This is a genomic window from Micromonospora sp. CA-248260, from assembly GCF_050942205.1.
In the GTDB taxonomy this organism is placed as follows: domain Bacteria; phylum Actinomycetota; class Actinomycetes; order Mycobacteriales; family Micromonosporaceae; genus Micromonospora; species Micromonospora antibiotica.
Map to the genome: position 1 here is coordinate 2,567,501 of NZ_CP192021.1, position 57,671 is coordinate 2,625,171.

47 protein-coding genes, 1 tRNA gene, 2 rRNA genes, 3 pseudogenes and 1 riboswitch (2 of these 54 running past the window's edge) are annotated in these 57,671 nt (G+C 71.4%); of the genes and pseudogenes, 34 read left to right on the forward strand and 19 right to left on the reverse strand.

What is annotated here, in order from left to right:
- Both ACQP2H_RS11295 and rrf read left to right on the forward strand, forming a co-directional pair.
- A 23S ribosomal RNA gene (locus ACQP2H_RS11295) occupies positions 1-552 on the forward strand (it extends 2,558 nt beyond the left edge of the window).
- Positions 553-647: 95 nt separating this feature from the next.
- Positions 648-764: ribosomal RNA gene (gene rrf / locus ACQP2H_RS11300) — 5S ribosomal RNA — on the forward strand.
- A gap of 90 nt (positions 765-854) precedes the next feature.
- Here the strand turns inward: rrf and ACQP2H_RS11305 are convergent.
- Positions 855-2,828 carry a hypothetical protein gene (locus tag ACQP2H_RS11305; protein ID WP_433232570.1) on the reverse strand — a complete coding sequence of 658 codons (1,974 nt, stop codon included), beginning with the start codon at positions 2,826-2,828 and terminating at the stop codon, positions 855-857.
- A 3-nt stretch (positions 2,829-2,831) separates the two neighbouring features.
- Here ACQP2H_RS11305 and ACQP2H_RS11310 point away from each other — a divergent pair, with 3 nt between their 5' ends.
- Positions 2,832-3,800: a tetratricopeptide repeat protein gene (locus ACQP2H_RS11310; protein ID WP_357538409.1), complete on the forward strand. Its 969-nt coding sequence runs from the start codon at positions 2,832-2,834 to the stop codon at positions 3,798-3,800.
- Positions 3,797-4,816: an HAD-IIA family hydrolase gene (locus ACQP2H_RS11315; RefSeq protein WP_219460071.1), complete on the forward strand. Its 1,020-nt coding sequence runs from the start codon at positions 3,797-3,799 to the stop codon at positions 4,814-4,816. The genes ACQP2H_RS11310 and ACQP2H_RS11315 overlap by 4 nt, the downstream gene beginning before the upstream one ends.
- A 230-nt stretch (positions 4,817-5,046) precedes the next feature.
- Here the strand turns inward: ACQP2H_RS11315 and ACQP2H_RS11320 are convergent, their stop codons facing one another.
- The gene (locus ACQP2H_RS11320; protein WP_208566856.1) at positions 5,047-5,382 is read right to left on the reverse strand and encodes an SCP2 sterol-binding domain-containing protein; all 336 of its coding nucleotides are present in this window, start codon (positions 5,380-5,382) and stop codon (positions 5,047-5,049) included.
- A 110-nt stretch (positions 5,383-5,492) separates the two neighbouring features.
- Between ACQP2H_RS11320 and ACQP2H_RS11325 the strand changes: the two genes are divergently transcribed.
- From ACQP2H_RS11325 to ACQP2H_RS11430, 22 genes and pseudogenes are all read left to right on the forward strand, one after another.
- Positions 5,493-6,215: a hypothetical protein gene (locus ACQP2H_RS11325; RefSeq protein ID WP_433232575.1), complete on the forward strand. Its 723-nt coding sequence runs from the start codon at positions 5,493-5,495 to the stop codon at positions 6,213-6,215.
- Entirely contained in the window at positions 6,202-6,510 is a 309-nt protein-coding gene (locus ACQP2H_RS11330; protein WP_433232577.1) for a hypothetical protein, read from the forward strand. Before ACQP2H_RS11325 ends, ACQP2H_RS11330 begins: the two co-directional genes overlap by 14 nt.
- Before the next feature lie 22 nt (positions 6,511-6,532).
- Positions 6,533-7,378 carry a TlyA family RNA methyltransferase gene (locus ACQP2H_RS11335; RefSeq protein WP_219460076.1) on the forward strand — a complete coding sequence of 282 codons (846 nt, stop codon included), beginning with the start codon at positions 6,533-6,535 and terminating at the stop codon, positions 7,376-7,378.
- Between the two features lie 109 nt (positions 7,379-7,487).
- Positions 7,488-8,372, forward strand: a complete 885-nt coding sequence (locus ACQP2H_RS11340) for an NAD kinase (RefSeq protein WP_219460079.1) — start codon at positions 7,488-7,490, stop codon at positions 8,370-8,372.
- A gap of 226 nt (positions 8,373-8,598) precedes the next feature.
- Positions 8,599-10,356: a DNA repair protein RecN gene (recN, locus tag ACQP2H_RS11345; protein WP_433232581.1), complete on the forward strand. Its 1,758-nt coding sequence runs from the start codon at positions 8,599-8,601 to the stop codon at positions 10,354-10,356.
- Between the two features lie 119 nt (positions 10,357-10,475).
- A complete protein-coding gene (gene steA, locus ACQP2H_RS11350; protein WP_208566862.1) occupies positions 10,476-11,654 on the forward strand; it encodes a putative cytokinetic ring protein SteA in 1,179 nt (392 codons plus the stop codon).
- A 27-nt stretch (positions 11,655-11,681) separates the two neighbouring features.
- Positions 11,682-12,617, forward strand: a complete 936-nt coding sequence (locus ACQP2H_RS11355) for a copper transporter (protein WP_208566863.1) — start codon at positions 11,682-11,684, stop codon at positions 12,615-12,617.
- 58 nt (positions 12,618-12,675) lie between these two features.
- Positions 12,676-13,541, forward strand: a pseudogene (locus ACQP2H_RS11360) (hypothetical protein).
- A gap of 1 nt (position 13,542) precedes the next feature.
- The gene (gene murJ, locus ACQP2H_RS11365) at positions 13,543-15,213 is read left to right on the forward strand and encodes a murein biosynthesis integral membrane protein MurJ (RefSeq protein ID WP_433232586.1); all 1,671 of its coding nucleotides are present in this window, start codon (positions 13,543-13,545) and stop codon (positions 15,211-15,213) included.
- The gene (locus ACQP2H_RS11370) at positions 15,210-16,388 is read left to right on the forward strand and encodes a glycosyltransferase family 4 protein (RefSeq protein ID WP_433232589.1); all 1,179 of its coding nucleotides are present in this window, start codon (positions 15,210-15,212) and stop codon (positions 16,386-16,388) included. Before murJ ends, ACQP2H_RS11370 begins: the two co-directional genes overlap by 4 nt.
- Positions 16,388-18,807: pseudogene (locus ACQP2H_RS11375) on the forward strand (hypothetical protein). Before ACQP2H_RS11370 ends, ACQP2H_RS11375 begins: the two are co-directional and overlap by 1 nt.
- Positions 18,808-18,932: 125 nt before the next feature.
- Entirely contained in the window at positions 18,933-20,729 is a 1,797-nt protein-coding gene (locus tag ACQP2H_RS11380; RefSeq protein WP_357538420.1) for a CTP synthase, read from the forward strand.
- Positions 20,726-21,331: an NUDIX domain-containing protein gene (locus ACQP2H_RS11385; RefSeq protein ID WP_208566867.1), complete on the forward strand. Its 606-nt coding sequence runs from the start codon at positions 20,726-20,728 to the stop codon at positions 21,329-21,331. Before ACQP2H_RS11380 ends, ACQP2H_RS11385 begins: the two co-directional genes overlap by 4 nt.
- Before the next feature lie 383 nt (positions 21,332-21,714).
- Complete coding sequence (ald, locus tag ACQP2H_RS11390) at positions 21,715-22,830, forward strand: alanine dehydrogenase (RefSeq protein WP_208566868.1); 1,116 nt, start codon at positions 21,715-21,717, stop codon at positions 22,828-22,830.
- 56 nt (positions 22,831-22,886) lie between these two features.
- Positions 22,887-23,902 (forward strand): annotated as a pseudogene (locus tag ACQP2H_RS11395) (site-specific tyrosine recombinase XerD).
- Positions 23,903-24,074: 172 nt separating this feature from the next.
- Positions 24,075-24,998, forward strand: coding sequence for a ParA family protein (locus ACQP2H_RS11400; RefSeq protein WP_067315071.1), 924 nt, complete (start codon positions 24,075-24,077; stop codon positions 24,996-24,998).
- 65 nt (positions 24,999-25,063) lie between these two features.
- A complete protein-coding gene (locus ACQP2H_RS11405) occupies positions 25,064-26,236 on the forward strand; it encodes a segregation/condensation protein A (RefSeq protein ID WP_433232594.1) in 1,173 nt (390 codons plus the stop codon).
- Positions 26,233-27,273, forward strand: coding sequence for an SMC-Scp complex subunit ScpB (gene scpB / locus ACQP2H_RS11410; protein WP_357538425.1), 1,041 nt, complete (start codon positions 26,233-26,235; stop codon positions 27,271-27,273). The genes ACQP2H_RS11405 and scpB overlap by 4 nt, the downstream gene beginning before the upstream one ends.
- Positions 27,260-28,030: a pseudouridine synthase gene (locus ACQP2H_RS11415; protein WP_208566872.1), complete on the forward strand. Its 771-nt coding sequence runs from the start codon at positions 27,260-27,262 to the stop codon at positions 28,028-28,030. The genes scpB and ACQP2H_RS11415 overlap by 14 nt, the downstream gene beginning before the upstream one ends.
- A gap of 193 nt (positions 28,031-28,223) precedes the next feature.
- A complete protein-coding gene (gene cmk, locus ACQP2H_RS11420; protein ID WP_433232598.1) occupies positions 28,224-28,904 on the forward strand; it encodes a (d)CMP kinase in 681 nt (226 codons plus the stop codon).
- A complete protein-coding gene (der, locus tag ACQP2H_RS11425; protein WP_091254560.1) occupies positions 28,901-30,298 on the forward strand; it encodes a ribosome biogenesis GTPase Der in 1,398 nt (465 codons plus the stop codon). Before cmk ends, der begins: the two co-directional genes overlap by 4 nt.
- A 183-nt stretch (positions 30,299-30,481) precedes the next feature.
- Positions 30,482-30,555, forward strand: a tRNA-Pro gene (locus ACQP2H_RS11430).
- 84 nt (positions 30,556-30,639) lie between these two features.
- Here ACQP2H_RS11430 and ACQP2H_RS11435 read toward each other — a convergent pair.
- The 12 genes from ACQP2H_RS11435 to ACQP2H_RS11490 all read right to left on the reverse strand — a co-directional run bounded on the left by ACQP2H_RS11435 (position 30,640) and on the right by ACQP2H_RS11490 (position 40,275).
- Entirely contained in the window at positions 30,640-31,845 is a 1,206-nt protein-coding gene (locus ACQP2H_RS11435; protein ID WP_433232601.1) for a tyrosine-type recombinase/integrase, read from the reverse strand.
- Positions 31,845-32,105 (reverse strand): helix-turn-helix transcriptional regulator, encoded by a 261-nt coding sequence (locus ACQP2H_RS11440; RefSeq protein WP_433232604.1) that lies wholly within the window; start codon positions 32,103-32,105, stop codon positions 31,845-31,847. The genes ACQP2H_RS11435 and ACQP2H_RS11440 overlap by 1 nt, the downstream gene beginning before the upstream one ends.
- Positions 32,106-32,395: 290 nt before the next feature.
- Positions 32,396-33,628: a DUF3631 domain-containing protein gene (locus ACQP2H_RS11445; RefSeq protein WP_433232607.1), complete on the reverse strand. Its 1,233-nt coding sequence runs from the start codon at positions 33,626-33,628 to the stop codon at positions 32,396-32,398.
- The gene (locus ACQP2H_RS11450; protein ID WP_433232609.1) at positions 33,625-34,521 is read right to left on the reverse strand and encodes a bifunctional DNA primase/polymerase; all 897 of its coding nucleotides are present in this window, start codon (positions 34,519-34,521) and stop codon (positions 33,625-33,627) included. The genes ACQP2H_RS11445 and ACQP2H_RS11450 overlap by 4 nt, the downstream gene beginning before the upstream one ends.
- Positions 34,522-34,798: 277 nt before the next feature.
- Positions 34,799-35,038, reverse strand: coding sequence for a hypothetical protein (locus ACQP2H_RS11455; RefSeq protein ID WP_433232612.1), 240 nt, complete (start codon positions 35,036-35,038; stop codon positions 34,799-34,801).
- Positions 35,039-35,173: 135 nt separating this feature from the next.
- Complete coding sequence (locus ACQP2H_RS11460; protein ID WP_433232615.1) at positions 35,174-37,081, reverse strand: conjugal transfer protein TraB; 1,908 nt, start codon at positions 37,079-37,081, stop codon at positions 35,174-35,176.
- A 44-nt stretch (positions 37,082-37,125) separates the two neighbouring features.
- Complete coding sequence (locus ACQP2H_RS11465) at positions 37,126-37,512, reverse strand: hypothetical protein (protein WP_433232617.1); 387 nt, start codon at positions 37,510-37,512, stop codon at positions 37,126-37,128.
- Positions 37,513-37,653: 141 nt separating this feature from the next.
- Positions 37,654-38,124 (reverse strand): Pycsar system effector family protein, encoded by a 471-nt coding sequence (locus ACQP2H_RS11470; RefSeq protein ID WP_433232620.1) that lies wholly within the window; start codon positions 38,122-38,124, stop codon positions 37,654-37,656.
- Between the two features lie 94 nt (positions 38,125-38,218).
- Positions 38,219-39,088, reverse strand: a complete 870-nt coding sequence (locus tag ACQP2H_RS11475; protein ID WP_433232623.1) for a DUF2637 domain-containing protein — start codon at positions 39,086-39,088, stop codon at positions 38,219-38,221.
- Entirely contained in the window at positions 39,085-39,399 is a 315-nt protein-coding gene (locus tag ACQP2H_RS11480; protein ID WP_433233519.1) for a hypothetical protein, read from the reverse strand. The genes ACQP2H_RS11475 and ACQP2H_RS11480 overlap by 4 nt, the downstream gene beginning before the upstream one ends.
- Positions 39,400-39,535: 136 nt before the next feature.
- Entirely contained in the window at positions 39,536-39,904 is a 369-nt protein-coding gene (locus ACQP2H_RS11485) for an RRQRL motif-containing zinc-binding protein (RefSeq protein WP_433232626.1), read from the reverse strand.
- Positions 39,904-40,275 (reverse strand): DUF6284 family protein, encoded by a 372-nt coding sequence (locus ACQP2H_RS11490; protein ID WP_433232629.1) that lies wholly within the window; start codon positions 40,273-40,275, stop codon positions 39,904-39,906. Before ACQP2H_RS11490 ends, ACQP2H_RS11485 begins: the two co-directional genes overlap by 1 nt.
- Before the next feature lie 898 nt (positions 40,276-41,173).
- Between ACQP2H_RS11490 and ACQP2H_RS11495 the strand changes: the two genes are divergently transcribed.
- From ACQP2H_RS11495 to ACQP2H_RS11505, 3 genes are all read left to right on the forward strand, one after another.
- Complete coding sequence (locus ACQP2H_RS11495) at positions 41,174-41,908, forward strand: hypothetical protein (protein ID WP_433232632.1); 735 nt, start codon at positions 41,174-41,176, stop codon at positions 41,906-41,908.
- Positions 41,909-42,345: 437 nt separating this feature from the next.
- Positions 42,346-42,933, forward strand: a complete 588-nt coding sequence (locus ACQP2H_RS11500; protein ID WP_433233521.1) for a cysteine hydrolase — start codon at positions 42,346-42,348, stop codon at positions 42,931-42,933.
- Positions 42,918-44,060: a hypothetical protein gene (locus tag ACQP2H_RS11505; RefSeq protein WP_433232635.1), complete on the forward strand. Its 1,143-nt coding sequence runs from the start codon at positions 42,918-42,920 to the stop codon at positions 44,058-44,060. Before ACQP2H_RS11500 ends, ACQP2H_RS11505 begins: the two co-directional genes overlap by 16 nt.
- A 744-nt stretch (positions 44,061-44,804) precedes the next feature.
- Here the strand turns inward: ACQP2H_RS11505 and ACQP2H_RS11510 are convergent.
- Positions 44,805-46,121, reverse strand: a complete 1,317-nt coding sequence (locus tag ACQP2H_RS11510) for a hypothetical protein (RefSeq protein WP_433232638.1) — start codon at positions 46,119-46,121, stop codon at positions 44,805-44,807.
- Between the two features lie 592 nt (positions 46,122-46,713).
- On the opposite strand from ACQP2H_RS11510, the gene ACQP2H_RS11515 reads away from it, so the two are divergent.
- From ACQP2H_RS11515 to ACQP2H_RS11525, 3 genes are all read left to right on the forward strand, one after another.
- On the forward strand, positions 46,714-47,127 hold the full coding sequence (locus tag ACQP2H_RS11515; RefSeq protein ID WP_255597529.1) for a VOC family protein: 414 nt from the start codon (positions 46,714-46,716) through the stop codon (positions 47,125-47,127).
- Complete coding sequence (locus tag ACQP2H_RS11520) at positions 47,124-47,405, forward strand: winged helix-turn-helix transcriptional regulator (protein WP_208570228.1); 282 nt, start codon at positions 47,124-47,126, stop codon at positions 47,403-47,405. The genes ACQP2H_RS11515 and ACQP2H_RS11520 overlap by 4 nt, the downstream gene beginning before the upstream one ends.
- A 106-nt stretch (positions 47,406-47,511) precedes the next feature.
- Positions 47,512-48,171 (forward strand): hypothetical protein, encoded by a 660-nt coding sequence (locus ACQP2H_RS11525; RefSeq protein ID WP_433232641.1) that lies wholly within the window; start codon positions 47,512-47,514, stop codon positions 48,169-48,171.
- Positions 48,172-48,444: 273 nt separating this feature from the next.
- Here the strand turns inward: ACQP2H_RS11525 and ACQP2H_RS11530 are convergent, their stop codons facing one another.
- Positions 48,445-50,331, reverse strand: coding sequence for a 2Fe-2S iron-sulfur cluster-binding protein (locus ACQP2H_RS11530; RefSeq protein WP_433232643.1), 1,887 nt, complete (start codon positions 50,329-50,331; stop codon positions 48,445-48,447).
- 116 nt (positions 50,332-50,447) lie between these two features.
- Here ACQP2H_RS11530 and ACQP2H_RS11535 point away from each other — a divergent pair, with 116 nt between their 5' ends.
- Complete coding sequence (locus tag ACQP2H_RS11535; protein WP_433233523.1) at positions 50,448-50,693, forward strand: winged helix-turn-helix transcriptional regulator; 246 nt, start codon at positions 50,448-50,450, stop codon at positions 50,691-50,693.
- A gap of 178 nt (positions 50,694-50,871) precedes the next feature.
- Here the strand turns inward: ACQP2H_RS11535 and ACQP2H_RS11540 are convergent, their stop codons facing one another.
- From ACQP2H_RS11540 to ACQP2H_RS11550, 3 genes are all read right to left on the reverse strand, one after another.
- Positions 50,872-51,306 (reverse strand): hypothetical protein, encoded by a 435-nt coding sequence (locus ACQP2H_RS11540; RefSeq protein WP_219460112.1) that lies wholly within the window; start codon positions 51,304-51,306, stop codon positions 50,872-50,874.
- A gap of 441 nt (positions 51,307-51,747) precedes the next feature.
- On the reverse strand, positions 51,748-52,371 hold the full coding sequence (bluB, locus tag ACQP2H_RS11545; RefSeq protein ID WP_219460116.1) for a 5,6-dimethylbenzimidazole synthase: 624 nt from the start codon (positions 52,369-52,371) through the stop codon (positions 51,748-51,750).
- A 37-nt stretch (positions 52,372-52,408) separates the two neighbouring features.
- Positions 52,409-52,607, reverse strand: a riboswitch (cobalamin riboswitch).
- A 7-nt stretch (positions 52,608-52,614) separates the two neighbouring features.
- Complete coding sequence (locus ACQP2H_RS11550; protein WP_357537364.1) at positions 52,615-53,676, reverse strand: Kelch repeat-containing protein; 1,062 nt, start codon at positions 53,674-53,676, stop codon at positions 52,615-52,617.
- Positions 53,677-54,475: 799 nt separating this feature from the next.
- Between ACQP2H_RS11550 and ACQP2H_RS11555 the strand changes: the two genes are divergently transcribed.
- Positions 54,476-57,671, forward strand: the 5' portion of a protein-coding gene (locus ACQP2H_RS11555) for a non-ribosomal peptide synthetase (protein ID WP_433232648.1). Its footprint extends 1,088 nt past the window's final position; the window shows 3,196 of its 4,284 coding nt (coding positions 1-3,196); the start codon lies at positions 54,476-54,478; its stop codon lies beyond the right edge, outside the window.

Sequence of the window (57,671 nt, forward strand, 5' to 3'; positions counted from 1 at the left end):
AGACTGACAGGTCGAGCAGGGACGAAAGTCGGGACTAGTGATCCGGCACTTGCGAGTGGAAGCGGTGTCGCTCAACGGATAAAAGGTACCCCGGGGATAACAGGCTGATCTTCCCCAAGAGTCCATATCGACGGGATGGTTTGGCACCTCGATGTCGGCTCGTCGCATCCTGGGGCTGTAGCAGGTCCCAAGGGTTGGGCTGTTCGCCCATTAAAGCGGTACGCGAGCTGGGTTTAGAACGTCGTGAGACAGTTCGGTCCCTATCCGCCGTGCGCGTAGGATACTTGAGAAGGGCTGTCCCTAGTACGAGAGGACCGGGACGGACGAACCTCTGGTGTGCCAGTTGTCCCGCCAGGGGCACGGCTGGTTAGCTACGTTCGGAAGGGATAACCGCTGAAAGCATCTAAGCGGGAAGCCTGCTTCAAGATGAGGTATCCCACCCCACTTTGTGGGGGTAAGGCCCCCAGCTAGACGACTGGGTTGATAGGCCGGAAATGTAAGCCCGGTAACGGGTTCAGTTGACCGGTACTAATAGGCCGAGGACTTGATAACAAGGCTGCTACGCGTCCACTGTGCAACTCTGAACAAACACCAAACAACCCCCCACCATGTGTGGGTGTGTGTGTTGTTTGATATGTTCATAGTGTTACGGCGGTCATGGCGGAGGGGAAACGCCCGGTTACATTCCGAACCCGGAAGCTAAGCCCTCCAGCGCCGATGGTACTGCACTCGGGAGGGTGTGGGAGAGTAGGACACCGCCGGACAACCTTTCAGTCGAGGGCCGCCCCATCCGGGTCGGCCCTCGACTGCGTCGCGCCGTCGGTGGCGCAATCAGGAAGGATTTACCTGTGAGTTCAGGACCGCAGGGCGGAGACCGTCCGCGCCAATATGAAGATCGCTCCGACCGGCCCCAGGGGCGTGACGCCGGCCCTCGGCGGGACGACCGTCCCCCATACCGGGGAGACCGCGACGACCGCGGTGCCTCGCGGGGGGGACCTCGGGGCGGAGACCGGCGCGAGGACGGTTTCCGTTCGGGCCCCCGTACCGGTGACTCCCGGCCCGGCGGTTTCCGTTCCGGTGGGGATTCGCGCGACGGCGGCTTCCGTTCCGGCGACCGACGCGACGGTGGATTCCGACGCGATGGCGACGCCCCGCGCAACGGCGGTGACTCCCGCGGGGGTGGTTTCCGTGGTGGTGACTCCCGTGAGGGTGGTTTCCGTGGTGGGGACCGTCGTGAGGGTGGTTTCCGTTCTGGTCCGCGTGATGGTGATTCCCGTCCCGGTGGTTTCCGTGGTGGGGATCGTCGTGATGATTCGCGTGGTGGGGACCGTGGTGGTTTCCGGTCCGGCCCGCGTGAGGGTGGCTTCCGTGGCGGTGACTCCCGCGAGGGTGGTTTCCGTGGTGGGGACCGTCGCGAGGGCGGCTTCCCAGGTGGGGACCGTCGTGACGGTGGTTTCCGGGGTGGCGAGCGTCGCGAGGGTGCTGCCGGCGGTGAGCGTCGGCCCGGTGGTTTCGGCGGTGGCGATCGCCGCGAGGGTGGTTTCCGGTCCGGCCCGCGTGAGGGCGGCTTCCGGGGCGGTGACTCCCGCGACGGTGGTTTCCGTGGTGGGGACCGTCGTGAGGGTGGTTTCCGTTCTGGTCCGCGTGATGGTGATTCCCGTCCCGGTGGTTTCCGTGGTGGGGATCGTCGTGATGATTCGCGTGGTGGGGACCGTGGTGGTTTCCGGTCCGGCCCGCGCGAGGGCGGCTTCCGCGGCGGCGACTCCCGCGACGGTGATTCCCGTCCCGGTGGTTTCCGTCGGGACGGCGACTCCCGCGACGGTGGTTTCCGAGGCGGTGACCGTCGGCCCGGTGGCGACTCCCGCGAGGGTGGTTTCCGGGGTGGTGACCGTCGGCTCGGTGGCGACTCCCGCGAGGGTGGTTTCCGTGGTGGGGATCGTCGTGATGATTCGCGTGGTGGGGACCGTGGTGGTTTCCGGTCCGGCCCGCGTGAGGGCGGTTTCCGTGGTGGGGACTCCCGTGAGGGTGGTTTCCGTGGCGGTGATCGTCGTGAGGGTGGCTTCGGTGGGGACCGTCGTGAGGGTGGTTTCCGTTCTGGTCCGCGTGATGGTGATTCCCGTCCCGGTGGTTTCCGTGGTGGGGATCGTCGTGATGATTCGCGTGGTGGGGACCGTGGTGGTTTCCGGTCCGGCCCGCGTGAGGGTGGCTTCCGTGGTGGGGACTCCCGTGAGGGTGGTTTCCGCGGTGGAGATCGTCGCGAGGGCGCTGCGGGGGGCGAGCGTCGGCCCGGTGGTTTCGGCGGTGACCGCCGTGAGGGTGGTTTCCGTGGTGGGGACTCCCGTGAGGGTGGTTTCCGTGGTGGTGACCGTCGTGAGGGTGGCTTCGGTGGCAGCCGGGGTGGAAGCGGCTTCCAGGGTGGTGACCGCCGCGAGGGTGGTTTCCGCTCCGGCCCCCGCGAGGGTGACTCCCGCCCCGGCGGGTTCCGCCGGGACGGCGACTCCCGCGAGGGTGGCTTCCGGGGCGGTGACCGTCGTGAGGGCGGTTTCCGTGGCGGCGAGCGCGACCATGACCGGCCGCGCCGCGACGACCAGCGCGGTGGCGAGGACCGCCGCGAGGGCGGGTTCGGCGCCGACCGGGACCGCCGGGACGAGGCCGACGCCCGTCCGGCTGCGCCGGCACTGCCGGACGAGATCCTCGCGAGCGACCTCGACACGGCCGTTCGTGCCGAACTCCTCTCGCTGAACAAGCCGGTTGCGGAGACCGTCGCGCGGCATCTGGTCGCCACCGGTCAACTGATCGACGAGGACCCGACGGAGGCGCTCGCGCACGCGATGGCCGCCCGGCGGTTGGCGTCCCGGATCTCGGCCGTCCGTGAGGCGGTCGGGCTGGCCGCGTACCACGCGGGGGAGTGGCAGACGGCGATCGCCGAACTGCGCACCTACCACCGGATGACCGGGTTGCAGAGCCACCTGGCGGTGCTCGCGGACTGTGAGCGCGCCCTGGGTCGACCGGAACGCGCGATCGATCTGTTCCGGGGGGCCGACAGCGCCAAGCTCGACAAGGCCGTCGCGGTCGAGCTGCTGATCGTTGCCGGTGGGGCCCGCGCCGACCTGGGGCAGAAGGACGCCGCGGTGGCGATGCTCCAGGTCCCGGAGCTGACCACCGACGTCGCCGAGCCGTGGACCGCCCGGTTGCGCTACGCCTACGCCGACGCACTGCTCGCGGTGGGTCGGCGCGAGGAGGCCCGGGAGTGGTTCTCGCGGGCCGCCGACGTGGACGCCGATGGTGAGACCGATGCCCCGGAGCGGCTGCTGGAACTCGACGGCGTCGTGATCGAGGGCGACGACGAGGACGACGAGCCGGTCGAGGAACCGGCCGCCGAGGCCAGCACGCTGCCGGCCGGGGCGGACACCACCTCCGACGACCGCGCCGAAGGCGACCGCGACGACGAGGACGACTTCGACGGGGAAGCCGATGTCGCCGAGGACGACCCCGACGGGGAAGCGGACCTGGACGACGAGATCCGCGACGGTCACGGCGACCGCGAGCGCGCCGAGGATCGTACCGGTGACAACGACCGTGGCGAGAGCGCCGAGCAGAGCGGGCGCGACGACGACCCCGACGACGAGCCGGCCGCCCACGCCGGTGTTGCGGGCGACGACGCCGACGACAGCCCCTCGGGTGCCGCGGCCACCCGACTCGACCCCGGTGCGGGTGCGGCCGGTCAGGTCGACGACGCGCCGACCCCGGTCGAGGGCCGGCCGGTGGACGGGCGCGGCGCGGAGACGGACCAGCGATGACCGAGGTCGCCGGGGGTCGGCTTGTCGACGGGTACGCCCTGGTCGTGTTCGACCTGGACGGAGTGATCTACCTGATCGACCGGCCGATCCCCGGCGCGGTCGAGGCCCTCGGCGCGTTGCGGGCCGAGGGCCGGTCGGTGGCGTTCGCCACGAACAACGCCTCACGCCGTTCCAGCGAGGTCGCCGACCTGCTCACGGGAATGGGCGTACCGGCCGATCCGGCGGAGGTGCTCACCTCGGCTGCGGCCGCCGCCGAGGTGCTGCGGGACCGCCTTCCCGCCGGTGCCGCGGTGCTCGTCGTCGGGGCCGAGGCGCTGCGCGCCGAGATCCGCGCCGTCGGGCTCACCCCCGTCGACCGCGCCGACGCCGCGCCGGTCGCCGTCGTCCAGGGGTACGGCCCGCAGGTGGGCTGGGTGGACCTCGCCGAGGCGTCGGTGGCGATCCGGGCCGGGGCGACCTGGGTGGCCACCAACACCGACCGGACGTTGCCGAGCGGACGTGGTCCGTTGCCCGGCAACGGCTCGTTGGTGGCGGCCCTGCGGCACGCCCTCGACCGGGCACCCGACGTGGTGGTCGGCAAGCCGGAGCCGGCACTGTTCGCCACCGCCGCCCGACGGGCCGGCACCGGCCGGTCACTGGTGGTCGGCGACCGGCTCGACACCGACATCGAGGGTGCCCGCCGGGCCGGGTTGGACAGCCTGCTGGTGCTGACCGGCGTCAGCGACGTACCCGAACTGTTGGCGGCTGCCGAACAACGGCGGCCGACCCATGTGGCGGTGGACCTGGCCGGGCTCTTCGACCCGGCGGCGGTGGTCCGGGTTCCCGGTGCCCCGCAGGCCGGTGGATGGTCGGCCACGGCGGTGGACGGGGCGGTGGAGTTGCGGGGTGCCGGACGGCCGCTCGACGCGCTGGCCGCGCTCTGCGCGGTCGCCTGGGCGGCGGGCACCGGTGCGGACGTCCGACCGGCCTCGCCGGAGGCGGAGCAGGTGCTGGCCGGCTTCGGACTGGCCACCTGACCGGCTCTCTGAGCCAGCGAGCCAGCCGGCCGGCCGAGCTGGGGCCAGCCCGGTCACCGGGGCCCGGCTCCGGCCGGCCACCTGCGGACGGCTCCGCCAGCTCCGGCCACCTCGCCGCCAGCTCGGCCGGCTGAACAGCGGGCCCGGGGCGGCACCGACCCGACAGCGGGTGGTGCCGCCCCGGCCTGTCTGTCGGCCGACCGTGGCGGGTCGTCGGCGGTGTCGCCCGCTCAGAGCAGCTTGCGTAGCTTCAGCAGGTCGAACGGGCTGGCCTTGATGGAGATCCGCCGGGCGGCGACCGCCTTGGTGACGTCGAGCTGGCCGTGCACCAGGGCGACCAGGTCGTCGCTGCTGGTGACCAGGGCGATCTTTGCCTTGGGGTCGTCGCCGTCGGTGAGATCGAGCAGCCGGCCACCGGCGATCCGACCGTGGAAAGCGGTCTCCAGGTCGGTGATCCGGCAGGCCAGGGTGCGGTCCAGATCGATCTTGTTGGACACGTCGGCGTGCCGGTCCAGGCGGTCGGCAAGATCCCGCAGCGCCTGACGGCACTCGTCCACGGTGGCCACATCGTCTCCCTCACACCCGCCACGCCGTTTCCGGCACCGTACCGCAATGGGCGACCCGGGGCGCCCGGTAGCGTGAGGGCCGCACACTGCCCCCACGGAAGGACTCAGTCATGCAGGACGCGTGGCGCGCCTACCTGGAGCTGGCCCTGGGCCTGACGGAAGCGCCCCGGAAGAGGGCCCAGGACGCCGCCCGGCGGCTGGTCGGGACGGGCGGCGCGACCGCCGGGCAACTCCAGTCGCTCGCCGAGGAAATCCTCGCCACCGGGGCGGCCAACCGGGAAGCGCTGACGAAACTGGTCCGGTTCGAGGTCGACCGGGCGCTCGGTGCGGTGGGGTTGGCCACCGCCGACGAGGTCGCCGAACTGACCCGCCGGGTGCACGAGCTGGAACGGCAGCTGCGTGAGGCGAAGAGCGGACCGGGCACCCCGCCGACCGGGCCGGTCGCGCCGGAAACGACCGTCCCGTCGGTCGCCACCGCCGCCCCGGACACCACTGTCCCACCGGACACCACTGTCCCGCCGGTCGACACCGCCGTGCCGGAAACGACTGCCCCGTCGGCTGCCACCGCCGTGCCGACGACGTCCGGCCCGTCGACTGCCGGCGACCCGGTGACCGGGGCCACGGCGCAGAAGACCGCGGCGCAGAAGACCGTGGCGCAGAAGACCGTGGCGAAGAAGACCGTGGCGAAGAAGGCGGTGGCCAAGAAGGCCGTGCGGAAGGCGGGTCCGCCGGAAGGCTCCGCCGGGCCGGGCGGTGCCGACGACGGCGCACCGCCGCCCCGACCGGTCAAGAAGACCAGCCCCGACCGACGAGGCACCGGTGGTGCCGCGTGACCAGCTCCACCGGCGGCCGGTCGTGACCGGCCCGTTCCGCCCCGGCCCGCCCCCGGCGGGTAGGCCCGGTCTGCCGCTGGGCGGTCGTCCGGGTCCCGCGCCCACGGCCCGCCCCGGCCCGTCGGTGGGTGTCGGCTTCGACGATGATGTCGACGACGCCCGGCATCCCGCCGTCGACGCCGCCGTCCAGGCGATGGCCAACGCCGAGGGGCTGCCCCCGGCTGACCAGATCGCCCAGTACGAGGCGGCGTACCAGACGTTGCGGGAGACCCTCGCCACCATCGACCAGGCCTGAGCGGACCGGAGAGAACCACCCCATGGCACGTCGTACCCGGCTGGACGCCGAACTCGTCCGTCGCGGCCTGGCCCGGTCCCGGGAGCAGGCCGGGGCGTTGATCGAGGCCGGTCGGGTCCAGCTGCGCGGGGTGCCCGCCCGCAAGGCCGCCGCGATGGTCGATCCGGCCGATCCGCTGCTGGTCACCGGCGCGGACCCGGCCGACGAGTACGTCTCCCGGGGCGGTCACAAGCTGGCCGGCGCGCTCGCCGCCTTCGGTCCCGCGGGGCTGCGGGTGGCCGGCCGGCGCTGCCTGGACGCCGGAGCGTCGACCGGCGGGTTCACCGACGTGCTGCTGCGGGCCGACGCGGCGGAGGTCGTCGCCGTGGACGTCGGCTACGGGCAGCTCGCCTGGGCGCTGCGTACCCACGAACGGGTCCGGGTGCTGGACCGCACCAACGTGCGGACCCTCACCCCGGAGGTGATCGGTGGGGCGGTGGACCTCACCGTGGCCGACCTGTCGTTCATCTCCCTGCGCCTGGTGCTGCCGGCGCTGGCCGGCTGCACCAGGAGCGACGGTGACCTGGCGCTGATGGTCAAGCCGCAGTTCGAGGTGGGCAAGGAGCGGGTCGGCGCCGGGGGTGTGGTGCGGGACCCGGCGTTGCGGGCCGAGGCGGTGCTGGCCGTGGCGGCGACCGCCGCCGGACTGGGACTGGGGCTGGCGGACGTGGCGGCCAGCCCGCTGCCGGGTCCGAGCGGCAACGTCGAGTTCTTCGTGTGGTTACGCCGGGACGCCCCGTCGGCCGACGCCGAGCGGGTGCACGCCGTGGTGGCCGCCGGGCCGACCGGCCCCGGGCCGGACCCGGTTTCGGGGAAGGTGGCAGGGTGAGCGTGGTGTGCGACGTCGGGACGGTGTCCCGCGAGGGTGGACGGGAGGCGGGTCCGGTGGACCTCAGCGACGGCGGGGCCCTTCGGGTGCCCGAGGGGCGGTGGCGTCGGTGAGCCGGACCGCGCTGCTGGTGACGCACACCGGGCGTCGCCGGAGCACCGAGCACGCCCGGGCGGTCGCCGCCGATCTCATCGCGGCCGGTTTCGAGGTGCGGGTGGTGGCCGAGGAGGCCGAGGATCTCGACCTGCCCGGGGTGGTGCCGATGGCCGGTCAGCGGGCGGCCGAGGGTGCCGAGATCGTCTTCGCGCTCGGCGGTGACGGCACCTTCCTGCGCGCCGCCGAGCTGGCCCGCCCGACGAAGGTGCCGCTGCTCGGCATCAACCTGGGCAAGGTGGGTTTCCTCGCTGAGGCGGAGATCGACGACCTCGACACGGCGGTACGGGACGTGGTCGGGCGCAACTACACGGTGGACGAACGCCTCACCCTCGATGTGACCGCCGAGTTCGACGGTGGCCCGACCATCGAGTCGTGGGCGCTCAACGAGATCAGCGTGGAAAAGGGCGAGCGCGCCCAGATGCTGGAGCTGCTGGTCGACGTGGACGGTCGGCCGCTGTCGCGCTACGGCTGCGACGGTGTGGTCTGCGCCACCCCCACCGGCTCCACCGCGTACGCGTTCTCCGGGGGCGGGCCGGTGGTCTGGCCCGAGGTGGAGGCGCTGCTGCTGGTGCCGATCAGCGCGCACGCGTTGTTCAGCCGTCCGCTGGTGACCGCGCCCACCTCCACGTTCGTCATCACGGTCGACCCGTTCACCACCCTGGCGGTGCTGTGCTGCGACGGTCGGCGGGTCTACGACCTGCCGCCGGGGGCGACGGTGACGGTGCGTCGGGGCGCGCTGCCGGTGCGGGTGGTGCGGTTGCGGGACCGGCCGTTCACCGACCGGCTGGTGGCCAAGTTCGACCTGCCGGTGCAGGGCTGGCGGGGCAGCCGCCGCTGATCCTGCGGCGGACCCGGGCGGGGATCGCCCTGGGCGCCCGGAGTCGCCGAGACCTGCGGCCGGCGACAACGGGATCGTTCGTGGTCACCCTTGGCGTGCCACCGGTGCCACCGAGGCGTCCACCAGCGGTGCTGCCCCCGCGGCAGCAGAGCGGATCGTCCCCGGCCCGGATGGTGGGCCGTGCCGGCTGGTCAACTGTCCCAGCACGCGTCTACTGTCGGGTGCTGTGCTGGAAGAGCTGCGGATCACCGGACTGGGCGTCATCGAGGACACCACCCTGCCGCTGGCCGGCGGGATGAACGTCATCACCGGTGAGACCGGTGCCGGCAAGACGATGGTGGTGACCGGCCTCGGCCTGCTGTTCGGCGGTCGGGCCGACGCGGGCCGGGTGCGGGCCGCGCCGGGTCGGGCGACTGTCGAGGGGCGGCTGCGGCTGGGCGGTCGGGTGGCCGACGTCGTGCACGCCCGGATCGTCGACGCCGGTGGTGGACCCGACGACGACGGTTCGCTGCTGATGAGCCGTACGGTCACCGTGGAGGGTCGGTCCCGGGCGCATCTGGGTGGCCGGAGCATGCCGGTGTCGATGCTCGGCGAGGTCGGCGAGCAGGTGGTGGCGGTGCACGGTCAGTCCGACCAGTTGCGCCTGCTACGCCCCGCCGAGCAGCGGGCCGCGCTGGACCGGTTCGCCGGTCCCGGGCACGAGAAGCTGGTCGACGCGCTGCGGGAGGCGTACGGGCGGTGGCGGCAGGTGGTCGACGACCTGGCCGACCGGCGCAGCAACGCCCGGGCCCGGCACCAGGAGGCCGATCTGCTGCGGCTGGGCCTCGACGAGATCACCCGGGTCGACCCGCAGCCCGGCGAGGACGACGAGCTGAAGGCCGAGGCGCAGCGGCTGGAGCACGCCGAGGGGCTGCGGACGGCGGCGCAGCTGGCGCACCTGTGCGTGGCCGGCGGGGTGGAGGCGGCCGACGACACCCCGGACGCCACGGCGCTGCTGGGCACGGCCCGGCGCACCCTGGAGGCGCAGGCCGGCACCGATCCGGCGCTGGGTGAGCTGGCCGGGCGGTTGGAGGAGGCGGCCACCCTGGTGGCGGACGTCTCGGCGGAGTTGTCGACCTATCTGGCGGCGTTGGACGCCGACCCGGCCCGGTTGCAGACGATCTATGAGCGGCGGGCCGCGTTGCGTGCGTTGACCCGTAAGTACGCCGACGACGTCGACGGGGTGATCGCCTGGGCCGAGCGGGTCCGGACCCGGCTGGCCGACCTGGACACCTCCGACGAGCTGCTCGACGAGTTGGACCGGGAGGCCCAGCGCCTCGCCGGTGAGGTGGCCGAGCTGGCGGGCCGGTTGTCGGCCTCCCGGCAGGAGGCGGCGGTCCGGTTCGCCGAGCAGGTCACCGTGGAGCTGGCCGGGCTGGCGATGCCGCACGCCCGGATCGAGGTGGCGGTGCTGCCCCGGCCGGCCGGCCGGTCCGAGCCGACGCTGTCGGTCAACGGGGTCGAGTGCGGGGTCGGCCCGGACGGCGCGGACGAGGTGGAGTTGCGGCTGCTGGCCCACCCGGGTGCGCCGTCGCTGCCGTTGCAGCGGGGAGCCTCCGGCGGTGAGCTGTCCCGGGTGATGCTCGCCATCGAGGTGGTGTTCGCCGGTTCGGGCGGCCCGCCGACGTTGGTGTTCGACGAGGTCGATGCGGGTGTGGGTGGGCAGGCGGCGGTGGAGATCGGTCGGCGGTTGGCCCGGCTGGCGCGTAGTCACCAGGTGCTGGTGGTGACGCACCTGCCGCAGGTGGCGGCGTTCGCCGACCGGCACCTGGTGGTGGCGAAGGACACCGGGGGTGCGGTGACCACCAGCGGGGTGCGGGTGGTGGAGGACACCGAGCGGGCCCGGGAGCTGGCCCGGATGCTGGCGGGTTTGCCGGATTCGGATCTGGGTATCGCCCATGCCGAGGAGCTTCTGGCCGTCGCGGCCAAGGAAAGACGGCCCTGACCGCAACGATTGTGAGCGGAGGCACACCGGCCTGTGCTCCGGTGTGCTTCCCTGGGTAGGCGGCCCTGCTCAGGCATGTCGCAACGGAAATGCCTGCCTCCCATGCCAGGATGGTCACGATGCGTCTACCCACGTTGCGCCGGACCCGGAACGCGGAACCGGACTCAGTTCTCGGCACCGCACGTCTGGACCGCCGTACCAAACGGCTGGTCGGCCGGCTCCGCCCCGGTGACATTGCGGTGATCGACCACGTCGACCTGGACCGGGTGGCGGCCGACTCGCTGGTCGCGGTCGGGGTCGCTGCGGTGCTCAACGCCAAGCCGTCGGTCTCCGGCCGGTATCCGAACCTCGGCCCCGAGGTGCTGATCGGGGCCGGCATCCTGCTCCTGGACGACCTCGGTGAGGGGGTCTTCGAGCGGCTGCGGGAGGGCGACACCGTCCGGATCGAGGGCAACACCGTCTTCGTCGGCGACGAGCCGGTGGCGCACGGTGACCTCCAGGACGCCGAGACGGTCGCCAAGGCGATGTCCGACGCCCGCGAGGGTCTGTCGGTGCAGCTGGAGGCGTTCGCCGCCAACACCATGGACTACCTGCGCCAGGAACGCGACCTGCTGCTCGACGGGGTGGGCGTACCCGAGATCCAGACCCCGGTGCAGGGTCGGCACTGCCTGATCGTGGTGCGGGGGTACGACTACAAGGCCGACCTGGACGTGCTGCGCCCGTACATCCGGGAGTTCAAGCCGGTGTTGATCGGCGTGGACGGCGGGGCGGATGCGCTGGTCGAGGCGGGGTACACCCCCGACATGATCATCGGGGACATGGACTCGGTCACCGACGACGTGTTGCGCTGCGGCGCCGAGGTGATCGTGCACGCCTACCCGGACGGCCGGGCACCCGGTCTGGCCCGGGTCAACGGGCTCGGGGTGCCGGCGATCACCTTCCCGGCCGCCGCCACCAGCGAGGACCTCGCCATGTTGCTGGCCGACGAGAAGGGCGCCTCGCTGCTGGTCGCGGTCGGCACCCACGCCACGCTCGTCGAGTTCCTGGACAAGGGGCGCGGCGGGATGGCCTCCACCTTCCTCACCCGGCTCAAGGTCGGCGGCAAGCTGGTCGACGCCAAGGGCGTGAGCCGGCTCTACCGGCAGAGCATCTCCGGCTCGTCCCTGCTGCTGCTGGTCCTCTCGGCGATCGCCGCGATGGCGTCCGCCGTGGCGGTCTCCACCGTCGGCAAGGCGTATTTGGGCGTGGTCTCCGAGTGGTGGGACAATTTCGTGTTCCAGCTCGGCCAGCTCTTCTAGCTCCCGACCGATCAAGAGGCTGCAAGCGTGATCAACTTCCGGTACCACGTGGTGTCCCTGACCGCGGTCTTCCTGGCGTTGGCGATCGGCCTGGTGGTCGGTACGGCCGCCCTCAACGGCCCGGTTGCCGACTCCCTCAAGGAGACGGTCAACTCGCTGCGCAAGGACAACCAGCAGATGCGGCAGTCGGTCAACAGCCTCCAGAAGGAGCTTGACCTCGAGGAGGACTTCGCCGCCGAGATGGCGCAGCTCTACCTGCCCGGCAAGCTCACCGGCAAGCGCGTCATGGTGCTCAGCCTGCCCACCGGGCGGGAGCACACCGAGGGTGTGCTCAAGATGCTCCAGACCGCCGGGGCCACCGTGACCGGCCGGGTCGACGTACAGGACAAGTTCATCAACCCGGACAACAACACCAACCTGATGGAGCTGGCCGTCACCGCCGCCCGCCCCACCGCGCCCGCCTCGGCGCTGCCCGGCAACGGCAACGGCGTGGAGACCTCCAGCGCCCTGCTGGCCAGCGTCCTGCTCGACCGGACGCCGGGCACCCCGCCGGTCACCGACGCCGACCGGCGGGCGGTGCTGGCCGCGTACGCCAACGCCGGGTACCTCACCAGCGAGGAGAAGGTCACCGGGCCGGCCGAGGCCGTGGTGGTGGTCAGCGGGCAGCCCTACGTCGACAAGGACTCCGCCAAGAAGGACGAGTCGGTGGTGAAGGTCGCCGAGCAGTTCGACCGCACCGGGGCGATCGTCGTCGGCGGCAACGGCTCCGCCGGGGGCAACCTGGTGGCTGTCGTACGCGGCGACCCGGTGCTGGCCCAGACCATCTCCACCGTCGACAACGCCAACACCGTGCAGGGGCAGCTGGTCACCAGCCTGGCCCTGGTCCAACAGCTCACCGAGAAGCGGGCCGGTCAGTACGGCGTCGGCGACAACGCCACGCTGGTGCCTAGACTGCCCCAGTGAACGAACCACGTACCCCGGTGACCGGTTACCACCCGCCCGCCCCGTCCGGCGGTGCCGCGTGAGCGGGATCGGGCGGCTGCTCGCCGCCGCCGCCGGAGCCGCCGCCGCCCGGTACGCGCTGCGGGAGGCCCGTACCTCCCCGGCGGGTCCGGCGCTGGAGCGGACCAACTTCCGGGGCCGTACCGTCAGCCTCGCCGCCGGACCGGCGCTGGCCGTCGGGGCGTCCGGCGCGGGGCGCTCGGCGCGGCCAGCGTCCCGGCTGGCGCGGCGGTGCTCGTCGCCGGCCTCGGCGCGGGCGCCGTCGGGCTCTACGACGACGTGGTGGGTGCCCGCCCGGAGCAGAAGGCCGCCAAGGGTTTCGCCGGTCACCTCGCCGCACTGCGGGCCGGCCGGGTCACCGCCGGCATGGTCAAGGTCGCCGGGGTGGGTGCGGCCGGGCTCGCCGCGGCCGTGCTGCTCGCCGCCGATCCGAAGGTCGCCGCGCACCCCCGCCGGCAGCGTCACGGCGCACTCGGCCGCACCGTCGACGTGCTGCTCGGTGCGGGCGTGGTCGCCGGCACCGCCAACCTGCTCAACCTGCTGGACCTGCGTCCCGGCCGGGCGTTGAAGTCCGGGGTGCTGCTCGGCGTGCCGCTGGCCGGTGGCCCGCACGCCGGGATCGCCGCCGGTGCGGTCGGCGCCGCCGCCGGGCTGCTCGACGAGGACCTCGGTGAGCGGGTGATGATCGGCGACAGCGGAGCCAACGCGCTCGGCGCGCTGCTCGGGGTGGCCCTGGCCGCCCGCACCGGCCCGCTCGGCCGGGCCGGTCTGCTCGCGGTCCTCGCCGGCCTCACCGCGGCAAGTGAGAAGGTCAGCTTCACGGCGGTCATCCAGCGCACCCCGGTGCTGCGGGAACTCGACGCGCTGGGCCGGCGATCCGACTGACGTGACCAGACCGGCACCCCTCGCCGGCGTCGGTCGGGTGGCCGGCGCCGCCGCACTCATCGCCGTGCTCACCGTGCTGGCCCGGCTCGCCGGCTTCGGCCGTACCGCCGTTTTCACCTGGGTCGTCCAGGACAGCGACCTCGGCGGCATGTACGTGATCGCCAACACCGTCCCCAACATCATCTTCGAGATCGTCGCCGGTGGGGCGCTGGCCAGTCTGGTCGTACCGCTGCTGGCGGGGCCGGTCGCGGCGGGTGACCGGCGGGCGGTGGCCGCCACCACCGGCGCGTTGCTGACCTGGACGGTGACCCTGCTGGTGCCGTTGGCGGCGCTGGTGGCGGTGTTCGCCGACCCGATCGTGGCGGTGATCTCCGACGGGCGGTCCCCGGCGGAGCTGGCCGCCGGGGCACGGATGCTGCGGGTGTTCGCCCCGCAACTGCCGCTCTACGGCATCGGCATCGTGCTCACCGGGGTGCTCCAGGCGCACCGCCGGTTCGCCTGGCCGGTCGTCGCGCCGCTGCTGTCCAGTCTCACCGTCGTCGGGGTCTACGTCGTCTTCGGCGTCACCCAGGGCCGGGACGCGAGCATCGCGCAGGTCAGCCGGGCCGGTGAGCTGATCCTCTCCGGCGGCACCACCGTCGGGGTGGTGGTGTTGTCGCTGTCGCTGTTGGTCCCGCTGCGCCGGCTCGGGCTGACCTGGCGGCCCGGCTACACGTTCCCCGCCGACGCGCGGGCCCGGGTCGGTGGGCTCGCCGTCGCCGGGGCGGTCACTGTCACCGCCCAACAACTCGCCCTGGTGGTCATCCTCAACCGGGTCTCCGGCGGCCCCACCGGCTCCCCGCAGGTCTACAACCTCGCCCAGACCATGTACCTGCTGCCCTGGGCGGTGCTCGCGGTGCCGCTGGCGGTCGCCGCGTACCCCGGCCTGTCCGCCGCCGCCGCGACCGGCGACGAGCAGGGCTACCGGACGACGGTCGCCGCGACCACCCGGGGGGTGCTGCTGTTCAGCTTCCTCGGCGCGGCGGCCCTGGTCGGCACCGCCGAACCGGTCGGCCGGTTCTTCCCGCTCGGCGCGGAACCCACCGCCGCCGCGATCGTCGGGTTCGCCCCCGGACTGGTCGGCTACGGCCTGTTCGCGGTGCTGTCGAGGGCCCTCTACGCCCGGGGGGCCACCCGGGTGGCCACCGCCGCCATCACCACCGGCTGGCTGCTGGTGCCCCTGGTCGCCATGCCACTCGCGGCGCTGCTGCCGCGCGCCGACCGGGTGCTGGCCGTCACCCTGGCGAACTCCGTCGGCATGCTGGTCCTCGGGGCGCTGCTGGTCGGCGCGGTGTCCCGGGCCGCCGGTCGGGCCGCCCTCGCCGGTGCCGGTCGGGCCGCCACCGCCGGCCTGCTGGCCGCGCTGCTGGCCGCCCCGGCCGGTCTGCTCACCGCCCGCCTGCTCGCCGGCGGCGGCACCCCGACGACAGCCGGGGCACTCGTGCAGGGCATGCTGTCCGGGGCCGTGGTCGGCGTGCTGTTCCTCGCCGTCGCCTGGCTGGTGGACCGGCGGGACGTCGGGCCGCTGCTCACCGGCGTACGACGCCAGCTGGGTGGCCGGCGACCGGCGGGTGACCCGCAGGACGGCGTCGCCCGCGACGCCGGTGACGGGAAGGAGACCCTCTCCCCATGACCGACGCGACGTCCGCCCCCGAACCCCGGGGCACGGTGGTGCTGCTGCTCGCCTCCAGCACCGGCGGGGTGGGTCAACACGTCCGCTCGGTGGCCCGGGGGCTCGTCGAGGCCGGCCAGCCGGTGCTGGTCTGCGGCCCGGCCGCCACCGGCGAGCAGTTCGACTTCGCCGCCACCGGGGCCCGGTTCACCCCGGTGGAGATCTCGGCCAACCCGACCCCCGCCGACGCCCGGGCGGTCACCGCGCTGCGCCGGGCGCTGGCCGACACCGACGTCCGGGTGGTGCACGCCCACGGGTTGCGCGCCGGGCTCGTCGCGGCGCTCGCCCGGCCCGCCGTACCACTCGTGGTCACCTGGCACAACGCGGTGCTCGCCGGTGGGCTACGCGGGCGGTTGTCCCGGCTCGCCGAACGGATGGTCGCGCGGTCCGCCCGGGTCGCCCTGGGGGCTTCGGCGGACCTGGTGGACCGGGCCGCCGCGCTGGGCGCCACCGACGCCCGGCTCGCCCCGGTCGCCGCGCCGGCCCTGCCCGCCCCGCGTCGCCGCCGCGCCGCCGTCCGTGCCGAGTTCGGTGTCACCGCCGGGCAGCCGCTGGTGCTCTCCGTCGGCCGGCTGCACCCGCAGAAACGCTACGACGTGCTCGTCGACGCCGCCGCGCGGTGGCGTACCCGCATCCCGCCACCGGTGGTGGTGATCGCCGGCAGCGGCCCGGCCTACCTGCCGCTGGCCGCCCGGATCTCCGCCGCCCGGGCCCCGGTGACCCTGCTCGGACACCGTACCGACGTGGCTGACCTGCTCGCCGGGGCCGACCTGGCTGTGGTGACCAGCGACTGGGAGGCGCGGCAACTGTTCGCCCAGGAGGCGCTGCGCGCCGGCGTGCCACTGGTGGCGACCGCCGTCGGTGGGCTGCCCGAGCTGGTCGGCGACGGCGCGCTGCTGGTGCCGGCCGGCGACGTCGACGCGGTGGACGCCGCCGTGCGGTCGCTGCTGGACGACCCGGACCTGCGCGCCGACCTGGCCCACCGGGGGGCCGTCCGGGCGGCCGGCTGGCCCACCGAGGCCGACACCGTCGCCGCGCTGCGGGACCTCTACACCGAACTCGACGCCGACGGTCGGCCCGGCCGCACCGGGTCGGCGGTCCCCGGCACCGACACCCCCTCGACGGGACGCGCCTGATGCTGCGCCGATTCACCCCGGTCCTGCTCACCCTGATCGTGGTGGCGCTCGGCGTCACCGCGTTGGCCGCCCGCCCCGAAAGCAGCCCACCCCGACGCACCGCCGACTTCGTGGTCCTCGCCGGGGTGGCCGGGCTGCGCTGGTCCGACGTCGACCCGCAGAGCACCCCGACGCTGTGGCGGATGGCCCAGCAGGGGTCCATCGGTTCGCTGTCGACCCGCTCCGCGCACCGCCCGACCTGCCCGGTGGACGGCTGGCTCACCCTCGGCGCGGGCAGCTACGCCGGCTGGAACGGCAGCCGGCAGCCCGGCGGCTGCCCGCCCGCCGCGGTGACCGTCGAGCAGCCCGACGGCATCGGCGCGAACCTCCCCAACCAGGAGAGCGTGGTCGCCTACAACGCCGACCGGCAACCCTGGGGCGCGGTGCCCGGTTCGCTGTCGGAGTCGGTGCGCTGCTCGGTGGCGGTCGGCCCGGGTGCCGCCGTCGCCGCCGCCCGTCCCTTCGGCCGCGTCGACCGGTACGCCCCGGGACTGCCGGCCGACCCGGCCGGGCTGCTCGGCTCCTGCGTGCTGAGCATCGTCGACCTGGGCACGGTCAGCGGCACCGACCCGGCGGACCGGCGGGCGGACGCCCGGCGTGCCGACGAGGCGTTGGCGAAGGTGCTCGCCGCCCGGCCGCAACGGTCGCTGGTGCTGGTCGCCGGGGTGTCCGACACCGAGACGCCGGCCCGGCTGCACGTCGTCGTCGCCGACGGCCCGGGCTGGGAGAACGGCTGGCTCACCTCCGCCAGCACCGGCCGGGAGGGTTACCTGCAACTGGTCGACCTGGCGCCGACCGCGCTGGTCGCGCTGGGCCGGCCGATGCCGGAGCGGCTCTTCCTCGGCCGTCCCGCGGTGAAGGTCGACGGTCGCCCCGACGACCTGGCCGCCGCGATCAGCGCGCCGGCCGACGCCGACCGGGAGGCCGCCGCCCAGCGGGCCGTGGCCGGCTGGTTCTTCGCCCTGCTCGCCGCCGCCCAGGTCGTGCTGGCCGTCGCGGTGCTGCCGCTGCTGCGCCGGGCCCGCCGCCTCGCCGGCCCGCACAGCCCGCCGCCGGTGTCCCGCCGGATCGTGGCGACCGTGGAGTTGCTGCTGATCGCCGTCGCCCTGGCGGTGCCCGCGGCGTTGCTCGCCGACGCGGTGCCCTGGTGGCGGGGCGACCACGCCGGCGGCTACTTCGCGCTGGTGACGGTCGCGTTGATCGTCGGCGGCACCGCCCTGGTCCGGTTCGCCCCCGGCCACGACCGCACTCTCGGCCCGCTCGGCGCGGTCGCCGGCCTGGCCACCCTGGTGGTCGGCGCGGACGTGCTCAGCGGGGCCCGGTTGCAGCTCAACGGGGTGGTCGGCTACTCCGCGCTGGAGGGCGGCCGGTTCTCCGGCCTCGGCACCGTGGGCCTGGGGGTGTTCCTCGCCGGTTCGTTGCTCAGCGCCGGTTGGCTCGCCCAGCGGGTCCGCCGGCAGTGGCGGCCGATGGTGGTGGTCGCGGTGGGCGGGTCGGCCGTGGTGGTGATCGGCAGCCCCTACCTGGGTGCGGACTCCATCGGCGCGATCGCGTTGACCGCCGGGGTGGCGGTGGCCGCCGCGATCAGCACCGGCGGCTGGCTGACCGTCAGCCGGCTGGTCTGGGCCACCATGGCCGGGTTGGCGTTGACCATCGGCTTCGCGGTGGTGGACCTGCGTCGGCCGGTGGAGGAGCGGGGCGCGTTGGGCCGGTTCCTGACCGCGTTGGGTGAGGGCACCGGCGGGTTGACCGTGCACCGGTCGAGCACGGCGAACTTCCAGACGTTGGTGAACAGCCCGTTGACGGTGCTGGCGGTGGTCGGTCTGCTGCTGGTCTGGTTCGCGCTGCTCCAGCCCTGGGGTGGGCTGATGCGGTTGTTCGGCATCTACCCGGCGATCCGGGCGGCGCTGGCCGGTACGGCCCTGGCGGCGGTCATCGCCGGGCTGCTGGGGGGTGCCGCGCTGGACGTGGCCGGGGCGGCGGCGGCGCTGGTGGTGCCGATGGCGGCGCTGGCCTCGCTGCGGGTGCTCGACCACTCGACCGACCGCACCCTGCCCGGCACGGGTCACCCCGGCCCGGACGGCCCACCCGGTGCGGCCCCGACCGGCGGCACCCCCGACGGTGGGCGGCCCGACGACGGCGGGGAGGCGGCGGCCCGCGAGGGGACGGCAAGGACCTGCCCACCGCAGCGGTGACGCCGCCCGGCGGTGCCGGGGCGGACGGTCCGCGCGACGGTGACGCCGACGCACCGGACGACACCTCCGGCACCCGACCGGTGGGGCGGGACGCGGCGACGGTGCCGACGGCGCGTACCCCCGGTGCGGTGGGTCCGGCCCGGACCTCGGCGGCGGCCGGCCGGTCCGCCGCCGGGGCGGGATAGCCCGAGGTCGGGTGCGACGCCAGGTGGCCCCGGGGGAGGTGTTACCGTGGAATCCCGTGGATCGCGTGATCACTTGATCGGCACGGCGGTTCGCATGACCGCTACGGACGACACGGGAGCAGGCCTTGGCCCCTTCAGCACGCACGACCCGGCACATCTTCGTCACCGGGGGCGTCGCCTCCTCGCTCGGTAAGGGCCTCACCGCCTCCAGCCTCGGCAATCTGCTCACCGCACGCGGGCTGCGGGTGGTGATGCAGAAGCTCGACCCCTACCTCAACGTCGACCCGGGGACGATGAACCCGTTCCAGCACGGTGAGGTCTTCATCACCGAGGACGGCGCGGAGACCGACCTCGACGTCGGGCACTACGAGCGCTTCCTCGACCGGGACCTGTCGGGCAAGGCCAACGTCACCACCGGCCAGATCTACTCCGACGTGATCGCCAAGGAGCGGCGCGGCGAATACCTCGGCGACACCGTCCAGGTCATCCCGCACATCACCAACGAGATCAAGGCCCGGATCGTCGGCATGGCCGACCCGGACGCCGACGGCCAGATCCCCGACGTGGTGATCACCGAGGTCGGTGGCACCGTCGGCGACATCGAGTCGCTGCCGTTCCTGGAGGCGATCCGGCAGGTACGGCACGACCTGGGCCGGGACAACTGCTTCTACCTGCACGTCTCGCTGGTGCCCTACCTGGCCCCGTCGGGGGAGCTGAAGACCAAGCCGACCCAGCACTCGGTGGCGCAGCTGCGCAACATCGGCATCCAGCCCGACGCCATCGTGCTGCGCTGCGACCGGGAGATCCCGGAGAAACTGAAGCAGAAGCTCTCCCTCTACTGCGACGTGGACGCCGAGGCGGTCGTCGCCGCCCCGGACGCGCCGAGCATCTACGACATCCCCAAGGTGCTGCACCGCGAGGGGCTCGACGCGTACGTGGTGCGCCGGCTCGGCCTGTCCTTCCGCGACGTCGACTGGACCCGGTGGGACGACCTGCTGGAGCGGGTGCACCAGCCGCACCACACGGTCACCGTGGCGGTCGTCGGCAAGTACGTCGACCTGCCCGACGCCTACCTGTCGGTCAGTGAGGCGATCCGGGCCGCCGGGTTCGGCCACCGGGCCCGGGTGCAGCTGCGCTGGGTGCCCAGCGACGACTGCGTCACCCCGGCCGGCGCGGCGTCGGCCCTGTCCGGCGTGGACGGCATCGTCATCCCTGGCGGGTTCGGTGTCCGCGGCATCGAAGGCAAGATCGGGACCGCCCGGTACGCCCGGGAGAACGGGGTGCCGCTGCTCGGGCTCTGCCTCGGCCTGCAGTGCATGACCATCGAGGTGGCCCGTCACCTGGCCGGCCTCGACGCGGCGAACTCCCTCGAATTCGACGAGGAGGCCAAGCACCCGGTCATCGCCACCATGGCCGACCAGGAGGACATCGTCGCCGGTCGGGGTGACCTGGGCGGCACGATGCGGCTCGGGGCGTACCCGGCGACGCTGGCGGAGGGGTCGATCGTCGCCGAGGCGTACGGCGCCACCGAGATCAGCGAACGGCACCGGCACCGTTACGAGGTCAACAACGCCTACCGGGACCAGCTCACCACGGCGGGCCTGCACATCTCCGGCACGTCCCCGGACGGCCGGCTGGTCGAGTTCGTCGAGTTGGACCGCAGCCTGCACCCGTTCTTCGTGGCCACCCAGGCGCACCCGGAGCTGAAGAGCCGTCCGACCCGCCCGCACCCGCTGTTCGCCGGGTTCGTCAAGGCGGCCGTGGCGTACTCGCAGGCCGACCAGTTGCCGGTGGACCTCGACGCGGTGGCCGGGGCGGCGAAGAGCGAGCCGGCGAAGAACGAGCCGGCGAAGAAGGGTGCGCCGACGCCGAAGAACGCGGCCCGCAACGGCGCGTCGGCGACGGCGTCGTCCGCGTCGTGAGCGCCGTCGAGCACCGCTACGAGCTGCGTTCCCGGGTGCAGCGGTACGCCGGTCGGATCTTCACCGTGGTCACCGACGAGGTGACCATGCCCGGTGGGGGCACCGCCACCCGCGACTACGCCCGGCACGTCGGCGCGGTCGCCGTGGTCGCCCTCGACGACGCCGGTCAGGTGGTGCTGGTGCGGCAGTACCGGCAGCCGGTCGGGCGGCACCTGTGGGAGCTGCCCGCCGGCCTGATGGACGTCGCGGGGGAGGACCTCGCGGTGGCCGCCGGCCGGGAGTTGGCCGAGGAGGCCGACCTGACCGCTGCCCGGTGGGACCTGCTGGTCGACGTGCACACCTCGCCCGGTTTCTCCGACGAGGTGGTCCGGGTGTTCCTCGCCCGGGAGCTGGCCGAGGTGCCCGTCGGTCAGCGGCACGAGCGGCACGACGAGGAGGCCGACCTGCAGATCGTCCGGATCGACCTGGACGAGGCGGTCGGCATGGTGCTGGCCGGGGAGGTCACCAACGGGCCGTGCGTGGCCGGGCTGCTGGCCGCCGCCCGGGCCCGCGACGCCGGCTGGTCGGTGCTGCGCCGGGCCGACACCCCCCTGCACCGCTGATCCGGTACGCCGACAGGGGCCGCCGCGGTACGCCGCGCGGCCCTGCGCCGTCCCTGCCGCCGGCCGGCGCGGGGCCGGCCGGCGGGCGTGCACCCCACCGGCGCGGTGCGTCGCGCCGACGGGACACGGTGCGTCCGCCGGCGTTCCCGTCCGGCGGGCGGGGCCGCGCGGTGCGACGATGGGGGGTACGCCGAACGGCAGGCCCGCGCGGTATGCCTGACACACCGTCAGGTGGACCGGGCACCGGTTGTCACTGTGCCGTCCGTCGCAGGAGGACGGCCCGCCTAGACTGCCGCCGGCGGGACCGGTGAACCGCGTCGGCAACGGAGCCGGCGGGGCACCGCGCAGTCCGGGGTGCGGCACCCCGGAGAAGGGTGTCTCACGTGAAGGTCGGAATCCCCCGCGAGGTCAAGAACCACGAGTACCGGGTGGCGATCACGCCGGCAGGCGTCAACGAGTTCGTCCGTCACGGTCACCAGGTCTTCGTCGAGGCCGGCGCCGGTGTCGGCTCCAGCCTCACCGACGACGAGTTCGTCGCCGCCGGGGCCACCATCCTCGGCACGGCCGACGAGGTGTGGGACACCGCCGAGCTGGTGCTCAAGGTCAAGGAACCGATCGCCGAGGAGTACCACCGGATGCGCGCCGGGCAGGTGCTCTTCACCTACCTGCACCTGGCCGCCTCCAAGGAGTGCACCGACGCGCTGGTCGACCGGCAGGTCACCGGCATCGCGTACGAGACCGTCGAGCTGCCCGACCGGTCGCTGCCGCTGCTCGCCCCGATGTCCGAGGTGGCCGGTCGGCTCGCCCCGCAGGTCGGCGCGTACCACCTCCAGCGGCAGGGCGGCGGCCGGGGCATCCTGATGGGTGGCGTCTCCGGGGTGTACGCGGCGAAGACCGTGGTCGTCGGCGCGGGCGTGTCCGGCATGAACGCCGCCGCCATCGCGCTGGGCCTACAGGCCGAGGTGCTGCTGCTGGACATGAACGTGGCCCGGTTGCGGCAGGCCGACGCCATCTACCGGGGCCACCTGCAGACGGTCGCCTCCAACGCGTACGAGATCGAGCGGGCGGTGCTCGACGCGGACCTGGTCATCGGCGCGGTCCTCGTCCCGGGCGCGAAGGCCCCCACGTTGATCTCCAACGAGCTGGTGTCCCGGATGAAGCCGGGCAGCGTGCTGGTCGACATCTCCATCGATCAGGGTGGCTGCTTCGAGGACTCCCGCCCGACCACGCACGCCGAACCGACCTACCAGGTGCACGACTCGATCTTCTACTGCGTGGCGAACATGCCCGGCGCGGTGCCGCACACCAGCACGTACGCGCTGACCAACGTCACCCTGCCGTACGCCCTGGAGTTGGCCGACCGGGGCTGGCGTGACGCGCTGCGCCGTGACCCCGCCCTGGCGTCGGGCCTGAACACCCACGACGGTCAGGTGGTCTACGGCCCGGTCGCCGAGGCGCACGGCATGGCCACCCTCCCGCTGGCCGAGGTGCTGGCCTGACCGAGGAGCCGCACGACCCGGCACCCGGCGGCGTGTCCCGCGCGGCCGGGCGAGGGGTGCGTGGGACGGCACCCGACGGGGCCGGGGCGGGTGCGGAACCCGCGCCGGCCCTGCGTCGGGTGGTGCGCGGCTATCTCGACCACCTCACCGTGGAGCGCGGCCTGTCGGCGAACACCCTCACCTCGTACCGTCGGGATCTGGAGCGTTACCTGGGCACCCTGGCCGCCGCCGGGGTGACCGACCTGGCGTCGGTCGGCACCGGGCAGGTCGAGGCGCACCTGGCCCGGCTGCGCGCCGGCGACGACGACCACCCGCCGCTGGCGGTGACCTCGGCGGCGCGGGCGCCTCCGCCGTGCGCGGGCTGCACCGCTTCGCCGTCCGGGAGGGGTTGGCCGGGGCGGACCCCAGCCGGGACGTCCGCCCGCCGCCCGCGGCCCGCCGGTTGCCCCGGGCGCTGCCGGTCGACGACGTGGCCCGGCTGCTGGAGACCGCCGGCCCGGTCACCGCCACCGGCGACGGGGCGGCGCTGGCCCTGCGTGACCGGGCGCTGCTGGAGTTCCTGTACGGCACCGGCGCGCGGATCTCCGAGGCGGTCGGTGCCGCCGTCGACGACCTGGACGTCGACGAGGGCACCGCCCTGCTGCGCGGCAAGGGCGGCCGGACCCGGCTGGTGCCGATCGGCGGGTACGCCGTCGAGGCGCTGCGGGCCTACCTGGTGCGGGCCCGGCCGGGCCTGGTCGCCCCCGGTCGGGGCACCCCGGCGGTCTTCGTCAACGCCCGGGGCGGGGCGTTGACCCGGCAGGGCGCGTGGACGGTGCTGCGGCGGGCTGCCGGGCGGGCCGGGCTGCCGGTGGACGGACCGCACGCGGTCTCCCCGCACACCCTGCGCCACTCCTACGCCACCCACCTGCTCGACGGCGGCGCGGACGTGCGGGTGGTGCAGGAACTGCTCGGCCACGCCTCGGTGACCACCACCCAGGTGTACACGTTGGTCACGGTGCAACGGCTGCGCGAGGTGTACGCCACCACGCACCCCCGGGCCCGGGACGCGAACCCGCCGTCGGGCCGCTGACCGGCCGCTATGCCCGACACGCCGGACCGGTGCCGAACGCGCTGGTCGTCGGTGGCGTAGAGTCGGCATCGGCGCGGACCTCCTGGCACGACAACCGGGGTGCGCAGCGGCGCCGCGAAGGACGTCGGACAGCTCCGATGCCGGGTGGTCGTCGGGAGGGGGCAACGAGGACATGGCTGGCAACGGTGATCGTGCCGACGCCTGGACGTCGGAGCTCCGTGAGCAGCAGGCGTCACTCGGCGCCGACCTGGGCCCGGCCGACCCGGCCGCCTACACGATGCGCAAGCCTATCCCCGAGCCGATGCCCACCGACCGGCACGGCCCGGCCCGGATCATCGCGATGGCCAACCAGAAGGGTGGGGTGGGCAAGACCACCACCACCATCAACCTGGGTGCTGCCCTGGCCGAGTACGGCCGCAAGGTGCTGCTTGTCGACTTCGACCCGCAGGGCGCGCTGTCGGTGGGTCTCGGCGTCAACCCGCACAACCTCGACCTGTCGGTCTACAACCTGCTCATGCAGGACGACGTCATGGCCGAGGACGTCCTGATCAAGACGGACGTGGCCGGCCTGCACATCCTGCCCGCCAACATCGACCTCTCCGCCGCCGAGATACAGCTGGTCAACGAGGTCGCCCGGGAGATGGCCCTGGCCCGGGTGCTACGCAACGTGCGCAAGGAGTACGACTACATCCTGATCGACTGCCAGCCCTCGCTGGGTCTGCTGGCGATCAACGCGCTGACCGTCGCGCACGGTGTGCTCATCCCGCTCGAATGCGAGTTCTTCAGCCTGCGCGGGGTGGCGCTGCTGTTGGACACCATCGACAAGGTGCGTGAGCGGCTCAACTTCGACCTGGAACTCGAAGGCATCCTCGCCACCATGTACGACAGCCGCACCACCCACTGCCGGCAGGTGCTCCAGCGGGTGGTCGAGGCGTTCGGCGACAAGGTCTACCAGACCGTCATCACCAAGACGGTGAAGTTCCCCGAGTCCACGGTGGCCGGTGCCCCGATCACGACGCTCGACCCGGCCTCCTCGGGGGCCCGCAACTACCGGCAGTTGGCCCGTGAGGTGATCGCGGCCCAGGCCGACCGGTAGGTCGGGGTGCACCCTCGGGCGTCCCGGACGGCGACGACGTCCGAGACGTGGACTACGGTCGTCCGGTGACCGCGCCACCGCTGGATCCGCCGACGACCCCGCAGCAGCCGCCCGTGCTGGCTGCCGAGGTCGCCGCCGACCTGGCGACCGACCCGGCGGGGGTGCCGCAGGCCGGGCAGAGCGCCGGCTTCACCGTCCGGCTGGCGAACTTCACCGGCCCGTTCGACCTGCTGCTGCAACTGATCAGCAAGCACAAGCTGGACGTCACCGAGGTGGCCCTGCACACCGTCACCGACGAGTTCATCGCCTACATCCGCGCCATGGGCGACGAGTGGGACCTCGACGAGACCAGCGAGTTCCTACTCATCGCCGCCACCCTGCTCGACCTGAAGGCGGCCCGGCTGCTGCCCTCGGCCGAGGTGGAGGACGAGGAGGACCTCGCCCTGCTGGAGGCGCGGGACCTGCTCTTCGCCCGGCTGTTGCAGTACAAGGCGTACAAGGAGGCGGCGGCGCACATCGCCGAACTGGAGGCGGTCGGCGGGCGACGCTACCCCCGCGCGGTCACCCTGGAGGCCCGCTACGCCGACGCCCTGCCCGACCTGGTGCTCGGCGTCGGCCCGGAGCGGCTGCTGCGGCTGGCGGTGCGGGCGATGACCCCGAAGCCGGTGCCCGAGGTGTCCATCGCGCACGTGCACCTGGTCCGGGTCAGCGTCCGGGAGCACGCGACGATCCTGGCCGAACGGCTGCGCCGGGCCGGCATCGCCACCTTCACCCTGCTCTGCGCGGACTGCGAGATCACCCTGGAGGTGGTGGCCCGCTTCCTGGCCCTGCTGGAGCTGTACCGGGAGGGACTGGTGGCCTTCGTGCAGGAGGAGGCCCTGGAGGAGCTGACCGTACGCTGGACCGGCCCCGCCGACGGTGACGCCGATCTGCACGTCGACGAGTACGCCGGCACCCCCGCCGACGCCGACGACACTGGTCCCGCCCCGGGCGGACCCGCCGCCCCGGCGGCTGCCCCGGACGGCCCCGCCGATCCGGGGTCCGCCGGCCCGGGGTCCGCCGGCCCGGGGTCCGCCGGCCCGGGGTCCGCCGGCCCGGGGTCCGCCGGCCCGGGGTCCGCCGGCCCGGGGTCCGCCGGCCCGGGGTCCGCCGGCCCGGGGTCCGCCGGCCCGGGGTCCGCCGGCCCGGGGTCCGCCGGCCCGGCGGGCGAAGCCGCGACGACGCAGGAGACGCGATGAGCGACGAGGAGCGCCAGGACTCCCTGGCCGATCAGGCCGCGGCCTGGATCCCCCCGTGGGAGCGCCCCACCGCCCGGCAGCAGCCCGCGCCCGCCCCGACCGGCCCCGACGGCGAGGCGGACACGGCACCACCCGCCGATCCGGGTGCTCCGCCGACGGAGGCGGTGTCCGCAGGCCCCACCGCCCAAACGGGTCCGGGAGCCGCTGGTGAGCCGGCTGTTCCCGGAGCCCCGGCTGAGCCGGCTGTTCCCGGAGCCCCGGCTGAGCCGGCTGTTCCCGGAGCCCCGGCTGAGCCGGCTGTTCCCGGAGCCCCGGCTGAGCCGGCGACAACGGACGGGACCGGTGCGGGTGGGGTCGGTGCGGTCGGGGCTGGTGTCGGCTCGGGCCCGGACGCCGCCGCGGCGGGGGAGCGGGACCCGGTGGGCGTGCCGAAGCGGCGGCCGGCGGGCCGGCGGCGGGTGACCGTCACGCCGCCACCGGCACCCGAACTCGACGACGCGGAGCTGCGCGGCGCCCTGGAAGCCATCCTGCTCGTGGTCGACGAGCCGGTCAGCGAACTGGTACTCGCCCAGGTGCTGGAACAGTCCCCGGAGCGGATCGGGCCGGTGCTCGACGACATCGCCGCCGGCTACACCGCCGCCGGGCACGGCTTCGAACTGCGCCGGGCGGCCGGGGGCTGGCGGCTCTACACCCGGCCGGAATACGCGGCCCACGTCGAGCGGTTCGTCCTGGACGGGCAGTCGGTACGGTTGACCCAGGCCGCGCTGGAGACGCTCGCGGTGATCGCCTACAAGCAACCGGTGACCCGGGGTCGGGTCTCGGCCATCCGGGGTGTCAACTGCGACGGGGTGCTCCGTACCCTGGTCTCCCGAGGGTTGGTCGAGGAGTGCGGCGCCGAACCGGACAGTGGGGCGTTCCTCTACCGGACCACCACGATGTTCCTGGAGAAGCTGGGCCTGGACTCGGTCGCCGACCTGCCCCCGCTCGCCCCGTTCCTCCCCGACGACGTAGAAGAGCTTGCCGATGCCACGCGATGACCGTTCCCCCAAGCCCGACGCCCCCGTGTACGAAGGTGCCGAACGCCTCCAGAAGGTGCTCGCCGCCGCCGGTGTCGGGTCCCGACGCGCCTGCGAAGATCTGATCTTCCGGCGTCGGGTGACCGTGGACGGCCGGGTCGCCCACCTCGGCGACAAGGTCGACCCCGCCACCGCCGTGATCCACGTCGACGGGGAACGCCTCCAGGCCGACAACCGCCTGGTCTACGTGGCGATGAACAAGCCGCGCGGGGTGGTCACCACCATGTCGGACAACAAGGGCCGCAACGAGTTGGCCGAGTTCATCGGCAACCGGGTCGAGCAGCGGGTCTACCACGTCGGGCGGCTCGACGCCGACAGTGAGGGCCTGCTGCTGCTCACCAACGACGGGACCCTCACCCACAAGCTGATGCACCCGTCGTACCAGGTGCTCAAGACCTACCTGGCCGAGGTGGCCGGGCCGATCCCGCGTAACCTCGGCAAGCGGCTGCTGGCCGGGGTCGAGCTGGAGGACGGGCCGGTGAAGGTCGACTCGTTCAAGGTGGTGGACACCCTGGGTAAAACCGCCCAGGTGGAGCTGAGCCTGCACGAGGGGCGCAAGCACATCGTCCGGCGGCTGCTGGCCGAGGTCGGGCACCCGGTGTCCCGGCTGGTGCGTACCTCGATCGGTCCGATCAAGCTCGGTGACCTGCGCACCGGGCGGATCCGGCGGTTGACCAACGCGGAGGTCGCCGCCCTGTTCAAGGCCGTGGGTGACTGACCGGAGTCGCAGCGGGTACGTGTGCCGGTGGGCTTCCCCGCGGCCCAACGGGCCGACGGGTGGCGTGCGTCGCCCCCGACGGAGGCGCGCGTGGCCGACCCGCGAGGCGCGGGATGATGGACGACGATGGACGACCGCTCAACGGCACCGGAGGAACCGGTGACCCGCGAGGTACGGGCTGAGGAGGACAACGGTGGAGGAAAACGTACGGGCCGGGCGCTGTGTGGTCGCGGTGGACGGACCGTCCGGTTCGGGTAAGTCCACCGTGTCGCGGCGGCTCGCCGTCGACCTCGGTGCCCGCTACCTGGACACCGGTGCGATGTACCGGGCGATCACCTGGGCGGTGCTGCGCTCCGGCGTCGACCTGGCCGACGCCGCCGCGGTGGGCAAGGTCGCCGCCGAGGTCGAGCTGCGCATCGGCACCGACCCCCGGGGGTACGGCGTGACCGTCGACGGGACGGGTGTCGACCAGGAGATCCGGGGCCCCGAGGTGACCGGCGCGGTCTCCGCGGTGGCCGCCGTGCCGGCGGTGCGGGCGTTGCTCGTGGCCCGGCAGCGGGAGCTGATCGCCCAGGCCGGTCGGATCGTCGTCGAGGGCCGCGACATCGGGGGTGTGGTGGCCCCCGACGCCGACCTGAAGGTCTACCTGACCGCCTCCGAGGCGGCCCGGGCCCGACGCCGCAGCGCCGAGGACGCCGCCGACGTCACGGCGACCGCCGCGGACCTGGCCCGGCGGGACCGGCTCGACTCCACCCGCGCGGTCAACCCGCTGCGGCAGATCGCCGACGCCGTCGAACTGGACACCACCGAGCTGGGCATCGACGAGGTCGTCGCCCGGCTGCGGGAGCTGCTCACCGAGCGGGGCGTGGCATGAGTGACGGATGGGTGGAGCTGCGTGAGCCGGAGGTCACCGTCGAGGAGCCGACCGGCCCGCAGCCCGTGGTGGCCGTGGTCGGTCGCCCGAACGTGGGCAAGTCGACGCTGGTCAACCGGATCATCGGCCGGCGGCAGGCGGTCGTGGAGGACGTCCCCGGGGTGACCCGGGACCGGGTGCCCTACGACGCCCAGTGGAACGGCCGTTCGTTCACGGTGGTGGACACCGGCGGCTGGGAGCCGGACGCGAAGGACCGGGCGGCGGCCATCGCCGCCCAGGCCGAGACGGCGGTGGTCACCGCCGACGTGGTGATCTTCGTGGTCGACGCCATGGTCGGCTCGACCGATGTGGACGAGGCCGCGGTGAAGATGCTGCGGCGCAGCGCCAAACCGGTGATCCTGGTGGCCAACAAGACCGACAACACCGCCATCGAGATGGAGGCGACCGCGCTGTGGTCGTTGGGCCTCGGTGAGCCGTTCCCGGTCTCCGCGCTGCACGGCCGGGGCTCCGGCGAACTCCTCGACGCGATCCTCGACGCGCTGCCCGACGCGCCCAAGATCGTCGAGAACCGGCCGCGCGGCCCCCGCCGGGTGGCGCTGGTCGGCCGGCCCAACGTCGGCAAGTCCAGCCTGCTCAACCGGTTCTCCGGGGAGGAGCGGGCGGTCGTCGACTCGGTCGCCGGCACCACCGTCGACCCGGTGGACAGCCTGGTGGAGATCGGCGGCGAAACCTGGCAGCTGGTCGACACCGCCGGGCTGCGCAAGCGCGTCGGCAAGGCCAGCGGCACCGAGTACTACGCCAGCCTGCGTACCGCCGGGGCCATCGAGGCGGCCGAGGTGGCGGTGGTGCTGCTCGACTCCAGTGAGCCGATCAGCGAGCAGGACCAGCGGATCCTGACCATGGTCGTCGAGGCCGGCCGGGCCCTGGTGATCGCCTTCAACAAGTGGGACCTGGTCGACGCCGACCGCCGGTACTACCTGGACAAGGAGATCGACCGGGAGCTGCGCCGGATCCCCTGGGCGATCCGGCTCAACCTGTCGGCGCAGACCGGCCGGGCCGTCGACAAGCTCGCCCCCGCGCTGCGCAAGGCGTTGGCGAGCTGGGAGACCCGGGTGCCCACGGCACAGCTCAACCAGTGGCTCACCGCCCTGGTGCAGGCCACCCCGCACCCGGTGCGCGGCGGTCGGGCCCCGAAGATCCTCTTCGCCACCCAGGCGGGTGTCTCCCCGCCGAGGTTCGTGCTGTTCACCACCGCGCCGTTGGACGCCGGCTACCAGCGTTTCGTCGAGCGCAAGCTCCGCGAGGAGTTCGGCTTCGAGGGCAGCCCGGTGGAGATTTCGGTACGCCCCCGCAAGAAGCTCGGCCCCGGCGGCCGGGGCAAGGCCCACGGCTGACCCGGCACCTCCAAGGGCTGCCGCTCCCACCCGGGGACGGCAGCCCTCCCGTGCCCCTCCTTTCCTAGGACGCTTTAGAGGTGGTGGCGGTGCGCACCGACGCGGCAGGGGGCTGTGCGCGCGGTGCGAAGATCCTGCGCTAAGCTGTACCGGCTGCCGCAGGGGAAACCAGGCGGAGAGCATCGGGACGTGGCGCAGCTTGGTAGCGCACTTGACTGGGGGTCAAGGGGTCGTCGGTTCGAATCCGGCCGTCCCGACAGCACGAAAAGAGGCCGTCGACCGGGGCATTCGCCCTGGCCAACGGCCTCTAATTCGTACTAGAGCGGTAGGAGTTCGCTGATCTAGACCGCGCGTAGCTGGGGACCACCTGGGGACCGGCGAGCCTTCAGGTGGGCGCTGAGTGCCGTTCCCGCGTCGGTGATCGACTGCCGGTCGGGGTGCAGATATCGCTGTGTGGTGGTCAGCGAACCGTGGCCGGCAATCTTCCGTAGTACGTGCACCGGCACGCCGGCATCGGCCATCCACGTCAGGCCGGTATGCCGTAGGTCATGCCGGCGCAGGTGTTCGAATCCCAGCTTCGTCACCACCTCATCCCAATGGGTCGCGTCCCGCAGCACGGCGGTGCTGATCCGTCCACCGCGCGGCCCGGTGAACAGCCGGGAGTGTGGCGCGGTAACCGAGTCCAGGCGGCGGGCGACGATTGGTCGCACTTCCTCGATGAGCGGCACCATCCGTGCGCGTTTTCCCTTGGTGCCCTTGTCGATCAGACCGCCGGGGCCGGGGGTGGTCTGTCGGCGGACGGTCCACATCCACGTTTCCCGGTCGATGTCCTCGGCGCGGACGCCGGACACCTCGCCGATCCGGGCTGCGGTGCACGCGGCGAATATCGTCACGTCGCCCCATCCGGGGAACCCGTTCGCAGACCGTTCGACCAGGGCGGCGGCGAGTCCGGTCAGGGCTTCCCAGTGCGGCAGGGCCAGGGTGCGCGGGTCGTCCAACTCGTCTTCGGCCCGCTGGTATTCGCGCTGCCACCCGGTGACCTGTGCGGGATTCCGCGCGATGATGCCGTCACGTACGGCCTGCTGCATCACCCGGACAAGCACGGCAAGGCTGTTCTTGACCGTCGATCGACTGCACTCGTCGGCAATCCAGCCGTGCACGGCCCGATCTACCGCGCCGTTCGTAATCATGCGGATCGGAATGTGGCCGAGTGCGGGCACCACCCGTTTACGCCAACCGGCTAGGTACGGGTCGAGCGTCTTGCGTTCCAGGCCGCGCAGGGCCAGCGTCATCACACTTTCGCCGTACTCGGCCAGGCGCTTTGTCGCGGCAAGCGGGTCGACGCCACCCTGTGCCGCGCTGACCATGGCGTCGAGCCACCCTTGTGCCTCTTCGGGTGTCGCCACCGATTCGGACTTGGACAGTCGGCGTTTGGTCGTCGGGTCGACCCACCGGACGCGCGCCCTATAGGGGCGCTCACGGCCTGGTCGTACCTCCACATCGGTGGCGAGCCGTACGCCGATCGGCGGCTGCTGGGGAGGGGTCATCAAGCCGCCTTCGGGTAGACCCGGCGGGCGGACAGCCAGCTCTCGACGTCGGCCGTCACGTACTTGACGACCCGGTCGGAAATCTGGATGAACGGCGGTCCCTGCAAGGGCGGGACGGTGCGCCAGCGGCGGATGGTCGACGGGTCGACGTCGAGCAGCACGGCAAGTTCCTCGGTGGACATGAACGGCTTGGACGAGAGTCGGATGGTGTCGTCTTCCTTCGGCGTAGCGGGCATCTCCGGTGAGGGATTCTGCGTCACGAGTCGCACGGTGAGCGCCTTTCGGTCGACAGATGGCGTCAGCGATAGGGAGAGGTGTCGATGCAGCGGGGGTGCAGAACGGCCCGCTGAGAGCGCCGTAGGGCTACCGTCCGGGTCGTCCGGATAGCCCTGGATGGCCTGGTGTGGCTGGCGACTTCTCAGCGGGCCGTTCTGCTGGTCGGCTTCCCGGTGCGGCGATGGGGTGCCGCCGGGGCCGGGGGTATCCGTACCATCCGTACCAAGCTCGTTTTGCCTGGTCAGGGCTGGTACGGATTGGTTCCTGGTACGGATTAATGCGTACCAGGGGCGGTGGTGAGGGTGCGTCGTGGTACGGATCGATCCGTACCAGTGGGGTAATCCGTACCGGGGATGACCTGCGGAAACGAGGTTGGTACGGATGGTACGGATACCCCGGTGGTGGGGGTTTCGGGTTGTGGGCAGTACCGCTGCCACGCGTCGGTGAAGGCGTCGCGGGTGTAGCCCTTGGCTTGTCCGACGGTGAAGCGGATGGTGTCGGAGCGGATTTCGAAGTCGCGGAGCAGGTCGCCGAGTTTCTTGCCGGTGAGTCCGTTGGGGCCGCTGTCGGCCCAGGGTGCCTCGGGGTCGCTGTTGAGGGCGGTGAGTAGGTCGGCGGTGGGTGCGGCGGTGGGGTCGCCGAGGGTGGTGAAGGCGGTGCGGATGTCGGCGAGCAGCCGCACCCGTTGGGAGACGTTGCCGGCTTCGTCGGCTTCGGCGGTCAGGGTGGTCACGGCGTGCCGGACGCGAGTTGGCCAGGTTCCTCCGGCGAGGTCGGCGACGGCGACGAGGGGTTCCCAGGTGTCGGCGGCCCGGTCCTCTACCGGCATCGGTGGTTCCGCGGCTTCGAGCGCGGTCAGGTTGGCGCGAAGCCACCCGGCCAACTGCTGCGCGACGGTGCGCAGGGCGGGGCCGTCGCGGCGGTGCCGGTAGGGGGCGACTTTCTCGCCGGGTGCGCGGCGGCGCATGCGGATGACGACGGCGCGGTCTTCGATGGTGTCGGGCATCGCGCCGATGCCGGCGAGGGCGGCCATGGCGAAGGTGGGGATCTTCTCCAGGCTCTGCGTGTTGTTGTCCCAGCGGATCGCGGGTCGGTTGCGTTGGTGGCCGGCGTTGAGGAGTCCGCGTAGGTCTTCGTTGGCGTCGGCGTTCTTCCCGCCGAACAGGGTGTCGGCCTCATCCACGAGCAGGGTCGGAGGTTGGCCGGTGCCAATAGCCCGGTAGACGGCGGCCGGTGAGGCGTTGACGGTGATGAGCGGGTCGTGGCAGCAGCCTTCGACAATGTCGAGCAGCCGCGATTTCCCGCACCGCTTCTCTGGTGCGCGGATGACCAGGCGGGGGGCGTGTGCCCAGGCGGCTTGGGCGTGGGTCGCGGCGATCCACAGCGTCACCGCGTCGACTGCCTCAGGGCTGGGCAGGATCACGTACTTCGTGAGGCAGCCGTGCAACCGGTCGAGAATCGCCGCACCGTCTACGGGCTGTTCGTTGGTGCTGGTTGGTGGGTTCATGCGGCGATTCCTTCGGCGCGGAAGCCACCGGTGATGGCGGCGCGGATGTCTCGGTCGGTCTGCTCTGCCTGGTGTCCGGCGGTGGTGAGGGCGGCTACCGCGTCGTGGTGGTTGATGGCTCCGGCGGTGACCATGCGGGCGACGCCTCGGGCTGCGCCGTAGAGGGTGGTGCGGCGGGTGCCCTGCGGGGCGGTGGTGACCGCGTGCAGGTGCGCGGCGAGTAGCCGGTCGGGATGGGAGATGCCCTCCGCCTCGCGGGTGCTGGTCGGCGTGTGCGCCGGGGCCGGGGTCGGTGGGGGCGGGGCGGGTCGGCAGGCGTCGACCAGCGCGGGGGGCATCTCCTGTATCTCCCGGCGCGGCGCCCACCGGTACGGGCGGCCCGTGCGGGGGTGCACGCTCGGCGGCAGCACCACGTACCCGCCGTCGCCCTTGACGTCGATGCCGGGACCGAGTCCCTGACCGGGCTTGCCCTGACTGCACTGCACCGGCTGTCCGGGGTGCCGGTAGTACAGGTGCAACCCACCCGACCCGGTGACCACGTAGGCAGTGGGCGGCAACAGCCCATCAGCGATGAGCGCGTTCATGGTGTCCCTACCGCCGTGGGCGGGGTCGACGTCGACCACGACGGTGCCGGACGCGGCACCGGTACGCAGGGCGAGTTGCCCGGTAGGGATGGCGGCCACGATCGCGGCGACCCGGTCGGGGCCGGTGCTCGCGGCGTAGAAGCCGTGACAGGTCAGGCACGCACAGCCTTCCCGGTCGTGGTCAGGGCCAGCGTCGGCGCAGGGCTGGCAGTTGGCGACGGGTCGTTTCGACCGGGCGAGCATGAATACGGGCCAGCCGCGTTCGACGTAGGTGAGGGCGGCGGCGACCAGGGCAGACGTGTCGGGCATGGCGCTCCTCTCGGGTTCGTTCAGGGCCATCGATAGGGCTTCGGGCCGTCCGGCGAGAGCATTCGGGGTGTGGGCCGGGCACCGTGGGCCTTGCAGGTAGGGACGGACACCATCGGGGTGGTGGCAGTAGCGCCGTTCCGCGCCGATCCAGTGCCCGCACCGGGTGCCGTGTAGGGGCATCAGGCCGCTCCTTCCCGGGTGCGGCGTGACGATGGCCAGCGCCGGGCGGGCACTGGCCATTCGGTGGTGAGAGCGCGAAGCGCGCCGTTCAGAGGTCTTAGCGGTGGGGCCGCAGCAGCGCCCAGACCACGAACACGACGACGGCCACGACCAGGGCGACGGCCGCGAGCCAGCCGCTGAGGTCGCGCAGGAGCCACCCGGTGATGCGGGCGCGGGCGAGGGTGGCGTCGGCGTACCAGGCGACGCGTTCGACGCGGCGGCCGAGGGGGACACCGAGGGTGATGCCGAGGATGGTGCCGAGGGCGAGCGCGGTGAGCGCGATGGTGGCCGGGTTCATCGGTCTGCTCCTGTGGGTGGGCAGGGTGGGGGTGGCCGTGAATTGCACGTGTACTTCACGGCGGGTTTGCCTAGGTGGGGGGCCGTGTAATCGGCGTGTACTTCACGCCGATTACACGGCCGGTGCGACGGGTGGTCAGGCGGTGCGCAGGATGCGGTAGCGGCCGTTGCGGGTGACGGGCATCAGCAGGGGTTCGTGACCGACGGTGAGTTCTTTGAGGGCTTTGGTGAGCCAGGCTGCGCCGTAGCCGGTCGCGGCGAGCACGTCGCCGAAGTCCGCCGGCCGGACCTCGGTGTGCCCCTGCTCAGCGAGGGCGGTCAGGTGCTGACGGAGCAGGGTACGAGCCTGTTCGGGGCCGACCTGCTTCGGCAGGGCGAGGGAGAACCGACGCGGGGTCGGGGTGGTGTCGATCTCCTGGGAAGGGTCGACGTCGTCGGGCGGGTCGTTGGGGTTGACGCCGGGGCGGGTGGCCATGGCCGGTACCTCCTGGCCGTCGTCGTCGTTGTCGGTCGGGCGGACCGTCGCGGCGGCCGGCCCAGCGGTCGCGGTGGTGGGGGTGGTGGGCATGACGGGGGCGAGGGCGCGGGCGGTGATGGGGTCGAGGGGTCGGCGGACGGGTGCCCAGCCGGTGACGGCTTCGGCGAGGTCGGCGCGGTGGGCGAGTTCGGCGCGGCAGGGAATCGGCCACCGGCCGGTGGGGATGCTGGGTGACTCGACGTAGAGGTATCCGGGTTTGCTGCTGCCCCACGACTGCGGTGACGCTCCCGCGTCGACCGTCTCCCCGGTCAAGGCAAGGGATGGGTCGTCGCGGCTGTCGATGCCGAAGCACACGTTCGTGGCGAACTGCGACCGTAGGGAGGTGGGGGCGCGGTCGTGGGTCCAGCGTTGTTGGGACAGCACGAGGCAGATGCCGGCCGACCGTGCCCGTTCGGCGACCTGGACGAGGGCCGGGTGGCCGGACCACGCGGCCGATTCCTCCACCCACACCGTCAGGTGCGACAGCGAGCACCCCGGCATCCACTCGGTCAGATCCTCCCGACCCAGGGCTTCGGTGCGGGCGGGGATAACCTGCTCGGCGAGGACGTCGAAGAACGCTTCCGCGTGGTCGTCCTCGGTGACCAGCAGCGTCAACCCGCCCTTGAGCGGCTTGACCGTCTGATCCCGCTTCACGGTGTCGACCACGATCAACGCGCCGTCGGTGCGGGTCAGGTAGTCGGTCATGACCACCAAAGCCCACTCGGTCTTCCCCGAGCCGGTCATGCCGGTAGCGCGCACGTGGGTGGCGGGGCGAACCCCAGGGCGGCCGGTGAGCGACAACCCGACCGGCTCGCCGTCCTCAGCCAGGCCGAACCGCAACGGCGCATCCCCTACCGACCGGCCGGGAGCGGACGGGCCGGCCCACGCGATGGTGTCGCGGAGTTGGTCGACCGGTACCACTTCGATGTGGCCGGTGCGGACGCTGTCGGGGTTGCGGTGCACCCGCACCGCCGTCGGCGCGACGTCGAGAGCGGACGCGATGGATTCGCGGGAGCCTTCGACGTCGGCGAGGGTGTCGCCGTGGGGCATGGCGACCGACGCGCGGACCTTCGCCCCGTCGACCTTCGGCCGTCCGATCCGCGCATCCCGCAGGGCGGCGACGGCCTCGGCGAGACCACCGCCCGTGGTGGCGGGTTGTTCGTCGGGGTTGGCCTTGGCCATCAGCCGCATCACCGCGACCGCGACCGAGGCGACGACGGTGCCGCCGGCCCACACGTCGAGCCAGGGGCGTTCCCAGGGTGCGCCGATGGTCGCCCCGAGCGCCCACGCCGACCCGGTCGCGGTGAGCAGGGTGGACACCCGCTGCCGGATGACACCCCGGGCGCGGCCGGTGGCCCAGGTGAGGGCGGTGAGTCCGCCACCGGCGGCAGTGATGCCGGCGGCGGCCCACGGGTTGGTGCCCCACCAGTGATGCGACGCGGCGGCGGCCGGCCACGCGAGCAGACACCCGGCGGGGCAGACGAGGTAGGGAAGGGCAGCCGACCGAAGGTCGACGCTGTAGGACATCGGGGGAAGCCCACCGTGGCGGGGCATTCTCGTGCGGCGGCCCATCAGCGGCCACCCCCGCCGCCGGTGGTGAACCGGAACCCGTCCCGGCGCGGCTTGTACCCGACGGCTTCCAGCTCGGGCAGGTACACGGCTTCGAAGCGGGTCGACGCGGTCACGATGTACTGCGACGCGGTGACGAGGGCTTCGGAGGCGTGGGTGATGGGGCGGGCGACCTGCCGGGCGCGAGCCCTACCGGTGAGGCCACCGACCATGATGCCGCCGCCGACGACACGCAGCCGGGCGTCGAGTTCGGATGCGGTCACGCCGAGTTCCAGGGCAGCGGCGTGCAGGATACGGCGGGTGGAGTTGAACCACTCCACCAACGACACGTTGTCGGTCAGAGCGTCGGCACCCGTGAAGATGCCACGTTCCTGAGGCATGCCTGCCATGCTGTAGTTCTCCTTCATCGGAGGGCCGGACGCGGGTTCGTTTCCAGGCGGTACCGCGTCCGGCGCAACAGGTGGTGCGGGCCGGTCGACCCCCGCACCCACCCACACCCCGGGTGTGGGTGGGCACGGCCGGGAGACCGGTCAGCCGAGCAGTGGGGCCAGAGCAGCCGTGAGCGCGGTGCCGACCATGCCGGCCAGCAGCAGATCCACAGCGGTACGGACCCGCTGGTACTTGCGGACGGCTGTGCGGGACAGCCACACGAGGTGGTGCGCGCGTTCGGCGGCGGCGGACAGTGGCGGGGCGGTGGCCTCGGTCATCAGGTCCCCCGGCGCCGCAGCGGCGTAGTGGACCAGGCCGTGACCACCGCCCAGGCACGGCCGGACCGCACCGGCGAGCAGTGCCACCGCCGTACCGACCAGGGCGACGGTGGTGACTCCGGCGGCCAGGGCGGGGCCGGGAAGGTCGGTGCGGGCGAGGGTCGCCACGCCGACCGTCACGGCCGCTCCGGCGACGGCCATCAACGTGGAGGCTTTGGTGTCGGCGCGGGCGAGTTCGGCGCGGACTTCGGTGATCCGGTCGGTGAACCAGGCCGGATCGGGTACTGGCACCATCAGAGGTGCCCTCCCTTCGTGTAGGGGTTGGGTGACCGGACCGGCGGCACAGCACAGGTTTCTCAGGCCATCAGGGCTGTGCCGCCGGGCGGGGTCAGGTACGGCTGCGGCGGCTGGTCACCAGCAGCGCGGCGGACGCCATGACCATCAGCCCGTCGACAGCGAGGGGGCCGATGGCGATGGTGAGGGGGTCTTCGCCGAAGTGGGCCAGGAGTCCGGACAGGTGCCGGTAGGACACGACGGCGGCGACCACCGCGACCGGAAGCACCCCGGCGACCCGGGCGAACACCGAACTGATCCCGTCGCCCCAGGGGATGCGGGTCAGGATCTCCACCGTCACGAACAGGGCGACCGGCCAGAACACCGACAACGCCACCGCCAACGGCGACGGCGACCACCCCGGGTCCGGTGCCCACCCGGCCGGTGCGCCGTCGGGCGGGTTCGGCAGGTAGGTGTGGGCGATGTTCGCGGCGATCGACACCACCCCGCCCAGGATCACCCCGACGTATGCCCAGCCCCGGCCCGTCGGACGGGCGGTGGTCGGGGTGGTGGTGATGTTGGAACCCGGGTCTACGGCGGGTGCTGCCTGCCCCGACGCGACGTCGGGTGCCTCGGGCATGTCTGGGGTCGTGCCCGGTGCGGTCGGGTCGTGCGGCACCGGGGCCGTGGGCGCGTCCGGCGCGGGCGGGTCGACCGCGTCGGCGTCCGGGTGCGGGTCCAGGTCGACCGGCGGCAGGTCGGCGGCACCGGGGGTGGGGTCGGTACCGGTCGGGGTGGTGTCCGGGTCGGCCGGGGGGCGGGTCAGCCGGTCGATGATGGCGTCTGCCTTCGGACCACCGACCCGCAACTCGGTCTTGATCCGGTTGCGCGACGGGACCGTGCCGAGACGGGCGACCAGGGCGTGCGCCTCGGGCATCAACTCGTCCACTGATCGGGGGTAGATGCTCAGGGTGGGGGCGGTCATCGGGCCACCGCCAGCGCGGCGAGCCGGTCAGCCGTCGACGAGTCGAGCGGTTCGACGGGGTCGGTGTACTCGGTGGCGGTGGCGTAGAACTCCCAGCCGTGCCAGGTCGGGTAGGCGTTCATCTGCCGGTACGGGCGGCCGTCGGTGGTGGTGCCGTCGTGTTCACCGGTCAGCATGTCCGGGTCGTTGAGTCCGGCCAGATGCAGCCACGACTTCAGGGCGGCGATGCTGTCGAAGGTGACCGACAGCGATACACCCGGGGTGTGGACGCGGATGTCGGTCGGGTCGGCGAGCAGGATCAGTTCGGCCATCACGGCGCGGCGGGTCTTGCGGGCGGTCATCGCAGCGTCTCCTTCGCGGTCGGGGTGGCGTGGTTGAGGGCGTGGGCGAGGGCGAACGGGGCGAGCATCACCAGCGGTCCGCCCAGCAGGATCAGGAGCAGCCAGATCACGAGGGGACTCCTTCGAAGCAGTCAAGGCACTCGTTGAGAGAGCGCGGGATGTAGTAGGGCTGCACCCGCCCGCAGATGCGGCAGGTACGGCGCGCGGTCAGAGCGGCGCGAACCGCGCGGAGCTGGGCGGGGGTGGCGGTGCGCTTCGGCCGGGCCAGATCGACCCGGTACAGGTACGCGGCGCGGGTGCCGCCGACGCCACGCCAGAGCACCTGAGCGGCGACCGGCTGCCCGGCGGGCCGCAGGCCGGCGGCGCGGAGTTGACGGCGGGTGGCGTAACCGGGCGGGGCACCCTGCCACCAGTAGGTGGGGATGCCGTACCGGTTGCCGTCCGGGTCGTTGTAGGCGGCGCGGATGCGGGACATCAGACCGCGCGAGGCAGGCCGGCCCGGCAGCCGTTGTCGGCGCGGTGGAGAACCTGTTCGCCACCGCAGCCGGGGCAGCGCACGATCTCGCAGTCGTGGCCGCAACCGGTCCGGCCGACCACCGCCAGGCGGTGAGGCACGCACCCATCGGCCTGCCAGGGCGGGCGAACCACAGTCGTCGCGGCGCGGGTGACGCGGGCTTCGGCCCGGCGCAACCTGCGCCAGTCCAACGGCGACGGGCCGCCCCGGTCGTCGGCGTAGAACAGGCTGATCTCAGCGTCGAGCACGTCCAATTCAGCGGCGATCAACGGCCACTCGGCGTCAATCGCGGCCAGGTCAACCGGGGTCGGGTCCATCTCGGCGGGGGTCACTTCGATCGGTTCCTCTCGGTACGGCGAGAACGCGACGTCTGCGGGCAGGCCCGGCAGCAGCTCTCGTCAGGGGCCAGCGGAGCGAGCACCCCGCACGCCGTGCAGGTACGCCAGATAGCGCGGCTCTTGGTCGTGACACGCACACACGCGGCAATCACGGACATAGCGGGATCACCTCTCCCCACAGGGTCAGGTCAGATGGACAAATCCCCCGAGCCTTGCCGGTCGGGGTGACACGTGATCCGGCACAACCGGATCGGTAGATGCGGCGCGCGCAACCCGCCTCACTCGCTTCGCTCGCCCGGGACTTACCGGGGTCGACCGCCATGCGGATCAAGGCGAAGTTGCTGCTCGGCGAGCTACGCGCGCTCATTCCTGTCGCTGTGGAGTTGTCAACTAACGACCTGATCCGGCGTCTCATGGGCGTGCGGCAACGGCGTGCCGTCGTTCCCCGAGCCATCCGGCCGGTACAACGTGGCGTTGTATTCGAGACGCTACAGCGCCACGTTGTATTCGTGCAAGCACCTCTACCGCGTAGGCTTGTACTGATGACCGACGCTGACCTGCCCGCCGACTGGTGGACGACGGACCACGTACGCACCTACCTCGCTTCGGTAGGTGCCCCGATCAGTCGCGCAACCTGGGCTTCTTACGTCTCACGCGGCCAGGCTCCCGCGCCTGACCGGATGTTCGGCCGGTCCCCGGCGTGGCAGCCCGACACGATCCGGAAGTGGCAGGCGGACAGGCCGCGTAAAGGCACCACGGGCTAGATCGGTTCATCTGGTGCCTCCTGTCTTCGGCTCCCGTCTGCGGCGGCACGTTGCTCGCCTGCCAATGAGACTGCCTGGTGCGCGGCGATCCGGGCAGGTACTAGGCACGGACACGAAGGACACGCCCCATGTCCACTGAGGTCCCTCGGCAGTTCAAGCCGAACCTTGTCCTGGTCAACCGCCGGAAGGCGGCCGGCTGGGAGTCACGCAAGCGCGCTGCGCGCGAGCTGCACCGCGTCGGCCAGCAACGCGGCATCCGAGAGACGCCCACCGTCGAGGCCATCGAGAAGGCGATGTACCGCCACGAGACGGGGCGCGTCGCGGTCACCGATCCGATCTACCGCCAGCTCTACTGCCTGGTGTACGACGCGAAGCCTCACGATCTGTTCGGTGAGCTGACCAGTGGCGCTGAGGACCGACCGCACTTCTCGGCGCGATCCCACAAGTTTGTGACAGCGTTCGTCGGTGTCGATGGTGCTGCCCGACTGCGGGAGGCTGCGGGCTGCACGCCAGCCGTGGGGGAGTGGCACACCTGCTGCTCGACACCCGTCGAGCACCCGGAAGGCGACTGCACCCTGTACGTGTGGCCGTGCGGGTCCGTGGTTTTCCACCTTGTCGAACCAGTGCAGTTGTCCACAATCGCGGCACTGGCTGCCTGGCGGGTGGCGTCGTACGGTGACAACATTGCATGGGCTATCGATTACCTCGCGCGCATTTCACCCAGTAGAGGACGAGTCTGCGGTGTATGTGCTTGGCGCTCATTGGGTGGTCGAGCCAGCATGGCCGGCGGAGTTGCTAGGAACTGCCCTACGTATCATGGCGACGCCGAAGGTGTTGCTACACCGCGACCGTCCGATGGATGACGAACACCTGGCGCACGCCGAACTGATCGAGCAGTCTTTGCTGTCTGAGGCATACGACCACGTTGGCATCGAGTCGTTCGGCGTGCAGGGCATCTCGGTTGGTTACGCCTCATGGTCCGGAGTCGTCTACCATCCGATCTCAGCCGAGCGTTCCTTGACGGAAGCTGAGGTAATATCCTGCGAGCTTGCGATCCAATCCATGTGGGCGTATTGCGACGCAATCGCCCGCCAGGTAGAGCAGGGGCGGGACCCACGGGTGCCGTCCGAATACGGGTGGCGCTATCTTCGGGGAGTGCGCTCCCGGCTTACTGTTTCCCGTCTTCGAGAGCCCGGACAGCATCAGGCGATGCGGCGGGCGATTCTGCGGACGTGTGACCTAATGCCAGCCCTAGACCAAGCCATCGAAACCCTCCGTGAGACGGATCGAGGTTAAGCCAGTGACATCGGGTCGCCCTGTGCTTGTTGTGACTGACATGCAAAACGGCTTCGTGCGAGAGCAGTCAGCGCACATTGTTCCTGTTGTTGTCGACCTAGTGCGTCGCTGGCAGGCGACCGGCGGTGACACGCTTTTTACGCGATATCTTAATTATCCGGGCAGTCCCTTCGAGCGCTTCTTCGGCTGGCAGCGGCTCCAGTCTTCCCCTGACATCGATTTCATTCCCGAGTTGTGCCAGTACGTAGATCAGGGAACAAGGTTGGACAAGAGGATCTATAGCCCATTCACTCCAGAGGGTTTGACGCTTTTCAAGCAGCGTGGATGGGAAGAGTTCTACTTCTGCGGTATTGCTACCGAAAGCTGCGTCTTGAAGGGTGCCGTAGACGCATTTGAGCACAACTTCACGCCGTGGTTGATCACGGATGCGTCGGCTAGCCACGCGGGCACTGAGGCTCACGAGGCAGGGCTATTGGTCGCACGACGCTTCATCGGTCCCGGCCAGGTGATCCGGCTGGCCGACATCCCAGACGCGCTTATCGGCCCGCCACCGCAGTCACTGGATCCATCGGTTCCGTGCTGGAGGTCGTAGTGCAGGTGCCGGTGCCGGTGAACCCTTCCCCATCTCCTGTGGGAGTGCCTTCCACGTCCCCCGTCGGGGTACCTTACCCGTCCCCCACGGGAGTAATCAACTCGGAGCATTTCGGTGCCGATTTTTGGGAACGATTCCTGACGTCGGCCGGCTTCGGCGGTGTCATGGCCGTTGTTGCTGCTCTAGTTGCGGCGAGCATCGCAATGATGCAGTTCCGGCATGTGAAGCGGCAGCACCATGAAGAACGGTGGTGGGAAACGCTCACATGGGTTTACGACAGGACGATAGTCGAGGAGGGTAGGAAGCCTCCGCTTCCCCAAAGAGTAACGCTCGCAATGCTGACTGCTCTTAGCGAGAGGGTAGGGCAAGGAAAATCTGACAGGTTGCGCGGGGAAGCGATTAGCTCAATCTTGACAATCTTCGATTCTGTCGCAATTGACGCTACTCGGGGTGGCCAAACCCAAGGTGAAGATGGCGTCGGCAGCGACGAGGGGATAAGGTCGCATCCTCAGGGCGAAGAGGGCATTGATCAAAGCATTCAGGAGGCTGCGGAAGATGCGCCCAATCAAGGCAAAGATGACGGAGTGCTAGGGCCGGTAGAAAATGCATGGACTGCTGCCGCTATTGCGGTGACTGATCCGAAAGCTGCCGCGATGCTGCGAAATCTAAGGGTAAGCCTCAATGAGAAGGGGTTCTCTAGCGATGTGGCATCGGCAGCCTACGCCTACGAGATGAGTGTTTACTCGGTACTTCGAAGAGCCGCGATTTCAGTTGGTGCCGTTATTTCTCAATCAAGCCAGGATTACGGTTTTGACTATCTGATCACTCGGGGCGGTATCGCTGTTGCTGTCACTGTCAATTATTCACAGTTCCCAATTATTGGGAACCTTTCCCATTTGCTTTCGGCTATTCCCAGGGTCGGGTTTGGGCGTGCACGCCTGCGCTACCTGCTGGTAACCAATCACACGCTAAGCCGAGAGGTAGTTCGGCGAATGGAAGAAAACGCGATAAGTCGAAAGCTCAGATTCGTTACCTGGGCTATCGCCCGGGATAGTCCTCGCCTTGAAGCTGTGCTCTTTGAGATGCTTGAGGTGGAAAAGTTAGATCGGAATCGAGATCTTGAATAGGCCCATGAAGCCCGTTTGAATAACCTAAGGGAATTTATCCTCCAAACGTCCAGGCCGAAGTATGCGGCAGGGCACCACAGAGGCGCGCCGAGTACCTGGGGACCAGTTAGGGACCACACGTAGTGCTCGATGCTGAGCGATGCGCCGTTGGGGGCACGCCTTAGTAGTAGGCATAGCGTGCGTGACGTGCAGGAACGCTTACCAAATCGTCCTGGGGGTCAAGGGGTCGTCGGTTCGAATCCGGCCGTCCCGACAGACAAAAGCCCTGACCAGCGAAAGTGTTGGTCAGGGCTTTGACTTTCATCTATGGAGATTTGAACCTCCTTCGAAGACCCCCCGTTTAGCGGGGGCGGCACGCTCTGGTGCCCGGTGACCAGAGGGGGTCCGTGCGTCCGACGGACGCACACGGACAGCGCAACAGTCGACGAGATGCCGCCGGACACATCGTTGCTGAGCTGCGCAGTCGTCTACCGCAAATGCTGTGGGGGTCGAAAGGGTCGTCGGCCTGCATCAGGCCGTCCGAAGGACAAAAGCCCCTGACCGGCGGAAGCGCTGGTTAGGGTGGCGGTCCAGCCATCGACGTACGGCGGCGAGGTCGATGCGGTTCAGTCCCCTGTGCGGGTCGACGCGGTGCAGGGCGTGCCGATCGCGGGTGAGCAGCGGGAGAACGGCAGGAGTGGATGTTCAGGTGAGGTCGTCGCTCACCTCAACCCACCGGGCGTACGCCTCAACGGCGAGGCGGCGCTACGTGATGTCGAACAGTTGCCTCAGCCGGGCCTCGATCAGGGGTTGACCGGCGGCGGACACGTCGTAGTGGCCGGCTCCTTCGAGGACGGCGAGGTTGATGTCGTTTCCGTTGATCAGCATCTTGTTGACGGTGTCGTAGGTGACCGTGGCCGGGCTGGTGATGTCGTCGGTGCCGTACAGCCAGAGAATCGCCCCCGGTAGCGTCGAGTTCTCCAGCCTGCCCTGGTTCTCCGCGTAGAACCGCTTGTTCTCAGGCAGCGAGTTCGGGGTGTCGCCGCGAACACCGGGGTAGGTGGTCAGCCGGTGTGCCGGCGACGCGTTCAGGTAGTTCTGGATGTCCTGTTTGACCAGGGCGTTCAGATCGTCCAGGCAGGTACGCCAGTTGTCACGGTAGAACCTCAGCATGGTGGGGCCGTAGATCGTGGCGGGGTCGATGTCGTAGCCCGCGTACCGTTCGGTCCTGGTGAAGTAGATGGTCTCCGCGTTGGCGAAGACGAGTTGCTCGATCTGGTGCTCCGTTGGCGGGAGCCCCGATCGTGCAGCCGCCTCGATGTCGTTCCACAGGACCCGGTTCATGGCGGGCACGTCCGGTACCGGGGCGAGGGTGATGGTGCCGCGGTACTCCAGTTCGGGGTCGGCCATGGTGGCCTGGTCGGAGTAGTACGCGGCGGCCAGAGCGGCGAAGCCACCTTCCGACCAGCCCGCCGGCACCCACTGACCCGACAGTCGGTCACCGAGGAGCCGCTGCGCGGCCACCGCGGCGAAGACCATCGAGTTTCCCTTGCTGGACAGCTCGTAGTAGCCGTGCCCCTCCGGGACACCCTCGGCCACCGGGCCGAGTCCCTCGTAGTCCGGAGCGACCACGGCGATGTTCATCTTCAGGATGGACGCCAGCAGGGCCGCGTTCGGCCCGTCGGCCCACCGGCCGTGCTCCTGGAGTTGCACGCTCGGCGCGCACTCCGGAGCCCACCCGACGGTGCCGTGCCCCCACACCACGAGTGGCCACCCGCCGGCCGGTGGTGCCTGCGTGGGCAGGAACAGCATGGCGGTGGCGTTGATCTGGCCGCCCCGGATACCGGGCATGCGGTAGACGACGAGTTGACCGTCGGCCACGTCGGCGATCACCGATGGGACGGTACGCAGCGGCGTGGGGGTGCCGACCACGTCCCCGTCGGCGGCCATCTCGACGGTGCCGGTCGGACCACCGTCAGCACCCCATGCCGGGGCGACGGGGATCAACAACCCCACCAGCAGCACGACGAGCGGGAATCCGCGTCGGACCGACCACGTCGTCCGTGTGATCCGATGGGGCAACTGGTCATCGTGCTCCCGTCGTCGTGAGTTCCCGAGACTGTCCCGGGCAGGGCGTCATGCTCCACCACCACCGACGTGACCCGTCGCGTCGTCCGAGCGCCACCACAGGGCGCCGGGCAGCCGGGAGCACGTGGCCGTGACGTGTGCCGGGTCGGCAGGCCGGATCCCCGCGACGAGCCTCCGGTTCCGGTGCCTACGGGTCGAGAATAGGCCCGTGCGGTCAGGTCAGAGATGGTTTTCCCGGGCCGGCCCCGGACCGGCGGCGACGACCGGCCCGTCCGACGCCATGACCACTCACCGGGTAGGTGGTCGCCCGACCCCGGCAGCGGGAAGGAGGCCCTACCCGGCCAGTCCTCCGTCACCACGTAGACCTCACCGTCACCGGGTTGACCCGACCTGCCGGCATCATCGGGGCGACCCGCCGCCAGGCCCACCCAGGAGCACGACGGCCCATGGCGTCCTGGCCTTCTCCGGGATCACACCATGGCGGGACCTTCCTGACGAATTCGACATGTGGGAGGGCACCGACTCCTGGTCCCGTCGCTGGACGGCGGACGCACGCCGCTTGACCTGCCACTTGTATTTTGCAAGTATGGCCCGTGTGAGCCTCTTCATCACCTGCCCGGTCGAGAGCGTCGAGCGCGCAACCGCCTTCTACACCGCCCTCGGCTGGACCCTCAACGCCGAGATGTCCGACCACAACGTGTCGTGCTTCGCGATCGCCCCCGAGCAGTACGTCATGCTCGGCAGCCGCGAGATGTACGCGAGCGTCGGCGGAGTCGAAGAGTTGATCGGCGGACCTCGGACGCCCTCGAAGGTCACGGTCTCGTTCGACCTGGGCAGCCGGGAGGCGGTCGACGAACTCGTCGACCGCGCCGGCGCTGCTGGCGGGCGGATCGGTGACACCGACGACTACCCCTTCATGTACCAGCGTCAATTCGACGACCCCGACGGCTACCACTACTCACCGTTTTGGATGAAGACGGACGCCGATCCGACCGCGTGAGCGATCTCGCCGCGGCCCTCGACATCGTCGGAGCACGGTGGGCCCTGCTCATTGTGGAACGGCTGCTCGACGGGCCACAGCGCTACGGCGATCTGCAGCGTGACCTCGGCGTGCCGACAAACATGCTCGCGATACGCCTGCGCGAGCTCGAAGCGGCTGGCGTGCTGATCCGCCTGCCCCTTCGACACAACACCCGGGCCTATGCGCTGACCGACCGCGGGTTCGCCTTGCGCGAGGCGATCGTCGCACTCGGCAACTGGGGCAGACGCGACTCCTGATACGGCACCGCCGTCCGGGATCATGGCTGGTCGTTCACGGGAGGCAGAGTATGCAGGGCACGGTAGGGAGATGACTGCTATCGGAGGCGGTCCGATGGTAAGAGACATGACGCCGCGTCAAGCGGTCGACGTACGGGTGCACCGCTGGCTGACGATCGTGGGGGCGCTCCTCACCGCCGCAGCCCTGCTGCTGTTGTCGCTTCTGCCTGACCCGCCCGCCGAGGCGGTCGCGATGACGGCGTGGGTCGAACGCGGCCACTTATTACTGATGTGGAGCAACGAACTGCTGTTCTTCGCGGTCATCTGCTGGGGAGCCGGTGCGCGCGGTCTATTCAGCGCGGGCCTGGCCGGCCCGTCGGCGTGGATCGACGTGGGAAGGACCGCTCTCACAGTCGCCCTCGTCGCGCTCGTCGTCGTACTGCTCGCGGTGGGGCGTCTGGTCTACCCGGTGTTTGAGATCGACCTGTCAGCCGAGGTCGTAGCCCTGCTCGTCAGCTCGACGTTCGGCGCCCTGCACGTGGCGTTCCTGGGTTTCGCCGTTGCTGCGGTGACGCTCGGCTGGTCGACACGCGCCGGACTGGCCGGGCGAGCTGTCGGCATCGTTGCCGCAGCCGCATTCGTCGTGGGCTCCTTCCCCTGGTTGACACCGAACTGGTGGAACTCACTGGTTCCGGTGCTGCTCGCCGCGTGGGGTGTCTTTCTCGCCCGCGTAACCCGCACCGAGAATTCCGGCGACGCTACGGAGAAGGCGGGTACCACTGTCTAGCGCATCAGCCGTCGCGAGACCCTGACGGGAATCCGGGATGGAGGCGGCGTGTAGTGGGCTCGTCGGGCTCGAGCTTGCGGAATCGCGTCAACCCGACCAGTGCAGACGGTGGGTGGCGTCGTTGGTCGGACGGATGACGCACGCGTGATCAGGTGGCGGACCTCATTGACCGTGGGTGTGATCAGCCTGGTGTCGGCCGGGTCGTCGTCGGTGGCGTCGTGACTACGACGCCGTCGACCTGCAACCCCGACGATCTGCCACCCGGTGTCCAGATCAGCCTTGGCCACCTATCGCGGAACGCCCCTGGTCGGCGAGGTCGATGGTCACCTCGGACAGGGGCTGGGCGACACACGTCAGGGTGTAGCCGGCGGCCCGCTGCTGCGGGGTGAGACAGTTCGGCTCGCTCAACACGACGTCGCCGCGGCGAAGCCGCACGACGCACTCGCCGCAGGTGCCGACGGTGCAGGAGAACGGCAGGTCGATCCCGGCGGCGAGACCCGCGTCGAGCAGACTCTGGCCGGGTTCGACCGTCCCCGCGCCGACGGGCTGCCCGGCCGCTTCCACGGTCATCGGCTGGGGCGTCGTGGTCGCGATCGTGGTGCCGGCACCCGAGGTGTACGTCTCGTGGTGCACCCGCGCGTCCGGCACGCCGAGGCTCGCGAGCACCTTCCGTACGGTGCTCATGAGCGCCTCGGGGCCGCAGACGTAGTAGCGGGCGTCTGCGGCCGGCGTACGGCCGGTGAACCAGTCCACCAGGCGGTCCGCGTCGAGGCGGCCGTCCCGTCTGGTCAGGACGTGGGTGACGGACAACCGGTCCGGGTGCTCCGCGGCCAACCGGTCGAGGTCGGCGGCGAAGATGACCTCGTCGGCGTCCCGGCTGCTGTGGAGCAGCGCGATCCGGTCGTGGCCGGCCCGGTCGGCGAGCCGCGTACGGATCATGCTCATCATCGGCGTCACACCGCTGCCGGCGGCGACGAGCAGTATTTCGGTCGGTGGCTCGGTCTCGGTGTGGAACGTCCCGGACGGGCCGTGCAGGCCCAGGAGGTCCCCGACGCGCAGCATCCGGTGCACGTGGCTGGAGAGCCGCCCTCCCTCGACATGCTTGACGGTGACCTCCAGCCGCGTCGTCCCCGGCGCGGACGAGGCCGAATAGGCCCGCCGGACCGGTCGGCCGTCGACCTCGACGACGAGCGTGAAGTACTGGCCGGGCCGGAACGCGAAATGGTCGGGCCGTCCGGCGGCGTCTTCGAGGACGAGCGTGACGGTGCTCGGCGTCTCCCGGCGCATCTCCACGATTCGCACCTCCCGCAGCGGACTTCCGGCCCGGTCGCCGTCGGTCCGTCGCCCGTCCGCGACGTCGGCGTAGCCCTCCTTACGCAGCGCGGAGCGGTAGGCGCGGCGCATCATCACCCGCAGCGCCCGCGACAGCCCCGGGATCGCGCCGATGACCCTGAACAGTGCCGCAGGCGGCCCGCCCGGCGCGTCCGCCGAGTTCGTGGCGAGGTGCTCCAACGCGATCATGGTGAGATCCGGCGCGGCACTGCGGTCGAGGTGTGCGCCGGGATGCCACAGCCGGGCCCGGGCCACCGCGTCGTTGCCGGTCACCTCGGCGTGTTCGACGTCGATGACGAGCGCCGCGTGCGGTGCCAGCCCGCGCAGCGCGAGGGTCCGTAGCAGTGCCGGGTCGTCGGTTACCACGCCGCGCCCGCGTACGTGCAGCACCCCGCTGCGGCCGGGCACGAGCGCGGCGAAGGCGAGCCGCTCATCCTGCAGCAGGTTGTGTAGCGTGTCGGCGCGTTTGTTGCCCCTGCGGTCCGGGAGCACGAGCGTCCGACCGTCGAGGATCCGGACCACCGTTCCCCGGTCGCCTCGGGGACTGGTGTCGCTGCCACCCTCGGTGTCCCAGCTCGACAGTGCGAGGAACGGCGCTGCGGCGAGGAACTCGGCCACACCGGGTGCCCCCAGCGGCTCGTCGAGGGCGATCTGCGGGGCCGACGCGGTCTGCTGGGTGGGTGGCTGCCACAGGCCGGACCGGAGGATGGCCTGCGCGCAGTGGACCCACGCCTGCCTGATCACCACCGTGGTCCGTGCTCGCCGCTGGGAGGTGACCGTGCCGTTGACACGCAGGACCTCGCCGACTCCAGGCAGCAGGAAGAACATCGACGTCGGCCCGGGGGAGGCGTCGGCCTCGGGGAGGGCGAACGAGATCCGCGTGGGGGACTGGACGTGGGCGAACCCGGCGACGCCACCGACGACGTCGTCCGGCTCGTGCCGCGCTGCGCCGCCGCATGCCGGGTGTGTCCCAGAAGATGCTCACCCACACCCTGCGTCAACTCGAAGGCGCCGGCCTCGCCCGCCGCTGGGTGGAACCCACGAGTCCGCCCGCCGTGCACTACTCGTTGACAGCGCTCGGCGACACGCTCGTCGGTCCGTTGCGCGAGCTCAAACGCTGGGCCGAGCTGAACATGGGTGCGATCGATGCGCTGCGTACGGCTGCGGTCAAGGCCCGTCACGACCAGTAGGCAAGGAGGGCGGGCGGATCCTGTCACGGGGTGATGGTCGAGACCCGCGTACTCCCGACAGGTCGACGCCAGGCCGGCACCTCGACGGATGGAAGCCAGCACCACCCCGGTCCTTCCGTCGTTTCCGGGTGGGCCGCCTGCCCGGTCATCCCGGCACACCCTGCTGCTCCCGCTCCCGTCAGCCGCCCGGGCAGCGGTTGTCGCCGCCGCTGAGTTCCACGCAGTGCCCTGGCGGGCCGGGCGTCGTGTCTGCCGGCACCGGAGTGAGACCCCGCCCGACGGATGCGGCGAACGGTAGGGCGGGCACGGCGATCACGACGGTCAGCACCAGGAAGACGATCGCGGTTCGGACCAGCCGCAGCCGGTACGCGACGAGCGCGATGACTGCCGGGCCGGCGATCGCCACCAACGCGGCGACCAGCAGGGCCAGGCTCGCCTGGCGTCCGAGGCCCACCAGCTCGTCGGGCCGGCCGTCGTAGTTGGCGTTCCACTGCGCCAAGCCGATGCTCAGCCACCACACGGCTGCCGCGATCAGCCCGCCGATCCAGACCAGGACCAGGAGCCCCACGATCGGGCCACCCCACCGACGTGCACCGGCCGCCTCAGAAGTCACGCGGTCCAGCGTGGACGGTCCGACCCGACCAGGCATGAGTCGGCGTACTCAGCGCGCTCGTCGAGGCTGTGTTCGTCGGCCCGGGGGACATCCGACCGCAGTCAGGCGCGGGCGTTCGGGGCTGGTTTCTCCGTGAGCTGCCACCGGTCGCCGTGACCCGCGGCGACAACGACCGCCTCGCGTCACCGGTGAACCCCGAAGCGAAGTCCGGCGGGGAAGGCCGCCGGTGCAGCGGCGGCGCCGTGCCGGTCGTCGGTGACAATGAAGTCAACCTGTCTCGGGCAGGATTCAGGATGGCTGACTACTACCCTGTGCAGATCCAATGGCTGTCCCATCGCTGTCAAAATCCATCAGTGGGCACTCAGGAAGTCGGCGGGGGATCGACCGAAAACAGTGTTGCAGCGACGAGGCGCGCTGTCATCCACAATGGAAAATGGGGATTCAGCTGTGCAACCAACGGTCGTGGTGGATCGCCTCGGCGAGAGGTCGGCGTCGACGCCACCCGTGCCGTTCCAGGTCGGGCACGGACTCCAGGTGGGTGACCGGCCCGACGCAGAGCCAGGCCACCGGCCGGATGCCGGCCGGTGCGCCCAGCAGCCCGGCCAGGAACGACTCTCGGTAGAAGGAGACCCACCCGACGCCCAGCCCTTCGGCGGTGGCGGCGAGCCAGAGATTCTGGATGGCCAGGCAGACCGAGTAGAGACCGGCGTCGGCGATGGCGTGCCGCCCGAGCACGGCCGGGCCCCCACGCTGCGGGTCGTACGTGACGACGACCGACAGCGTCGACTCCAACACCCCGTCGATCTTGATGCCCGCGAACCGTTCGGCCGCCGCGCCGTCCAGGGTGGCGGCGAACGTCGCCCGCTCGGCCTGCACGTGCCGGTGGAACCGACGACGGATGGCAGGGTCCCGGACCAGGACGAAGTCCCACGGCTGTGAGTAACCGACGCTGGGTGCGGCGTGCGCGGCGTCCAGGATCCGGTGCAGGGCGCCGTCCGGCACCGGTTCCCCGGTGAACTGGGCCCGGACGTCCCGGCGGCGGTGGATGGCGTCGTAGAGTTCCACAGGCAGGCTCCCGCTGCGCTCGGCCCACCCCGGACGGGCGGGCGGTCGACGCGAGGCCGGTCTTCGGACTCCCGGATCGACGCCAACCCGTCCGCCTTCCCAGCCGTACGGCCAGTGGCTGCGCTCCTCGCGCCTGGACGGTCGCTCCCCGGTCACCGTGGCGGGCCCGTGCCGGAATCACACCGGCTTCCCGATTCTCCCCGCACCCGCGGGGCACCTCGCACGATCATGCCGCCGCCGATGCTAACCCGTGCCGGTGACGCAGGCCGGCCACGCCCCCGGCGGGCGGCGGGCGGTCACCCGCGCGGACTCCACCCCGGCGGTGTGCCCGCCGATCGCGAAGATCCTCCTGCCGCTGGTGACCGCCGCGCCTTCACGATGGGCGGTGGTGGTGCCGGTGACCGTCGCCCAGGTGCCGGTGTCGGGTGAGTACGCGTCCACCCGGGTGGTGTCCACGCAGTCGACAGGTCTTCCCGAAGGGTCGGTGACCAGTTCACAGCCACCTGTCGCATAGATCCGGCCGTCCGGGCCGGTCGTGGCGTCGACCAGACACCGCCGGCTGGGAAGCGGCGCGAGAGTCGCCCAGGTGTCGGTGGTGGGCGAGTACGCCTCGACGACGTCGAGGACGTTCAGGACGCCGTCCCCGCAGCCGCCGATCGCGTAGATCCGCCCGTCTGGTCCGCCGGTCACCCCCATCTCGTAGCGCGGCGTGGGCATCGACGCCGCGGTGGTCCACCGGTCCACCGTCGGCTCGTAGACCTCCAGGGTGGACAGCGAGCCGCGACGGTCCCCGCCGACGGCGTAGACCCGGCCGTCGGTGCCGGCCGTCGCGGCGAGCAGTTGCCGTCCGCTGGGCATCGACGCGACGGGCACCCAGTGGTCGTCGCCCGGCGTCAGGGCGAGCACGGAGCTGAGGAACGCTCCCTCGGCACCGGGAGAGCTGCCACCGATCGCGTAGACGCGCCCGTCCCCGCCGGTGGCCGCCGCATGGCGGTACCGGGGCCGGGGCAGCGACGGACCGGCCCTCCACCGCCGCGTCCGAGGCGTGTAGACCTCCACCACCGTGGTGACCGAAGCCGCGTCGGCACCCCCGATCGCGAAGATCGACCCGTCCGGCGCCGTGGCCGCCGCCAGCGCGAAGCGGGAACTCGACAGCGCGTCGTCGGCCCGCCAACGGAGGGCGGGTCGGTCGCCCCTGGCGGCGGCACCGGCGACGGGTGCCGGCAGTTGGGCCACCGCGACGGCAATGGCGAGGAACAGTGTCCTCCATGGTGCGGCGCGGCCGAGAATGCGAATTGTCGTCACGACTGGGATGCTCCCTTCGCGCTGGGTCGACGGGCGTTTTCCGCTGATCGGCAGGCTAGCAGTCCGGCGTACGCGGCAGCCGCGAAGGACCTGCCAATTTCCCCCGAGGGTGAAAATGGTGTCGTGGCTGAATGTGTGTTCGCTCGGGAAGCTGTCGCCGGTCACCACTTGGGGTCGTGTCCGCACGATGCGGAAGGGAATTCTCCTCACGTGCGCCGTGGGTGGTGCCGGCGTCGGGCGGGGAACGCGACGCCGTGATTGCCGGCTGCCGCCCGTGGTGAGGGGGTCGGCACCCGCGGGACGGTCCGGCCACCACGCCGGACGGCGCGTCGGCGTGACGTTGCGGGGCTGTCCGGTCGGCCAGGTCCGCCCCCGTTCCCCGGCGGGATCCTGGTGGTGCACCGCCCTCCGGGCGTCCGCCACGCGCAGTGACCGCCGACTGCGCCGAAACCGGGACGGTTCACCATGATGGACAGCGCTACGGACACCTGACCATGAGCCATACGGACCAGCTCAAATCAGCCGCAACCCCGCCGGCGAACTCCCGGCCGGCCATCAATACGTATTGACGCACCCCATCGTTAATGTTACCGTCAGTCATACTCTGGTCGCTAGCTGTGGCAATGGATCGAAGCAATATCCGGCACCGACCGATGATGCTGTCCAAGTTGATTCACCGTAGGTCACCCCGTGGCGAAACAGCGCCGGGTTCGCTCCCGGGCACTGACATCTCTGTGATTACGCGACACGAGTTTGCGCTTTTTCGACAGATTGCGGGTGTCTGTAGGAAGGAGAGGTAGTGACCGAGGCCCTGGTGAATTCGGCACACGCGACGGATTCGGCTGAACTGCCACTGTCGTTCGCCCAGGAACAGTTGTGGTTCCTCGACCAACTCGCCCCCGGCACACCGACGTACAACGTCGCCGTGCTGTACCGGATCGACGGCGACCTGGATCACTCGGCACTACAGACCGCGATGACCCGGGTCGTCGCGAACCACGACATCCTCCGCGCGCGCTTCGACGCGCACGACGGCGTTCCCTACCAGGTCATCGCAGCTCCTCCGGAGCAGGCGCTCGTGATCGACGACTCCACCGCAGCGGGGGAACTCCGGGAGACACGTGCCCTCGACGCGGCCACCACGCTGGCACGGACACCGTTCGACCTGGCCGTGGGCCCGCTCTACAGGTTCCGCCTGTTCCGCGTCGCAACGGAACGACACCTGTTGTCCATCGTCATTCACCACATCGTGTGTGACGGCTGGTCCATCAACCTGATCAGTGACGAGATCCGCAGGTCGTACGCGGCGATCCGGCAGGGTCACGAACTCCCGGCCGGCCGGGCCGCCACCGACTACGCCGATTTCGTCAAGGCCCAGCGGGTCGCCTTCGAAGACGGCACCTTCGAAGCGCAGCTCACCTACTGGAAGTCCCAACTGTCGGGCCTGCCGGCGTTGAACCTGCCGGCTGACCACCCGCGACCGCCGTACACCGTCCACCGCGGCGAACACCTCAGCCGGGTCTTTCCGGCATCGATCGGTGCCACCGCGCGCCGCCTCGCCCGGTCGCAGAAGGTCTCACTGTCGATGCTCCTGACCGCGGCCCTCGGGGTGGTCCTGTCCCGTTACACCGGTGAGGAGGACCTCGCCGTCGGCACCACCGCACTCGGTCGGTCCGATCCCGACCTGGAACAGGTCGTCGGCATCTTCGTCAACGCGGTGGTGCTGCGGCTGGACCTGTCCGGAAAGCCCACCTTCGCCGAGCTGCTCGATCGGGTCAAGGACACCTCCCTGCGGGCCTACGAGCTTCAGGACGTGCCGTTCGAGCGGGTGGTCGACCGCCTTGCCGTCCCCCGCGACCCCAGCCGCAATCCGTTGTTCGACGTCCTTCTCCAGGTGCTCAACGAGGAGACCGGCAGCGGCTCCCTCGACCTGCCCGGAGCCACCATCAGTGTGGTCGACCAGCAGACGATGCACTCCCGGTTCGACCTGTCGCTGACCTTCGCCGAGTCGGCGACCGAGCTGAGGGTGTCGGCGGAGTATTCGACGGAGCTGTTCGCCCGGTGGCGCATCGACCAACTGCTCACCCACATCGAGCGCGTCCTGACCGGTGCGGCCGCCGACCCCGGCATCAGGGTGTCCGAGATCGACCTGCTGTCCGCCGACGACCGGGCCGAGTTGATGCGGCTGGGTCGCGGTCCGGACGACGCCGTCCGCTCCGATCCCGTGCACGTCCTCGTCGCGGAACGGGCCGCAGCGGCACCCGACTCCGTCGCGGCGGTCTTCGAGGGCGTCGAGCTGACCTACGGGGAACTGGACCGACGTGCCGCCGTCCTCGCCGCCCACCTGAGGCACCGGTGCGGGGTCAGACACGAAGAGCTGGTGGGGGTCGCGATGGATCGCGGCCTGGACGTCCTCGTGGCGTTCCTCGGTGTCGCCAAGGCGGGCGCCGCGTACGTGATCCTCGACATCGACCACCCGGTCGGCCGCCTGGAGTTCATTCTCGACGACACCGACGCACACGTGGTGCTGACCACGAGCGACCTGCTCGCCAGCCTTCCCGAGCCCCGGTCGCGTCGTTACCTGTGCCTGGACCGCGACTGGCCGGACATCGAGTCCGCCGGGGCCGGGGGAGCAGGCGACCCGCTCGACGAGGTGAGCACCGGGGACTCGTTGGTCAGCGTGATCTACACCTCCGGTTCGACGGGCCGCCCCAAGGGGGTGCTGACCGAGCACCGGGCGTTGGTGTCCTACCTGGTCCCGTTCGCCGAGACCTTCAAGTTCGGCCCCGGCGACCGGATCCTGCAGTTCGCGTCACTCGCTTTCGACCTGTGTCAGGCAGAGGTCTACGCCGCGCTCATCAGCGGCGCCACGCTGGTGTGTGCACGCCGGGAGACCCTGCACTCGACGGAGTCGCTGTCCGCGCTGATCCGCGACGAGCGCATCACCTTCGTCGGCGCACCTCCGACGCTGCTGGCGCTGCTCGACGACGGCCCGTACCCGCACCTGCGCCACGTGTTCACCGGAGGTGAGGCGTGCCCGGCCGAGCTGGCCAACCGGTGGAACGTCGCGGGTCGGACGTTCGTCAACGGCTACGGCCCCACCGAGGCGGCGATCGGCGTGACGCTGCACGTCGTACCCCGCGGGGAATACCGGACCTCGCCGCCCATCGGCGGGCCCATCACCCGACGTCGCTTCTACGTCGTCGACGAGCAGTTGGCGCTGGTGCCGGTCGGGGTGCCGGGTGAACTGCTGATCGGTGGCGACGAGGGGCTGGCCCGCGGCTACCTCAACCGCCCCGACCTGCACAGCGAGAAGTTCATCCCGGACCCGTTCCGGTCCACCGGACGGGTGTACCGCACCGGCGACCTCGTCCGCTGGAACCGCGAGGGCCACCTGGAGTTCCTGGGCCGGATCGACACGCAGATCAAGCTGCGGGGCCTACGGATCGAGGTCGAGGAGATCGAAGCGGTGCTGCGTACCCATCCCGCGGTCGACACGGCGGCGGTGAAGCTGGCCGAGGACGCGCGGGGCCAGCAGATCCTCGCCGGCTACGTGACCCTGACCGGGTCGACGGAACCATCGGTCGCCGAGTTGCGCCGGCACGCCGCCCAGTTTCTGCCGTCATACATGGTCCCGCAGGCCTGGCGGGTGCTGGAGAGCCTGCCGATGTCGCTCAGCGGCAAGCTCAACCGGAGGGCACTGCCCGCACCGGCGGCGTACGTCCAGGCCGACCGGGAGGTCGTCGCGCTGGCCACCCCGACCGAACGGCAGGTCGCCGCCGTCTTCGCCGACGTCCTCGGCATGGCCGCCTGGCGACTCAGCGCCGACGACGACTTCTTCGAACTGGGTGGCAACTCGTTGCAGGCGATGCGGGTCATCAGCCGGGTCAACCAGGCGTTCAGCGCGAAACTCGGCGTCCGGACCCTGTACGGCTCGCCCAACCTGCGCGACTTCGCCCAGCAGGTGCACCTCCAGGCCGTCGCACCACCGGCCG

What these genes read in the sequence shown, in the direction of transcription:
- ACQP2H_RS11465 (WP_433232617.1), bottom strand. Translation starts at nt 37,512, where the DNA reads ATGGCAGGCATGCCTCAGGAACGTGGCATCTTCACGGGTGCCGACGCT.
- ACQP2H_RS11315 (WP_219460071.1), top strand. Translation starts at nt 3,797, where the DNA reads ATGACCGAGGTCGCCGGGGGTCGGCTTGTCGACGGGTACGCCCTGGTC.
- ACQP2H_RS11435 (WP_433232601.1), bottom strand. Translation starts at nt 31,845, where the DNA reads ATGACCCCTCCCCAGCAGCCGCCGATCGGCGTACGGCTCGCCACCGAT.
- ACQP2H_RS11495 (WP_433232632.1), top strand. Translation starts at nt 41,174, where the DNA reads ATGTCCACTGAGGTCCCTCGGCAGTTCAAGCCGAACCTTGTCCTGGTC.
- ACQP2H_RS11335 (WP_219460076.1), top strand. Translation starts at nt 6,533, where the DNA reads ATGGCACGTCGTACCCGGCTGGACGCCGAACTCGTCCGTCGCGGCCTG.
- ACQP2H_RS11470 (WP_433232620.1), bottom strand. Translation starts at nt 38,124, where the DNA reads ATGGTGCCAGTACCCGATCCGGCCTGGTTCACCGACCGGATCACCGAA.
- ACQP2H_RS11525 (WP_433232641.1), top strand. Translation starts at nt 47,512, where the DNA reads ATGACGCCGCGTCAAGCGGTCGACGTACGGGTGCACCGCTGGCTGACG.
- der (WP_091254560.1), top strand. Translation starts at nt 28,901, where the DNA reads ATGAGTGACGGATGGGTGGAGCTGCGTGAGCCGGAGGTCACCGTCGAG.
- scpB (WP_357538425.1), top strand. Translation starts at nt 26,233, where the DNA reads ATGAGCGACGAGGAGCGCCAGGACTCCCTGGCCGATCAGGCCGCGGCC.
- ACQP2H_RS11310 (WP_357538409.1), top strand. Translation starts at nt 2,832, where the DNA reads ATGGCCGCCCGGCGGTTGGCGTCCCGGATCTCGGCCGTCCGTGAGGCG.
- ACQP2H_RS11445 (WP_433232607.1), bottom strand. Translation starts at nt 33,628, where the DNA reads ATGAACCCACCAACCAGCACCAACGAACAGCCCGTAGACGGTGCGGCG.
- ACQP2H_RS11370 (WP_433232589.1), top strand. Translation starts at nt 15,210, where the DNA reads ATGACCGACGCGACGTCCGCCCCCGAACCCCGGGGCACGGTGGTGCTG.
- ACQP2H_RS11530 (WP_433232643.1), bottom strand. Translation starts at nt 50,331, where the DNA reads ATGTTCTTCCTGCTGCCTGGAGTCGGCGAGGTCCTGCGTGTCAACGGC.
- ACQP2H_RS11450 (WP_433232609.1), bottom strand. Translation starts at nt 34,521, where the DNA reads ATGCCCGACACGTCTGCCCTGGTCGCCGCCGCCCTCACCTACGTCGAA.
- ACQP2H_RS11415 (WP_208566872.1), top strand. Translation starts at nt 27,260, where the DNA reads ATGCCACGCGATGACCGTTCCCCCAAGCCCGACGCCCCCGTGTACGAA.
- ACQP2H_RS11485 (WP_433232626.1), bottom strand. Translation starts at nt 39,904, where the DNA reads ATGTCCCGCATCCGCGCCGCCTACAACGACCCGGACGGCAACCGGTAC.
- ACQP2H_RS11400 (WP_067315071.1), top strand. Translation starts at nt 24,075, where the DNA reads ATGGCTGGCAACGGTGATCGTGCCGACGCCTGGACGTCGGAGCTCCGT.
- ACQP2H_RS11325 (WP_433232575.1), top strand. Translation starts at nt 5,493, where the DNA reads ATGCAGGACGCGTGGCGCGCCTACCTGGAGCTGGCCCTGGGCCTGACG.
- ACQP2H_RS11455 (WP_433232612.1), bottom strand. Translation starts at nt 35,038, where the DNA reads ATGAACCCGGCCACCATCGCGCTCACCGCGCTCGCCCTCGGCACCATC.
- ACQP2H_RS11475 (WP_433232623.1), bottom strand. Translation starts at nt 39,088, where the DNA reads ATGACCGCCCCCACCCTGAGCATCTACCCCCGATCAGTGGACGAGTTG.
- steA (WP_208566862.1), top strand. Translation starts at nt 10,476, where the DNA reads ATGCGTCTACCCACGTTGCGCCGGACCCGGAACGCGGAACCGGACTCA.
- ACQP2H_RS11460 (WP_433232615.1), bottom strand. Translation starts at nt 37,081, where the DNA reads ATGTCCTACAGCGTCGACCTTCGGTCGGCTGCCCTTCCCTACCTCGTC.
- ACQP2H_RS11515 (WP_255597529.1), top strand. Translation starts at nt 46,714, where the DNA reads ATGGCCCGTGTGAGCCTCTTCATCACCTGCCCGGTCGAGAGCGTCGAG.
- ACQP2H_RS11480 (WP_433233519.1), bottom strand. Translation starts at nt 39,399, where the DNA reads ATGGCCGAACTGATCCTGCTCGCCGACCCGACCGACATCCGCGTCCAC.